The 57,671-nt window shown below is 59.4% G+C and carries 48 protein-coding genes (2 of these 48 cut by a window edge); 25 read left to right on the forward strand and 23 right to left on the reverse strand.

What is annotated here, in order from left to right; genetic code table 11:
- Positions 1-747: the start of a valine--tRNA ligase gene (locus G547_RS0105490; RefSeq protein ID WP_027328978.1), read on the reverse strand. Its footprint begins 2,106 nt before the window's first position; only the first 747 of its 2,853 coding nucleotides appear in the window; the start codon lies at positions 745-747; its stop codon lies off the left edge, out of view.
- A 141-nt stretch (positions 748-888) separates the two neighbouring features.
- On the opposite strand from G547_RS0105490, the gene G547_RS0105495 reads away from it, so the two are divergent.
- Positions 889-2,553, forward strand: coding sequence for an acyl-CoA dehydrogenase family protein (locus G547_RS0105495; protein WP_051234890.1), 1,665 nt, complete (start codon positions 889-891; stop codon positions 2,551-2,553).
- 104 nt (positions 2,554-2,657) lie between these two features.
- Here G547_RS0105495 and G547_RS0105500 read toward each other — a convergent pair whose 3' ends face one another.
- Positions 2,658-3,635, reverse strand: a complete 978-nt coding sequence (locus G547_RS0105500; RefSeq protein ID WP_027328980.1) for a glutathione S-transferase family protein — start codon at positions 3,633-3,635, stop codon at positions 2,658-2,660.
- Positions 3,636-3,915: 280 nt separating this feature from the next.
- Here G547_RS0105500 and G547_RS20280 point away from each other — a divergent pair, with 280 nt between their 5' ends.
- From G547_RS20280 to G547_RS0105525, 6 genes are all read left to right on the forward strand, one after another.
- Positions 3,916-5,043 (forward strand): efflux RND transporter periplasmic adaptor subunit, encoded by a 1,128-nt coding sequence (locus tag G547_RS20280; RefSeq protein WP_051234892.1) that lies wholly within the window; start codon positions 3,916-3,918, stop codon positions 5,041-5,043.
- The gene (locus tag G547_RS20285; RefSeq protein ID WP_036187367.1) at positions 5,040-8,195 is read left to right on the forward strand and encodes an efflux RND transporter permease subunit; all 3,156 of its coding nucleotides are present in this window, start codon (positions 5,040-5,042) and stop codon (positions 8,193-8,195) included. Before G547_RS20280 ends, G547_RS20285 begins: the two co-directional genes overlap by 4 nt.
- Positions 8,196-8,386: 191 nt before the next feature.
- A complete protein-coding gene (locus G547_RS0105515; RefSeq protein ID WP_027328981.1) occupies positions 8,387-8,695 on the forward strand; it encodes a hypothetical protein in 309 nt (102 codons plus the stop codon).
- Positions 8,696-8,705: 10 nt separating this feature from the next.
- Positions 8,706-9,224, forward strand: a complete 519-nt coding sequence (locus tag G547_RS20290) for a hypothetical protein (protein WP_036187371.1) — start codon at positions 8,706-8,708, stop codon at positions 9,222-9,224.
- The gene (locus tag G547_RS23350; RefSeq protein ID WP_157209801.1) at positions 9,221-9,484 is read left to right on the forward strand and encodes a hypothetical protein; all 264 of its coding nucleotides are present in this window, start codon (positions 9,221-9,223) and stop codon (positions 9,482-9,484) included. The genes G547_RS20290 and G547_RS23350 overlap by 4 nt, the downstream gene beginning before the upstream one ends.
- A gap of 26 nt (positions 9,485-9,510) precedes the next feature.
- Positions 9,511-10,632: an AI-2E family transporter gene (locus G547_RS0105525; protein ID WP_027328982.1), complete on the forward strand. Its 1,122-nt coding sequence runs from the start codon at positions 9,511-9,513 to the stop codon at positions 10,630-10,632.
- On the opposite strand, the gene ylqF is transcribed toward G547_RS0105525, so the two are convergent.
- The gene (ylqF, locus tag G547_RS0105530) at positions 10,605-11,540 is read right to left on the reverse strand and encodes a ribosome biogenesis GTPase YlqF (protein ID WP_027328983.1); all 936 of its coding nucleotides are present in this window, start codon (positions 11,538-11,540) and stop codon (positions 10,605-10,607) included. The two genes, G547_RS0105525 and ylqF, sit on opposite strands and share 28 nt — an antisense overlap.
- Positions 11,541-11,820: 280 nt before the next feature.
- Between ylqF and G547_RS0105535 the strand changes: the two genes are divergently transcribed.
- A complete protein-coding gene (locus tag G547_RS0105535) occupies positions 11,821-13,236 on the forward strand; it encodes a family 43 glycosylhydrolase (protein WP_051234894.1) in 1,416 nt (471 codons plus the stop codon).
- Position 13,237: 1 nt separating this feature from the next.
- Here the strand turns inward: G547_RS0105535 and G547_RS0105540 are convergent, their stop codons facing one another.
- A complete protein-coding gene (locus G547_RS0105540) occupies positions 13,238-13,657 on the reverse strand; it encodes a MarR family winged helix-turn-helix transcriptional regulator (RefSeq protein WP_027328985.1) in 420 nt (139 codons plus the stop codon).
- A gap of 83 nt (positions 13,658-13,740) precedes the next feature.
- On the opposite strand from G547_RS0105540, the gene G547_RS20295 reads away from it, so the two are divergent.
- The gene (locus G547_RS20295; protein ID WP_036187374.1) at positions 13,741-14,931 is read left to right on the forward strand and encodes a multidrug effflux MFS transporter; all 1,191 of its coding nucleotides are present in this window, start codon (positions 13,741-13,743) and stop codon (positions 14,929-14,931) included.
- On the opposite strand, the gene G547_RS0105550 is transcribed toward G547_RS20295, so the two are convergent.
- Entirely contained in the window at positions 14,928-15,560 is a 633-nt protein-coding gene (locus tag G547_RS0105550; RefSeq protein WP_027328986.1) for an SDR family oxidoreductase, read from the reverse strand. The two genes, G547_RS20295 and G547_RS0105550, sit on opposite strands and share 4 nt — an antisense overlap.
- A 155-nt stretch (positions 15,561-15,715) precedes the next feature.
- Here G547_RS0105550 and G547_RS0105555 point away from each other — a divergent pair, with 155 nt between their 5' ends.
- Positions 15,716-16,717, forward strand: a complete 1,002-nt coding sequence (locus tag G547_RS0105555; RefSeq protein ID WP_027328987.1) for a Gfo/Idh/MocA family protein — start codon at positions 15,716-15,718, stop codon at positions 16,715-16,717.
- Positions 16,718-16,806: 89 nt separating this feature from the next.
- Positions 16,807-17,235, forward strand: a complete 429-nt coding sequence (locus G547_RS0105560; protein ID WP_027328988.1) for a hypothetical protein — start codon at positions 16,807-16,809, stop codon at positions 17,233-17,235.
- Positions 17,236-17,297: 62 nt separating this feature from the next.
- Here G547_RS0105560 and G547_RS20300 read toward each other — a convergent pair whose 3' ends face one another.
- The 3 genes from G547_RS20300 to G547_RS20315 form a co-directional block, all read right to left on the reverse strand.
- The gene (locus G547_RS20300) at positions 17,298-18,947 is read right to left on the reverse strand and encodes a family 16 glycosylhydrolase (protein ID WP_051234896.1); all 1,650 of its coding nucleotides are present in this window, start codon (positions 18,945-18,947) and stop codon (positions 17,298-17,300) included.
- Between the two features lie 195 nt (positions 18,948-19,142).
- A complete protein-coding gene (locus G547_RS20305; RefSeq protein ID WP_084645711.1) occupies positions 19,143-20,468 on the reverse strand; it encodes an endo-1,4-beta-xylanase in 1,326 nt (441 codons plus the stop codon).
- 203 nt (positions 20,469-20,671) lie between these two features.
- Complete coding sequence (locus G547_RS20315) at positions 20,672-22,435, reverse strand: starch-binding protein (protein ID WP_051234899.1); 1,764 nt, start codon at positions 22,433-22,435, stop codon at positions 20,672-20,674.
- Between the two features lie 346 nt (positions 22,436-22,781).
- Between G547_RS20315 and G547_RS0105580 the strand changes: the two genes are divergently transcribed.
- Positions 22,782-23,585 (forward strand): IclR family transcriptional regulator, encoded by an 804-nt coding sequence (locus G547_RS0105580; RefSeq protein WP_051234901.1) that lies wholly within the window; start codon positions 22,782-22,784, stop codon positions 23,583-23,585.
- Here G547_RS0105580 and G547_RS0105585 read toward each other — a convergent pair.
- The 5 genes from G547_RS0105585 to G547_RS0105605 all read right to left on the reverse strand — a co-directional run bounded on the left by G547_RS0105585 (position 23,582) and on the right by G547_RS0105605 (position 28,438).
- Positions 23,582-24,703 (reverse strand): cupin domain-containing protein, encoded by a 1,122-nt coding sequence (locus G547_RS0105585; protein WP_027328990.1) that lies wholly within the window; start codon positions 24,701-24,703, stop codon positions 23,582-23,584. The two genes, G547_RS0105580 and G547_RS0105585, sit on opposite strands and share 4 nt — an antisense overlap.
- A gap of 2 nt (positions 24,704-24,705) precedes the next feature.
- Positions 24,706-26,088, reverse strand: coding sequence for an adenylosuccinate lyase (gene purB, locus G547_RS0105590; protein WP_027328991.1), 1,383 nt, complete (start codon positions 26,086-26,088; stop codon positions 24,706-24,708).
- Between the two features lie 133 nt (positions 26,089-26,221).
- Positions 26,222-26,860 carry a high frequency lysogenization protein HflD gene (hflD, locus tag G547_RS0105595; protein ID WP_027328992.1) on the reverse strand — a complete coding sequence of 213 codons (639 nt, stop codon included), beginning with the start codon at positions 26,858-26,860 and terminating at the stop codon, positions 26,222-26,224.
- 31 nt (positions 26,861-26,891) lie between these two features.
- Positions 26,892-27,980, reverse strand: a complete 1,089-nt coding sequence (mnmA, locus tag G547_RS0105600) for a tRNA 2-thiouridine(34) synthase MnmA (protein WP_027328993.1) — start codon at positions 27,978-27,980, stop codon at positions 26,892-26,894.
- An 11-nt stretch (positions 27,981-27,991) separates the two neighbouring features.
- Positions 27,992-28,438, reverse strand: a complete 447-nt coding sequence (locus tag G547_RS0105605) for an NUDIX hydrolase (RefSeq protein WP_027328994.1) — start codon at positions 28,436-28,438, stop codon at positions 27,992-27,994.
- A gap of 368 nt (positions 28,439-28,806) precedes the next feature.
- Between G547_RS0105605 and speA the strand changes: the two genes are divergently transcribed.
- The 3 genes from speA to nspC all read left to right on the forward strand — a co-directional run bounded on the left by speA (position 28,807) and on the right by nspC (position 33,339).
- Positions 28,807-30,729 (forward strand): biosynthetic arginine decarboxylase, encoded by a 1,923-nt coding sequence (speA, locus tag G547_RS0105610; RefSeq protein ID WP_027328995.1) that lies wholly within the window; start codon positions 28,807-28,809, stop codon positions 30,727-30,729.
- A gap of 239 nt (positions 30,730-30,968) precedes the next feature.
- Entirely contained in the window at positions 30,969-32,171 is a 1,203-nt protein-coding gene (locus G547_RS0105615; protein WP_027328996.1) for a saccharopine dehydrogenase family protein, read from the forward strand.
- Between the two features lie 4 nt (positions 32,172-32,175).
- The gene (gene nspC, locus G547_RS0105620) at positions 32,176-33,339 is read left to right on the forward strand and encodes a carboxynorspermidine decarboxylase (RefSeq protein ID WP_027328997.1); all 1,164 of its coding nucleotides are present in this window, start codon (positions 32,176-32,178) and stop codon (positions 33,337-33,339) included.
- An 83-nt stretch (positions 33,340-33,422) separates the two neighbouring features.
- Here nspC and G547_RS20320 read toward each other — a convergent pair whose 3' ends face one another.
- Positions 33,423-33,764 carry a hypothetical protein gene (locus G547_RS20320; protein ID WP_051234903.1) on the reverse strand — a complete coding sequence of 114 codons (342 nt, stop codon included), beginning with the start codon at positions 33,762-33,764 and terminating at the stop codon, positions 33,423-33,425.
- Positions 33,765-34,001: 237 nt separating this feature from the next.
- Between G547_RS20320 and G547_RS0105630 the strand changes: the two genes are divergently transcribed.
- From G547_RS0105630 to G547_RS20325, 3 genes are read left to right on the forward strand one after another with little or no spacing between them, the layout of a single operon-like run.
- The gene (locus G547_RS0105630; RefSeq protein ID WP_027328998.1) at positions 34,002-34,202 is read left to right on the forward strand and encodes a DUF2788 domain-containing protein; all 201 of its coding nucleotides are present in this window, start codon (positions 34,002-34,004) and stop codon (positions 34,200-34,202) included.
- Positions 34,203-34,255: 53 nt separating this feature from the next.
- Positions 34,256-36,454 carry a response regulator gene (locus tag G547_RS0105635; protein ID WP_027328999.1) on the forward strand — a complete coding sequence of 733 codons (2,199 nt, stop codon included), beginning with the start codon at positions 34,256-34,258 and terminating at the stop codon, positions 36,452-36,454.
- A gap of 7 nt (positions 36,455-36,461) precedes the next feature.
- A complete protein-coding gene (locus G547_RS20325; RefSeq protein WP_051234905.1) occupies positions 36,462-37,709 on the forward strand; it encodes a sugar efflux transporter in 1,248 nt (415 codons plus the stop codon).
- Here the strand turns inward: G547_RS20325 and G547_RS20330 are convergent.
- The 4 genes from G547_RS20330 to G547_RS0105660 form a co-directional block, all read right to left on the reverse strand.
- Positions 37,606-39,471, reverse strand: coding sequence for a cation:proton antiporter (locus G547_RS20330; protein ID WP_051234907.1), 1,866 nt, complete (start codon positions 39,469-39,471; stop codon positions 37,606-37,608). The two genes, G547_RS20325 and G547_RS20330, sit on opposite strands and share 104 nt — an antisense overlap.
- A 61-nt stretch (positions 39,472-39,532) precedes the next feature.
- Positions 39,533-40,063 carry a hypothetical protein gene (locus G547_RS0105650; protein ID WP_027329000.1) on the reverse strand — a complete coding sequence of 177 codons (531 nt, stop codon included), beginning with the start codon at positions 40,061-40,063 and terminating at the stop codon, positions 39,533-39,535.
- Between the two features lie 15 nt (positions 40,064-40,078).
- Positions 40,079-40,513 (reverse strand): DNA polymerase III subunit chi, encoded by a 435-nt coding sequence (locus G547_RS0105655; RefSeq protein WP_027329001.1) that lies wholly within the window; start codon positions 40,511-40,513, stop codon positions 40,079-40,081.
- On the reverse strand, positions 40,510-41,997 hold the full coding sequence (locus tag G547_RS0105660) for a leucyl aminopeptidase (protein WP_027329002.1): 1,488 nt from the start codon (positions 41,995-41,997) through the stop codon (positions 40,510-40,512). Before G547_RS0105660 ends, G547_RS0105655 begins: the two co-directional genes overlap by 4 nt.
- A gap of 257 nt (positions 41,998-42,254) precedes the next feature.
- Here G547_RS0105660 and lptF point away from each other — a divergent pair, with 257 nt between their 5' ends.
- Both lptF and lptG read left to right on the forward strand, forming a co-directional pair.
- Positions 42,255-43,370 (forward strand): LPS export ABC transporter permease LptF, encoded by a 1,116-nt coding sequence (lptF, locus tag G547_RS0105665; RefSeq protein WP_027329003.1) that lies wholly within the window; start codon positions 42,255-42,257, stop codon positions 43,368-43,370.
- Entirely contained in the window at positions 43,363-44,424 is a 1,062-nt protein-coding gene (lptG, locus tag G547_RS0105670; protein WP_027329004.1) for an LPS export ABC transporter permease LptG, read from the forward strand. The genes lptF and lptG overlap by 8 nt, the downstream gene beginning before the upstream one ends.
- Here lptG and G547_RS0105675 read toward each other — a convergent pair.
- From G547_RS0105675 to G547_RS0105695, 5 genes are all read right to left on the reverse strand, one after another.
- A complete protein-coding gene (locus G547_RS0105675) occupies positions 44,421-44,921 on the reverse strand; it encodes an RDD family protein (RefSeq protein WP_027329005.1) in 501 nt (166 codons plus the stop codon). The genes lptG and G547_RS0105675 overlap by 4 nt on opposite strands.
- Positions 44,922-44,934: 13 nt before the next feature.
- Positions 44,935-45,819: an adenylate/guanylate cyclase domain-containing protein gene (locus tag G547_RS0105680; RefSeq protein ID WP_027329006.1), complete on the reverse strand. Its 885-nt coding sequence runs from the start codon at positions 45,817-45,819 to the stop codon at positions 44,935-44,937.
- A gap of 64 nt (positions 45,820-45,883) precedes the next feature.
- Positions 45,884-46,405 (reverse strand): GDYXXLXY domain-containing protein, encoded by a 522-nt coding sequence (locus tag G547_RS0105685; RefSeq protein WP_027329007.1) that lies wholly within the window; start codon positions 46,403-46,405, stop codon positions 45,884-45,886.
- The gene (locus G547_RS0105690) at positions 46,398-47,450 is read right to left on the reverse strand and encodes a DUF4401 domain-containing protein (RefSeq protein ID WP_027329008.1); all 1,053 of its coding nucleotides are present in this window, start codon (positions 47,448-47,450) and stop codon (positions 46,398-46,400) included. Before G547_RS0105690 ends, G547_RS0105685 begins: the two co-directional genes overlap by 8 nt.
- Positions 47,434-48,432 carry a DUF2157 domain-containing protein gene (locus G547_RS0105695; RefSeq protein ID WP_027329009.1) on the reverse strand — a complete coding sequence of 333 codons (999 nt, stop codon included), beginning with the start codon at positions 48,430-48,432 and terminating at the stop codon, positions 47,434-47,436. Before G547_RS0105695 ends, G547_RS0105690 begins: the two co-directional genes overlap by 17 nt.
- A 191-nt stretch (positions 48,433-48,623) precedes the next feature.
- Between G547_RS0105695 and G547_RS0105700 the strand changes: the two genes are divergently transcribed.
- From G547_RS0105700 to G547_RS0105715, 5 genes are all read left to right on the forward strand, one after another.
- On the forward strand, positions 48,624-49,754 hold the full coding sequence (locus G547_RS0105700) for a metallophosphoesterase family protein (RefSeq protein ID WP_027329010.1): 1,131 nt from the start codon (positions 48,624-48,626) through the stop codon (positions 49,752-49,754).
- Positions 49,751-52,402: an AAA family ATPase gene (locus tag G547_RS0105705; RefSeq protein ID WP_027329011.1), complete on the forward strand. Its 2,652-nt coding sequence runs from the start codon at positions 49,751-49,753 to the stop codon at positions 52,400-52,402. The genes G547_RS0105700 and G547_RS0105705 overlap by 4 nt, the downstream gene beginning before the upstream one ends.
- Positions 52,403-52,650: 248 nt before the next feature.
- On the forward strand, positions 52,651-52,857 hold the full coding sequence (locus G547_RS24030) for a KTSC domain-containing protein (RefSeq protein WP_084645713.1): 207 nt from the start codon (positions 52,651-52,653) through the stop codon (positions 52,855-52,857).
- Positions 52,858-52,997: 140 nt separating this feature from the next.
- Complete coding sequence (locus G547_RS0105710; protein ID WP_027329012.1) at positions 52,998-56,069, forward strand: type I restriction endonuclease subunit R; 3,072 nt, start codon at positions 52,998-53,000, stop codon at positions 56,067-56,069.
- A gap of 14 nt (positions 56,070-56,083) precedes the next feature.
- Positions 56,084-57,671, forward strand: the 5' portion of a protein-coding gene (locus G547_RS0105715; protein WP_027329013.1) for a RecQ family ATP-dependent DNA helicase. It continues 512 nt past the right edge of the window; 1,588 of the gene's 2,100 nt are visible here — the first part of the coding sequence; its start codon is at positions 56,084-56,086; its stop codon lies off the right edge, out of view.

Genomic DNA, 57,671 nt, shown 5'->3' on the forward strand with positions numbered 1-57,671 from the left:
CAGTTCGATGAACTTGCCCACCAGAGAGGCGTAGCGCTCGTCTTCCGGGTGCACGGCGACGGCCGAGTCGCCCAGCATGGTTTCCGGGCGGGTGGTGGCGACCACGAGATAGGTTTTGCCTTCGGCCGTCTTTTCGCCATCGGCGAGCGGATAGCGCATGTGCCAGAAAAAGCCTTTCTCGTCGTGGTTTTCCACTTCGAGGTCGGAAATGGCGGTGTGCAGCTTCGGGTCCCAATTGACCAGGCGTTTGCCCCGGTAGATCAGACCGTCTTCGTACAGGCGCACGAACGCTTCCTGAACCGCGGTGGACAGGCCATCGTCCATGGTAAAACGCTCGCGGCTCCAGTCCAGGGAGGAGCCCAACCGGCGCAGCTGGCGGGTGATGTTGCCGCCGGACTCGGCCTTCCACTGCCAGACCTTCTCCAGAAACTTTTCCCGCCCCAGGTCGTGCCGGTCCTGCCCTTCGGCGGCCAGCTGCCGCTCGACCACCATCTGGGTGGCAATGCCGGCGTGGTCGGTGCCCATTTGCCACAGAGTGTCGTCGCCCTTCATGCGGTGGTAGCGGATCATGGCGTCCATTACCGCGTTGTTGAAGCCGTGGCCCATGTGCAGGCTGCCGGTCACGTTCGGCGGTGGGATCATGATGCAGTAGGGGTCACCCTCACCGCGGGGTTTGAAGTAACCTTTCTCTTCCCAGGTCTGGTACCACTCGCGCTCGATGGCGTGGGGGTTGTACGTTTTTTCCAAAGACATGCGGTAACCTGTACTAAGCTTGGAAGGAATCTTTTTCTGAAGCTCAAGTCTCTGAGGCGACAAGATTCCCTACGGACTGGCGTGAAACCCGCGATTATACAGCTTCACGCCCCACCGGCCTACCGGGAGGTGACGATGGCACAGCACGGTTCTGACGATTCACTCAAGGGTCTGGGGGCGGAGACCCACGAAGTCTTCAATGTACCGCCCGCCCTGGAAGGCTACGACGCCTACCGCGAGGATGTGGCGCTGCAAGAGGCCGTAAAGGCCGGCGGCGCCCTTGCCTCCGAGCATGAACTGCATCGTCAGGGGTGCGACCTGGGCTCGCCCGAGTGGATTCAGCTCGGGTTCGACGCCAATGCTCATCCCCCCGAGCTGCAAACCCACGATCGCTGGGGTCATCGGCTGGACCGGGTGCGTTACCACGAGAGCTACCATCGCCTGATGCGCAAAGCCATCGGGTTGGGTCTGCACTCCTCGCCCTGGCGTGTACCCGGAGAGGGGGCTCATGTCCGGCGCGCGGCACTCGTGTACCTGCAAACCCAGCTCGAACAGGGCCACGGCTGCCCCATCACCATGACCTTTGCCTGTGTGCCGGTGCTCCAGGCCCAGTCGACCCTGCCGCCGGCGTGGCTCAGCGGTATCCTGTCGCAGGAATACGATAGCAGTGACAGGCCCTATCGGGACAAGTGCGGCCTGACCATCGGCATGGCCATGACCGAGAAGCAGGGCGGTTCCGATGTGCGCGCCAATACCACCCGGGCAAAACCGGAGGGCGATCACTACCGGCTGACGGGCCATAAGTTTTTTATGTCGGCGCCCAACTCCGATGCCTTTCTTACCCTCGCCCAGACCGAAGCGGGTCTTTCCTGCTTCCTTGTGCCCCGCTGGCGCGACAGTGGTGACAAGAACGCGCTCTTGCTTCAGCGGTTGAAAGACAAAATGGGCAACCTGTCGAATGCCTCCAGTGAGGTCGAACTGCGGGCGGCCGAGGGCTACCTGCTGGGAGAGCAGGGCAGGGGCGTGGCGACCATTATCGAGATGGTGGCCTTGACCCGCTTTGACTGCACGCTCGCCTCTGCGGCTGCCATGCGCCAGGCCGTGGTCCAGGCGATTCACCACTGTGCTCACCGGCGGGCGTTCGGGCAGGCGCTGATTCGCCAACCCCTGATGCAGAATGTGCTGGCCGACCTGGTCGTGGAGAGCGACGCGGCGCTTGCCTTGGCCATGCGGCTGGCCCGGGCGCTGGATCACCCCGATGACCCGGATGAACGCGCGTTGCTTCGCATCGGCACGGCGCTGGGCAAATACTGGGTGTGTAAGCGGGTGGCGGGCCACAACGTGGAAGCGATGGAATGCCTCGGCGGCAGTGGGGTGATGAACGAATTTATGACAGCGCGCCTGTACCGCGAAGCCCCGATCAACGCCATCTGGGAAGGCAGCGGTAATATTCAGTGCCTGGATAGTTTGCGCTCTTTTGAAAAACAACCGGAAGTGCGCGCTGTCTTGATGGCGGAGTTGCGGCGTACGAAAGGGGTGGATGCCCGGTTGGACGCTCACGTCCAATACCTGGAAACGGCCCTGGACGATCGCGAGGCGCAGGAGTATCAGGCCCGGCACCTGGCAGAATCCATGGCGCTGGCGTTGCAGGCTTCGCTCTTGTTGCGCCATGGCGATTCTCGGGTGGCGGAAGCGTTTATCGCCAGCCGGATTGAACGCCCCCATGGGTTATACGGGAATCTGCCCAAGGGCACGCCCACCAGAGAAATAATAGCTCGGGCATTGCCAATGTATGGCTGATTGCTATCAATCGGATTTTTACGGCGGGTGCGCTTCGCTTACCACGCCCTACGACAATATCGGGTAGGGCGCGGTAAGCGAAGCGCACCCGCCGCAGCGGCAGTTTACCGATTATGCGGCGCGTTCAAATCCAACTGGGGGCCTGCTGGCACCACTCGCGTCGGGTTGATGGTATCGTGGCTGTAGTAGTAGTGGTGCTTGATATGGTCCAGGTGCACCGTCTGCGCCACGCCCGGCACCTGATATAACTGACGCAGGTAATTCGACAGGTTCGGGAAGTCGGCAATCCGGTTGCGGTTGCACTTGAAGTGCCCTACATACACCGAGTCGAACCGTATCAGCGTGGTAAACAGGCGCCAGTCCGCTTCGGTCAGCTCGCTTCCGGCCAGAAACGCCTGCTTGTCCAGAATCGCCTCGACCTCATCCAGGGCATCGAACAGGGCGTGATAGGCCTTTTCGTACTTGTCCTGTCGGGTCGCAAAGCCGGCCCGGTACACGCCGTTGTTGATCTTGTGGTACACCTTTTCGTTCACCGCGTCGATGTCGGCGCGCAAGGCTTGAGGGTAAAAATCCCGAGGGGTTTTCGCCAGGTTCCAGAAGCCGCTCACCAGCATGCGGATGATTTCCGCTGACTCATTGTTGACGATGGTTTCCCGTTGTTTGTCCCACAGCACCGGTACGGTCACTCGGCCGGAGTAATCGCTTTGGGCGTGGGTGTACACCTGGTGCATACAATCGAAACCGTAGAGGGGTTCCGGTCCCTGCGTCTGGAACGCCTCATCCTGGCGGAACTCCCAGCCGTTTTCCAGCATATGGGGGTGTACCACCGACACGCTTATCACATCCTCAAGGCCCAACAGAGAGCGGAAGATCAAGGCGCGGTGAGCCCATGGGCAGGCATAGGAAACGTAAAGGTGATAGCGTCCGGCCTCGGCTTTGAATCCGCCTTCGCCGCTGGGCCCGGCGCTGCCGTCGGGGGTGACCCAATGACGAAACTGGGCGTCCTCTCGAATGAATTCGCCGCCGGTCTTCTCGGTGTCGTACCACTGGTCGTGCCACTTGCCTTTTACTAACAGGCCCATTGCTTGCGCTCCTTTGAAATGGGTGTGTAGGGGAACGGGTGTGTGGGGTAGAGCCTAAAGGCCTTTGCCTCAGATATCCACTTGACTGTTAAGGCGAATAACCAATCTTTACATTTACTGCCTGGCCCGGCGCGGCGCTTGTCTCGTCATTTGTATGATTTTAGAGTAGCCTTTGCAGGCAAAGAGTATGCGTGTGGTGATCCATGCCCCCTCTCAAATAGTAATCATTTCCACCGCGTCGAATAACGACTTCCAAGAGCGAGATTGAGACCCTTTTACTATGGCGTTATATGAGATTTTAAGGCCTTCCATCCGGGCTGTCCTGGCACTGAGCGTTGTGGTGTTGGTGGCCTGTTCTGACTCCGAAGAACAACCCGGTGGAGGGCCCCAAGGCGCTCCCGGAGAGGATCGCGAACAGCCTGTGCGGACCGAAGGGGTGACCTACCACTATGAGCAGACTTTCGTTGAAGCGGTGGGTACGTCTCGGGCGCTGAAGTCCGTTGACATACGCCCGGCGGTGACCGGGGAGGTCACCGAAGTCAATTTTGAAACGGGTGAAAAAGTTCAGAAAGGGCAGGTTCTGGTTCGTTTGGACGATCGTGATGAACGTCTGGCGGTGGAGTTGGCGGAAGTGGCACTGAAAGATGCCGAGCGTCAGCTGGATCGTTATCGTCGCTCTCAAGAGGCCGGGGGTGTGACCCAGAGCATGATGGACGAGGCCACCAGTGCGGTCGACCGGGCTCGCATTGCCCTGAAAAGGGCGCAGGTAGAGCTGGATTACCACACGATTGAAGCGCCGTTTTCCGGTTATGTCGGCATAACAGATGTCGACCCCGGTGCCTGGGTGTCTACCGATGATGTCATTGCCACCCTGGATGACCGCGACACGCTGCTGGTGAGCTTTCAGTTGCCCGAGTTACTGTTGGGCCAGTTGGAACGTGGCCAGGGCATTCAGCTCAGTACCTGGAGTGACCGTTTCACAGTGGCCGAAGGTGAAATCGTGGAGATCGGTTCCCGCGTTGACGAAACCCGACGCACCTTCACCCTTCGCGCTCACGTCAACAATGCCAACGACTACCTGCGTCCGGGCATGAGTTTTCGAATTCAGTTGAGCCTGCGTGGCAACCGCTACCCGCGAGTGCCGGAAATTTCTCTGCAGTGGGGTGGCGAGGGCGCTTACGTCTGGACGGTCGAAGATGGCCAGGCCAAGCGGGTCACGGTCAATGTGGTGCAGCGCACCGACGATGGCGTGTTGGTCGAAGCCGATTTGCCGGAAGGCACACCGATTGTGACCGAAGGAGTCCACATCGTCAGGGCGGGGATGGATGTCCGCGTCTTGAACGCTGAGCTGGGCGATAACGACAGCTCACAACGCGCCGTGGAGACCACCGTCGGAGAAGAGTCGTGAGTGATGACAAGTCTGTACGTCCGGCATCGGATGTGAACGATCTGCCCAGCCTGAGTATTCGTCGGCCCATTCTGGTACTGGTGATCAATCTACTGATTGCGATTGCAGGTGTCGCCGCCATTCTCGCGGTGGAAGTGCGGGAGTTACCGGACATCGACTATCCCTTTGTGTCCGTTAACGGAAACTACCCCGGTGCCTCTCCGGAAACCATGGATGCGGAAGTGACCAGCATTGTTGAAGGGGCGGTCGCCCGAGTCGAGGGCTTGCGCAACATCCGCTCCGACAGTGAGGAAGGCAACTTCCGTATGAACCTGGAGTTCAATCCAGGGATCGACCTGAACGACGCCGCCTCTGAAGTGCGCGAAGCGGTCAGCCGGGTGCAGCGCGAATTGCCGGAGGATGTGGAGCAACTGGCGGTGACCAAAGCCGATCCGGATGCCCAGGCCATTATCAATATTGCCGCTATCAGTGATGTTCTGTCCGGAACGGAACTGACCCGACTGATCGAGCAGGATGTAATCCCCGAGCTGATTTCGGTAGAGGGGGTGGCGGATGTTCAGATATTCGGTGGCACCGACCGTGTGCTTCGAGTGGTGATGGATCCGACCCGACTCGCCAGTTTTGGCCTGGGGGTTTCGGATGTGGCCGACGCCTTGCGCAACGCGCCCTACGATGTGCCCAGCGGCAGTTTCCGCTCCAATGATCAGGAGCTGTTGGTTCGCGCCGATGCCACCGCGATTTCCGAGGAAAAGCTGCGCAGTATTGTCATCCAGGGTGATACCCAGGTAGGCGACGTGGCCCGCGTGTTTTTCTCTCCCCAGGATGCCGATTCTCTGGTTCGTTTTAATGGCCAGCCGGTGGTGGCCATGGGAGTGATCCGCCAGGCCCAGTCCAACACGTTGGAAATTTCCAATGGCATTCACGAGGCGCTGGGGCCCCTGGATGAGCGCTTGACCAACGTCGAGCTGATCGTGACCGAAGACAACGCGACCTTCATCAAAGGCTCCGTTAAAGAGGTGATTACCAGCCTGCTGCTGACCGTGGCGATTGTGGTCGCCATCATCTGGCTGTTCATCGGCTCATTGCGAATTACGCTGGTTCCGAGCCTCGCCATTCCCATCGCGCTGGTGGGAACCGTGGCGGCCATCTGGGCCATGGGTTTTTCCATCAACATCCTGACGTTGTTGGCTTTGGTGTTGGCCACCGGCCTGGTGGTGGATGACGCGATTGTCGTACTGGAAAACATCCAGCGCCGGCGCGCCCAGGGGCTGGGGGCTCGGGCCGCCGCCGTATTGGGAACCCGTCAGGTATTTTTTGCGGTCGTGGCGACAACCGCCGTGTTGATTTCGGTGTTCGTGCCTATCGCCATTTTGCCCAGTACCGCCGGGCGGTTGTTCCGCGAGTTCGGTTTTGTGTTGGCGGTGGCGGTGGCCATTTCCTCGTTCGTGGCGTTATCGCTGGTGCCGGCGGCCGCTGCGCGAATTTCTCCCGAGCCGGCGGGCTCCCCCCACCCGATTCGGGATCGGCTGCAACGCATCGGCGCCCGGCTGGAAAAGCTCTACGCCTGGTTGATTGATGCCGCTCTGCGCCGCGCCTGGCTGACCTTTGGCATCGCGGTTCTGGTTGCCATAGGGGCGGGTTTCTCCTATCAATTTGTGCCCAAGGAGTTGCTGCCGGAAGAGGACCGCGGTGTTATCTATATCGGCTCCGATGGCCCGGAAGGCGTTGGCCTGGCCTATACCGAGCGGCAGATGCACGAAGTGAGCGATGTGGTTAAACCACTTCTGGAGTCTGGCGAGGCGGCGTTGGCGTTTTCCATTATCGGGTGGCGTGACCCCAACCGCTCCCTCATGGTGTTGCCGTTGGCGCACTGGGACGAGCGTAGTCGCACCCGCCAGGAAATCGCTCTGGAAATTGAGGAAAAGCTGCGCGATATTCCCGGCATCAGAAGTTGGGTCGGATCGGGCAACAGCCTGAATATTCGCGGCGGCGGCGATGGTTCCAGTGTCGAACTGGCGTTGACAGGCTCGGAGTATGATGAGATCTACGACGTCGCGACCAAATTCATGGAAGAGGTTCAGAGTCGACATGATCACTTCATTGAACCGGACATTGATTACGACCCCACCAAACCACAACTCTCGGTGGAAATTGACCGACGCCGGGCCTCCGAACTGGGGGTGGATCTGGCGGATATATCCAGCACCCTGAGGGCGATGGTGGACGGCTATGAGCTGGTGGACCTCAGCGTTGGAGACGAAGCAATCCCCATTGTACTCGAGTCGGCCACGGGCCAGATTCGCAGCCCCGACGACCTGGCCAACCTGTACATCAGCTCCGCCAATGGCGCCCTGCTGCCCCTCTCCAGTGTGGTCACGTTGCGTGAGGAAAGTGTTGCCGCTGAGTTGGAACGCAACGCCCAGCGCCGCTCGATCGAGATCGAGTACCGCCTGCGTGGCGGGTACCCGATTGAAAAGGCCGTGGAAGAAATTCGGGCTGTCGCGGCCGAAACCCTGCCTCAGGGTATTGGCATGATTTTCCAGGGCGAGGCTCTGGCGCTTGATGAAACCTCTCGCGAAGTGGCCCTGACCTATATCATCGCCTTGGCCGTGGTGTTTCTGGTGCTCTGTGCGCAGTTCGAAAGTTTTACCAGCGCCTTGATCGTGATGGTCACCGTTCCCTTCGGCATTGCAGCGGCGATTCTGGCGATTCTGATTACCGGCACCAGTATCAATATCTACTCCCAGATCGGGCTGGTGATGCTGATCGGCCTGATGGCGAAAAACGGTATCCTGTTGGTCGAGTTTGCCGATCAACTGCGTGACATCGGCCACTCCGTACACAGTGCGGTGCGCACCGCCGCCATGGTGCGTTTGCGGCCCATTGCGATGACCTTGATGTCCACCGTTTTCGGTGGTCTACCGTTGATTCTCAGTACCGGGCCCGGCGCGGAATCTCGTTGGGCCATCGGCTGGGTCATTTTTGGAGGCCTGGGCTTGGCGGCGCTGTTTACTCTGTTCCTGACCCCGGTGGTGTATCTCGGGCTGGCTCGTTTTGCCAAACCCCGAGCGGCCGAAGGCAGCCGCTTGAGTGATGAGATGGATCAGGCCGATATGATTCCCGACCGCGATACAGAGTGGCGGTCGTCATGAGGATAATGACGCCAGGGATTGGCGTCGCGCCCCGGTGTATTTCAACGTATACCGAAAAAGGTGTTAAGCTATTCATTGGAACGTTACTGGAGGCCTGCGGTCTTTAGTAGTTCTCAGAAACGGAAATGGCGGAAAGAAGCGTCGTTTCCGGACTGCCACATCTCTGGCGAACACGCCATAAGGAGGCTGACATGGCAACATCCAATACCCGCACATCCGAGAAAAGCGCAGAACACGGCGCTCCCTTCACCGAGAAAACCGTAACCGCTGCCCATGAGGCTATCGACCGCCTGTCTGAACGGGTGTCGAAGACCGAGGAACGTCTGCGCGGCGCGGCTTCGCAAGGGCAGGAGTCCTGGTCAGAGAAACAGGACGAAGTGCGTGCGCAGCTTGAAGGGTCTGTAGCCGGTGCTCGCACCTACGCTCGCGAGAACCCGCTTATGGCGGCAGGCATCGCGTTCGCCGCTGGCGTGGTGGTCGCTAACCTGCTGCGTCGGTAGCGGGGTATAGATGCAGGCTGGCCAGCAGGAACAACGCGAGCCCCACGCCGAACAGCCATCCGAGGATCAGCAGACCCACGACCAGTCGTCACAGGCAGAGTCTTCTCTACTTGATATTGTGACGGCGGTCGTGATTCTGGTGCGTGAAACTTGGCGTGACCGCTGGTCATTGGCCAAGGCCGAAGCGCGCCTGAGCCTGAAGAGCATGCTGCTGATCGTGCTGTTGATTTTTCACATGGCAATGGCGTCTATGCTGATCTGGGTGCTGCTTCTGGGCGCCGCCAGCATTTACGCCTGGCAATCGGGGGTTCATTGGGGCTGGATTTTGGGCGGACTCCTGGTGGCTCAGTTTGGCCTGATATGGTACTTGCGCCGGCAAGCCCGGCGCCTGATCCACTGGATCGGTTTTCCCGAAACCCGACGAGCGTTTTCTTCCCTGGCACGCGAAGAGGTGCCTGAAGAGGAGACAGAAAAACCCTCCTCCGAAGAAAACACTGCAGCCAACCCTGGGGACTCCAACCCATCATGATGACTCGACTTCTCCATCGGCAGCGACGCAGGGTAGAGGCCCTGTCGCTCGGTATTGAGCATAAGCGTCTGGTCACACGCGAGCTTCGGCGCGAAGGTCACGCCGCGTTGGGAAACAAGCTCAGCGGAGGCTGGGCGCTGGCGGGCTGCTTCGCGGCAGGCGTTGTATCGGCGCGTTGGGGTGGCTCTTTGGGCCGTCGATTGAAAACGCTCCCTCTAACGGGCTTGGCACGCCAGCTCTGGGCGCACTTGTTGATTTGATTTTGATCTAGGGACGGGCGCCCCACATGTTCAAACCGTTTTCGTCGCAGTTTGGTGTCCAACACTTTCAACTGATGGCACTGGTTGTGTTGGCGGGCGTGGCGTTGGTTGCAGCGCTTTACGCGGCGTCCGCCGTATTGATTCCCATCACGCTTGCCTGGTTGCTGAGCGCCTTATTATCCCCTCTGGTTCGGTACGGGCAGCGGTTTCACATTCCCGCTTCTCTTTCAGCGTTATTGCTGGTTGCCCTGCTTGTCTCCAGCATCGTCTCTCTGTTTTTGCTATTGGTTGAACCCGCTCAACAGTGGCTTCAGGAAATCCCCGAAATACTCAGAGATTTCCGCGGAAGGCTGACCGAATTCAGCGGCCCTTTATCCAATCTGCAGGCGGTGACAGAGGAGGTTCGCCAGTTTTATATCATGGGGGATGACGACAAAATGACCCCTGTGGAGGTCAAGGTAGAGCAACAGAACACGCTCGGAGGTTTCCTTCTCGACAACCTGCCCAACTTGATTGCCGGTCTGACTATCACGGTTTTCCTGACGTATTTTTTTCTTGCCTCAGGGGATCTCTTCCTCCGCAAAGCAACCCAACTGGGGGCCAATCTCGGCTCCCGTCGCCGCATCGTCCGAATCGCCTACCGTATCCGCAAAGACATTTCCCGCTATTTGGCCACGATTACCGTCATCAATATGTCCTTGGGCGTCTGCGTGGCGCTGGCGATGAAAATTTTGGGCGTACCCAACGCCATACTGTGGGGATTAATGGCCACGTGCTTTAACTTTGCTCCGTACGTGGGGGCAGCGGTGATGGCCGGAATCATGACCTTGGTGGGGATCGCTACCTTCGACAGCGTGCCCCATGCGTTGTTGGTTCCGGCGGCCTACATTGCTCTGTCTGTCGCCGAGGGGCATATGATTACGCCCACGGTGGTTGGACGCCGGTTGGCGGTCACGCCTACGGCGGTGTTTGTTTCCGTGGTGGCCTGGGGTTGGCTGTGGGGCGTTCTGGGAGCATTGATGGCAGTGCCGCTACTGGCCAGTTTTAAAATTCTGTGCGAAAACGTCCCGCAACTGGCGCCGTTCTCCCGTCTGCTGGATAACGGCACCAGCAAGCGGGTTCAGCGACGATTTTTGCGGGCACGTTGACGGCGCAGCCGGGTTTTTTCTTCCTTTTCGGCTTTCAGTCGGGCGTCGGTTTCCAGGGCTTCGGCTTCTTCCTTCTCGGTCATGGCCGGCGTCTCCAGCGTGATGCGCCCCAGGATGCCGGCTCTAAGTTCACTGATCAGCAGCGCGGAGACTTTCTCCAGGTCGACCATGCCACCCTTGCGCACTGTACCGCGAGCGCGGCCGATGTCCTCCAGCAGCGTCAGGTCATCTTCATCAATCTGCTCCAGCCGGTAACGGGCTTTCAATGCCTGCGGGTATTGCTGGCCGAGATAGGCCACGGTAAACAGGGCCACCTCCGGGTAATCGAACACCTTCTCCTTGATGGCGCCCGTGGCCGCCAAGCGGAAGCCGCAACTGGGCGGGTTGAGTTTGGGCCACAGGAACCCCGGTGTATCGGTCAACACGACCCGGTTCTCGAGTTTGATCCGTTGCTGCGACTTGGTCACGCCGGCTTCATTGCCGGTTTTGGCAATGCGCCGGTTGGCCAGAATGTTGATCAGCGTGGACTTCCCCACGTTGGGGATACCCATGATCATGGCCTGGGCGTTGCGGGCCGACAGGTTGCGGTCGGCGAGTACCGTGTCTATCTGCGCGAGCAGATGGCGTATGCCGTCCGGATTTTTCTGGGTGACGGGAATGGCCGTCACTCCCTGCTCCCGCTCCAGATGCTGAATCCATTGCTGGGTCATCTCCGGATCCGCCAGGTCCGCCTTGTTCAATAGCTTGATACAGGGTTTGTCCCGCCGCAGAGCGGGAATCAGCGGGTTCTCGCTGGAGTAGGGGATACGGGCATCCAGCACTTCAATGACCACGTCCGTCTGCGCCATCACCTCCGCGATATCCTTGCGGGCTTTGTGCATGTGTCCGGGGAACCAGTTGATGGCCATGGGGATTCACTCTGATTGGGGCGGGTAGTTCGAGGGCGGATTTTGCCTGTATTTCCTCTCCAGCTCAACGCAAAGGCGAGGCGATTGCCTGAATAGACGTCTTTTTTAATTTTAAAACGAAATAAAATTAGGTGTTTGATATCAGGAATAGGTATTTAAGGCCCGTGGTCAGGGTCGGGCTCGGCTGATACCATAAACTTGTCCAATAATAGGATAATAGGATATAAATTGAAGGACACCCCATAACGACTGTATAGCCGCATAATAAATAAGGTGATCTATGCATAATAAGACTCACAGCTCTACCCCGACTCCTGGTTTCATCAAACACTGCCGTCGCTGGCTTGCAAGCGTGGCATTAGGGCTTCTGGCGTTGCCCGCCAGCGCGTTGGACGTAACGGGAATTCCGAACTCCCATGACCCCGCTACCATCATGAAAGATGGCGACACTTACTTCCATTTCACCACCGGCAATGGCATCTGGTACTCCCGCTCGACGGACATGGTGAACTGGGGCAACCCGGCGGACGTGTTCGGCGGCTCCTGGCCCAACTGGATCAACGACGCCGTTCCCGGCTTTGAGGGTCATTTCTGGGCGCCCGGTGCAATCCAGATGGGGGATTACTATTACCTTTACTACTCCGCCTCCACCTTTGGCAGCTCTCGCTCTGCGATTGGGGTCGTTCGCACCAACTCTCTGAAAAACCCGAACTGGCAGGACCTGGGCATGGTGGTTCAGTCCTATGGTGGTAGCGACGAGATCAACGCGATCGATGCGGCCCTGTTCCGTGACCACGATGGCAAGGTCTACATGTCTTACGGTTCCTGGTTTGGTGGTCTGGGCGTTGCGGAAATCAACCAAAGCACTGGCAAGCTGGCCAGTTCGGTGACGCATATTTACGGCGGTGGACATCAGTCCATCGAAGCGCCTTACATTACCCGCAATGGTGATTATTACTACCTGTTCTTTACCCGCGGCAACTGCTGTCAAGGGGTCGACAGTACCTACCGGGTACAGGTCGCTCGCTCCACTAGCGTTTTTGGGCCCTACAGCGGTGAGCGCAACCTGATTCCCAATCAGGACGGCAACCGTAAAGGTCCCGGCCATATTGGTATCATCAAGCAAGATGGTTGTAACTACACCTCCATGCACTATTACGACCTGAACGAAAATGGTACGGCCAAGCTGGACATCCAGCGCATGAACTTCTCCGGCGGCTGGCCGTACATGACCCGCAATTTCAGTTCCATCGGCAGCTGTGGCGGTGTCAGTGAAGGCCTTTATCGTTTTACCTCACAGCTCAGTGGTAAAACGCTGGAAATCTCGGGGGCCGATACCGCCAATGGTGGCAACGTCGTTCAGTATGACTTCAATGGCGGCTTGCATCAGAAGTGGTATGTGGTTGATCAGGGTGCCGGCCAGTACAGCCTGATCAATGCCGGCAGCCTGAAAGGGATGGATGTCTGGGAAGGCAGTACGGCCGCTGGCGCCAATATCGCTCAGTGGGACTACTGGGGCAGCGCTGGACAGAAGTGGCGTCTCAACGCCGCTGGCACCGGCGTTGAAATTGAGTCAGTGTTGAGCGGCATGGTGTTGGACGTGTACAACTTCAGCACGGCCAACGGGGGCAACATTGTTCAATGGAACAGCACGGGTGGTAATAACCAGCGCTGGAACATGATTCGCCAGTACTGATTCACTCCAGGCACTTGCCGAGCAGCTGATTCAGCTGTTGCTGCTCGTCACGGGAAAGCCCACGGAATACCGTTCCGTGGGCTTTTTTTCGGGCTTGTGCTATGCCTTCGCAGCACACCTGGCCGGCCTTGGTGAGGTGCAGGTGGTGGCGACGATGATCGTTCGGGTCCGGTTGCCTATTCAGCCGATCGGCCTCTTCCAGCGCTTTGATTTTGCGGGCAATCAATGCCTTGTCATACCCGCTTTGTTGGGTAATCTCCAACGCGGTAATCCCTGGCCTGGACTCCACCAGATGCAGAATGTGCGCCTCAATCAGAGACAGTACCAGTTGTTGCTCATCCAGTCGGGCCTGAAGGTTGCGGCGCAACTGGCTCAGAACCTGCCGCATGGTTTCCGGGAGGTCGGTGTGTAGCTCACTCATAACAAAGCTCCGTGCTGTTAGTTGACAAAGTCAAGTATCTTGAGTAAAGTTGACTTTGTCAACCATTCCGTTGTGAGTACTTCATGTCCCACTTTCGTCTTGCCCTGGCGCTGGCCGGCTGTATTGCCGTGGCTCCCTTTGCGCTTGACGCCTACTTGCCGGCGTTCCCCGCCATGGCTGAGAGCCTGGGCGTGACCGTGCATGATATTTCTCTCAGTGCTTCCATCTACATGGTGGCCCTGTCGCTGGGACAACTGATCGGCGGTCCGTTGGCAGACCGCTTCGGTCGCCAGCGAATCATGCTCGGCGGCCTGGCACTGTTCGTCATCAGCAGTCTGGCCGTTGCCCAAGCGCAGACGCTCACGTGGCTGTTGATGGCGCGGGCCGTTCAGGCTTTTGGTGGGGGCTGGATCATTGTCTGTGTGCCGGCGCTTGTACGAGATCACACCCAGGGCAAGGAAGCCGCGCGGTTGTTCAGCCTGATCGGGCTGATCACCGTCGCTGCGCCCGCTGTGGCGCCGAGCTTTGGCAGCCTGCTGATGCACTGGGGTGGCTGGGCTACCATTTTTTACGCGATTGCCGCCTACGGGGTTGTGGCGGCGCTCAATGCGAAACGCACGCTGTTTTCAGGGCGCCCCTGGTTGGGAGAAACGCCGAAGGGACGGGGAGCGCCAATTTCCGTGTTCCGCCGGTATTTGGCCGTTCTCAAGACGCCCTCCGCCATCCGTTACGTATGCCTGCAGGCCTCGGTGTTTTCCGTGATGATGCTGTTTGTTACTCACGCCTCGTTCGTTTATCAAGAGCACTTCGCGGTCACGAACCTGCAGTTCTCTCTGTTGTTTGGCGCGAACATTCTGATCATGTGGTGTGTGATGCTGCTCAACCGTTGGTTGCTGGGGTTTCACGCACCGGCAGCACTGTTGAAAGCAGGTGTCACGCTGCAGGGCCTGGGAGTGGCGTTGTTGCTGGTGATTGTGCTATTTGAGTCCCGCTTGCTGTGGTTCGCGCCGGCGCTGATGATGACGGTAGGCGCCGTCGGTGCCACTTCACCGAATTGCCAGGCTTGCTACATGGAACACTTCGCTAGCAATGGCGGCACCGCCGCCGCACTGATGGGCGCCATGCAGTTCGGTATTGCCGGAGCGGTGTCCACCGCCTCCACCTTGTTGCCGGAAACCCTTGAAAGCATTGTCATGGCGCAAGCCGGCTGTGCATTGGTCGCTCTTACCCTAGTGTGGTGGCCGGTCCTGCGCCGACGATGGTCAACGGCCTAGTTCAAGGCATCACTGAAGCTGTGTTTCCCGTGAAAAAGCGGGTAGACCTTGCCGATAGTCACGGGTGTTTTCAGGCAGTGGGCAATGGCCAGAGCCACATCTTCTCGAGGAATCCACTGCTCATCGGCGGTGTCAGGCCACTGAGTCGTGATTGTCCGCTCGGCCGTCTCGTCGGTCAGCCGGCCGGGCCTTAAAATGGTGTAGGGCTGGCCACTGCGCAGTAGATGGTCGTCCGCCAACTTCTTGCACACCGTGTAGTGTTTGATCTTGGCGGGGCCTTTTTCCGGGTCCTCGGCCCCGCGCGAACTGACCATCACAAACTGTGAAATACCGGCCGCCTTGGCGGCGTCCACCGCCTTCATTGCGCCCCACATATCCACCAAAATCGTCTTGTCGGGCCCGGTCTTCGCGCCGGAGCCGGCGGTAAACACCACCTTGTCGCAGCCTTCAAACGCGCTCTGGACGTTGCCCTCTAAATCCGCAATCGCGGGCTCGGCGCCGAGGTCTTTGACGACCTTCGCCTGCTCCTCAGCCCGGACCATGGCCCGAGGCGTTTCTCCCTCGGCCACCAGAGCCTTAATCAACAACTGGCCGATCTGGCCGTGCGCGCCAATGATCAATGTCGTCATAGTTGCCTCCATTGGTAGGGTACTCACGTGGATTTCGTTGCCCTCGTAATGGAAACCTTAACACGGAGAACTCCTTGCAATGGAAATGGTCTGCTTAACTCTTTATCCTGTGCGTCGACTTTCGTACCTTGGATATTACAGTGGGAGTATCGCAAATGGCGGAGCAAACCGTTCGGTGGGGCATAATTGGGGCTGGAATTATCGCCCATAAGATGGCTGATGCGATCAGGCTGGAAGAGGGCTGCGAGCTGGTGGCGGTGGCCTCCAGGACGGCTGAGAAGGCAGAGGCATTCGCTCGGGAGTACGATATTGCCGCTGAAACTTACCCGTCTTTGGTAGAGCGGGCGGATGTGGATGTCATCTACATCGCGACAACCCACAATTTCCATGCGGACAACGCCGCCTTTTGCCTTGAACATGGCAAGCATGTGGTGGTTGAGAAACCCTTCACCGTGAATGCCACTGAAGCCCGGCGGTTGCAGGAAATGGCAGAAGCCAAGGGCTGCTTCCTGATGGAAGCCATCTGGACACGGTTCCTGCCGAGCATGATCAAGCTGCGCGAAACACTGCAGAACGGCACTGTTGGCGAGGTTAAGGTCGCGACGGTGAATTTCGGAGGCGTCGCGCCGGAACATTACCGGGGGCGGCTGTTGGACCCGGCGTTGGCGGGCGGGGTCACCCTGGATATGGGCATCTACCCGGTCAGTATGTTGTGTTATGCGCTGGGGGAAGTACCCTCGGTAAATGGCGCCAGCTGTCGGTTCAGTGATACGGGAGTGGATGAGGTGGCTTCCTATCAGCTGTCCTTCCCGTCCGGTTGTCTCGCGACCGTGAATACCAGCTTCAACCTGCTAATGCCCCACCTGGCATCGTTCTATGGCGATCGGGGTTATATCGAGTATCCGCACTTTCAAAACCTCGGGGACTTTACGGTCAAGCACCTGGAGGGCGCTGAGCTAACCGGGGAGGAGACCATCCACACCGAGAACGCCGAGAACGGGTTTGTCTATCAGGCTCGGGAGGCGGCCCGCTGTATCCGGGAAGGCCTGCGGGAGAGCCCGGTCATTCCTGTCGAAGAAACCGTCAGAATCATGGACGTTCTGGATGAGATTCGCCGGCAGCTGCCGCTTCGCTACGACTTTGAGTCAGCGAAGTGACACTCATTTTTCAGCCTTGAAGTTGACTGGCTAAATGCTGGAGTTTTACAAAAAATGCGCTTTGGCGTTGATTGAACAGGAAGTTGATAATGACTATAACTCATACAAATAAGCTTAGTTGGTTGAAGTATCCACTTCTAATATTGACCCTCTTCTTTGTATTCATAGCTGGCTTTGCGACAAGAAGTTTCTACAGGACAACTGATAATATTCTTTGGGATTTCGAGATTGGGGTTGTCACCATACTATCGCCTTTGACAGAGGGGTATGCGCTGCTGGAGGACCTGGAAAGCGCCGGCCCCATAACTGTCGAACAGAAACAAGAGCTGCTTTGTTTTTTGATTTCCCGACGGGAGGATGTTCGCCTTTTTGTAGAGGAAAATGGTAATGAAAAACCTCTGACGGAGCATCCCTACGGACGAAAAATGATGCGAATGGTGCAGGGTTACTTGAACGAAATCCATCAGTATCTTCCTGACTCTATGTCTTCAGCGCAATATCGAGAGAAAAATTGCTGAAGTCGGGTTGAACGGTGGGGTATCTGAGTCGAGATTGACACAGATACCCCGCAGAGAGGTTTCTACTGATACACCCGCACATAATCCACATACATCCGCTGAGGGAAGCTGCTGCTGGCGTCGGGTTCGCCCGGCCAGGTACCGCCGACGGCGACGTTCAATAGCAGGAAGAACGGATGGTCGTATACCCATTCGCCGTACTGCTCCACCTCGGCGCGGGTGATGCTGTAGAAGTTCACATCATCCACGTACCAGTCGACGCTGTCTTCATCCCACTCCACCGCGTAGACGTGATAGTTGGCGTCGGCGCGTTCCCCCAAGTCGTGCGTGCCGCTGATGGGCGTATTGCCGGAGTAACCCGGGCCGTGCAGGGCGCCGTGAGTGAGGTTGGGCTCGTAGCCGACGTGTTCCATGATGTCGATTTCCCCGCTCTGAGGCCAGCCGACGCTGCCCAGATCATTGCCCAGCATCCAGAAGGCGGGCCAGATACCCTGGGTTTGTGGCAGCTTGATATGCGCTTCTATTCGGCCGTAGGTGAATGCCTGCTTGTTGCGGGAAATCATGCGGGTGGAGGTATATTCGCAATAGCCGTACCAGCAGTTGTAACCCTGAGGGTTGTCCTGGCGTGCTTCAAGCACGACCACGTTGCTGCCCGCTTGGGTGTCGTACTGAATGTAGGCGTTGTCGCCTCCGGTGTAATACTGCAGCTCCTGATTGCCCCAGCCACCGCCACCGGTTTCAAAGGTCCAGTGGTTGCTGTTGAGGGTGTCGAATTCGTCGTTCCAGACCAGTTGCTCGTCCGGGGTGCCGGAGCCGTCCTCGGGAGTGAACCGAATCCAGTTCAGATTGAAATCACCGCTTTGCACATTCACTCGTACCGTATGTTGTCCGGCGGGCAATGCGATGGGCCAGGAGGTAAGAGTGGTCCAGGACTGCCAGCCGCCGGTGTAGTCGACGTTCTGGGTGCCAACAATTTCTGAGCCGTTGAGGTCAATAGTGAACTGTCCGCCGCCGACATCCGAGGCGACGCGGGAGCTCACGGTGTAAGTGTCGGCGTCCAACGTGACGGTGTACTCGAGCCATTCGCCGGGGGCGATCCAGCCGACGTTGTGGCCACCGTTGGTGTCAGTGGTGGCTTCAATGTCCACATCACCATTGCGATAGGCGCCACCGTTGTTGCCGGCGGTGGTGTCGTAGGCGTTGGTATAGTCTTCCGCCTGCAGGGTGAGGTCGCTGCCACCGCCCTGGCCGTAGACTTCCATCTCCCAGATCGAATAACCCCAGGAGTTACCGGCGCTTCGGCTGATGCCGTACATGCGCACAAAGCGATATTGCCCGGAAACGTTCACCGTGTCGGTACGATCCCCAAAAGCGCCGCCGCTGCGGGTGGCGAGGGTGGTCCAGTTGGCGTTGTCGTTGGAGCCCTGAACCTCGTAGGTGTCGGCGTTGGCCGCTTCCCAGTGAATGATCACGCTGGAGAGATTGTAGGACTGTCCCAAATCAACGGTAATGTGAGAGGGGTCGGTTTGTGCCGCCGAGGCCCACCGCGTGTTCATGTTGCCGTCTATGGCATTGCTGGCGGCCAGGTCCTGCGTGCTGGCCGAGGCGCTACCGTTGAGTGCAAGATTACCGGATTGCGCCTGAGCGCCGATAGTGGCAATGCATGCCAGTAAGATGAATGCCCACTGTAGAGAAAAACGTTGAAAAGCCATTGTTATTGTCCTCGCTTGTCGAATGGTTTTTGTTGAACGACCGAGTTACAGCGAGACTAGGAAAACATGCAGCGGGGAACGAGCCTTCCCACTTTGCGAAGGAAGCGGAAAGTGGTGCGTTTGGGGCGGTGTTTCTGTGGAGAGGGTCACAGTTGACCCGCCGCGCCTGGGGTGCGGGCGCGGCGGGTTGGCGGGTTATTCCGCTGAGCAGGGTTCGCCGTTGAAGGCGTCCGCGACCCCCTGCAGGGCGGGTTTGGCGGACAGGTCCGCATTGAACAGCAGCGGCCAGACGTCGTCGTACTCCGCGCCGGTGGCGTTCTCGAACTGGTTCATCAACCAGCTTTCATCGTCGGTCAGACCCCAGACGGTAAAGCCACCGCGCAGCTCCGCCGGAACGGTCTCCAGATAGACTTCGGCGATTTCGCAGAAACGCACTTTCTGGGCGGTAGCCAGCTCCATGTCATAGTCAGGTTGGGGAGGGGGCTCGCCACCGCCATAGGGGTTGACCACGGCCACATCCAGCTCGGTGACTTTGACCTTCAGTCCCCGATCGACTACCTCCTGAAAGGCATTCCTGAAGGCGTCGAGGGAAGGGTAGCCCATATAAACGTGCATCTGGAAGCCGACGCCGTCGATGATGCCTTTGTCATCGAGGTGATCAGCAATCTCCAGCGTTTTTGCCAGCCGGTCTGCGTTGGCGGTGTTGTCGTAATCGTTGTAGTAAAGGTCCAGTTCCGGCTTGGCATCATGGGCAGCCTGGAAGGCCACTTCAATGTACGGCGGCACCTCGCCTTCGGCGGGCGGTTCATAGTTGTAGAACACTGAGTGGCGCCAGCCGTCGCTCGGGTTGCTGGAGTAGGTGTCTACCGCTTCGTTGACCACATCCCAACTGACCACGGTATCGCCGAAATGATTGACGATGGTGGTGACGTGGTCGGTGAGCATGGCTTCCCAGTCGCCTTCGTAACCATTCATGAAGTTCGGTACTTGATAATCAGGGTGCCATACCAGAGCGTGGCCGTGCACGCTCATACCATTGGTTTGAGCGAAGTTTACGAGCTCATCCGCGTCGTCAAAGGTGTAGCGGTCTTCTTCCGGGTGCAGGTAGCTCATCTTCATGATGTTGCCGGCGGTGAGCTGGCTGAAGTGCTCGACAATCACATCCCGGCGCGGCTGAGCGTTATTACCAAAGATGGTGTAGGGCTCAGAGGCCGCCGATACGGCAACCCCCACCGGGAAGTCGGCAAGGAGGGAAAGCTGAAAGTCCGGCTCGATCGAGATGGGGCCCTCGGAGCTGGCACTGCTTGAGGAGGAGGCTTCACTGGAGGTGCTGGCCTCACTGCTCGCGCTTGTCTGGCTGCTGGCACTGGTGCTGCTTGAACTGGCATTCTCACTGGATTGGCTGCTCTGGCTCGATGCGCCGCCGCCATTGTCGGAGTCGCTGCCGCAGGCAGTCAAGGCGACGGTAAGCAATGCCGTGGCCAGCGTCGAAAATCGGTAGGGTATTTTGGGAATGGTCATTAAAAAGTCCCCGAAGGCTTGTGGGTTATGAGCGAAAGTGTGCTCTCGGTCACGTTGTAGTCATTTGAACTACAAGAGTTTACTCAGGTCTTGCGGGAATCACAAGTTGCGGGGCAGGGGCCGGGCAGGGGAAAGGGCAGGGGAAAGAGCCTTGGGTTGGGGCTGTGATCAGGGGCACCGGACGGTGCCCCTTCCTAAGAGGGTTAGGGTGCGCTGACACCGCAATTGGCCAGAGTGGTCCATTGCCCGCCTTGATAGCAGGTGTTACCACCGTTCATGGTGAGGTCGGCCGTCTGTGCGCCGCCATTGTCATTGAAAACAATATTCAATGACGTCAGGTCCGCGCCGGTATCGAAACAGAAGTAGCCACCGTTGTTGGTCAGCGCCACGCCAGGCCAGTTGACTGAGCCCAGTGCCCCGCTGGGTGACGGGCTCCAGTAGTACATATGAGGGTTGTTGTAGCCGTTGGCATTGTCGTAGCAGACGTAGGTGCTGTCAGAAGTGGGTGGTGTCTGGCCTTCACCGACGCGAGCGTTGATATGGATTGCCATTGCGCTCATGGCGGCAACGCTGACATTCACTTGCCCTTGGTTGTTGACCCAGACGGTTTCACCGGAGCAGGTTCCCGCGCTGAAGTCGCCGTCAATCACATTGCAGTATTCCCCTTCCGGCAGGGCGGTGTTGAAGGTCTGAGTCAATGCATAGCCCTCGCGGTTAATAACCACAAAGCCTGCGCTGCCTCTGCCGAAAGCGATCTGGTTGCCGCCATTGTCCCACCAGTTGTTGACGCCGTGCCCGGCAGTGGCGCTGCGGAATGCGACCATGTTGGCAATGGGGCGCCAGCGGTGCTCACACTTCCAGTCCGAGCCATAGCAGTTCAGGTTACCGTTGTTGTGTACGGGGGCACTGGGTGGGCCCGCGTCGGTGTCGCTGAAGTCGAAACTGGACATGACTTTCGGGTAACCATAGGGCCAGGCCAGCATAAAGACGTTGGCCAGATCGTAAAGCGAGCCGTCTTTGTAGGTGAGCACGTTGCTGCCGCCGGCCCCGTGCCCGCGCTGGTTGTCGTGGTTGTCGGTAAACACCACAGCGGACTGATCGTCCAGAAAACCCCAGGCTTCACCGAAGCTCGACAGATAGCTCAATTGGCCGTTTTTGAACTGGTTGCCCAACTCAGCGCTGTATTTGAACTCGGTGACATCGCCGCCGTTCAAATACTCGTAGGCGCTGACGGCTTCGCCGCCCAGATCGATGACTTCCTGAAAAATATAGGGGTTACCGTTCACCTGATTGGTGATGGCGTTGATGTCGGTGGGTGACATATGTTTGGAGGCGTCGATGCGAAAGCCTTTAACGCCGATACTGACCATATCGTTCAGGTAGTTGATCAATTCCTGCCGCACGTAACTCGCGCCGGTATCCAGATCCGGCAGGCCCACGAGGCGGCAGTGGCGAACGCGCCAGGCGTCATTGGCATAATCACTGCCATTGATGTCGCAGGCGGGGTGGAAGTCGTAGCTGGAAAACCGCGGGTAACTGCTGCCGGCGGAGTAGTTGCTACCGTTGGTACCCGTTCCCGCACCAGCGGCCATATGGTTGATGACCGCGTCCACGTAGATGTCCACGCCGGCGGCGTTACAGCGGTTCACCATATCGACAAACTCCGCGCGGGTGCCACTGCGGCTGTTGTCGATACTGAAACTGACGGGCTGATAGCGCGTCCACCAGGCACCGCCCTGGATATGTTCCTGCGGGGGTGAGACTTGAATGCCGGCGTAGCCTTTGGGGCCGAGGTGCTGTTCGCACTCAGTGGCGATATCACTCCAGCGCCACTCAAACAGGTGGACAAAGGTATCGCCCGGTGAGGGTTGGGCCATCGCCGGGGCGCCGCTGAGGGCCAGCAGGCCCAGGGCTCCAACCAGGCATTGACGCCATTGGGGGGTTGAGGCGTTGTTGTGGTTATGCATGTAACCTCCGTTCTCGGATTGTCTGTGAATTTATGTTGTTGTCCGGCCGATGAACTGGCCGTTACTTGCCAGACCGCGCAAGTGGGGAGGTTGGGAAATACTGCCGTGGCTGTTATTGAATGTGTTTGCCACGGTGGTCATGGGATACCTTCCGGGGCACCCGGCACAATATGAATACGTATGCAAAAGATCGGGTCGGCCCGTGCATACGTATTCATGGAGGACCGGATCACAGGCACGACGCAAGGGCCTTGACGACTGATGTGGGTCCGGGCGCCATCGCCAATTTCACATATAAAACTTCTGTGGTAATCTGCTGTGACTGATAACGCTAAAAGGAGCAACCATGCCGAAGTCAGCTGTCTCCCCTGAAAAGGCGGACGTGGGTCCGACCGACGACGCCGAGCGCAAGTATCGCGCGCCCGCGCTGGAAAAAGGCCTCGATATTCTGGAGTTGCTGGCCAAAGAAGGCGTGCCCATGACCACTTCCCAGATTGCCTCGCGCCTGGGCCGTTCGGTCAGTGAACTCTTCCGAATGGTGTTAACCCTCGAGTATCGGGGCTACATCGCCCAATCCGACGACGGGGAAGGTTATGAGCTGACCAATCACCTGTTTGCTTTGGGCATGGCCCAGGCGCCCACTCGCACGCTCCTGGATGTGGCGTTGCCCGTCATGAAAGAGTTGGCGCAGACGGTGGGGCAGTCCTGTCATATGGTGGTGCCCTCCGGTGGACAGGTGGTGGTCGTGGCCCGAATTGAGAGCCCGCGGGATTTGGGTTTCGCGGTTCGCCTGGGCTATCGGCGACGAGTGATCGACGCCGCCTCCGGGTTGCTCCTCTATGGCATGCGTTCCGAGGCCGAAAAGGCCGCATGGTTGCCACAACTGGCGGGACCGGATGAGAAAAAACGGTTGGATCGGTTTCTGAAAGACTCGGAGGAAGCCGTGGCCCAGGGTTACGTGTGCCGCCCCAGTGATTTTGTGGACGGCGTGACGGATCTGGTGTGTCCGGTTTTTGGCCGGGAAGGGCCCATTGCCGGGTTGATTGTGCCGTTCATTCAGTGCAAGCCGCTGCCCTGTCCCATGGAGGAGGTGATCGAGCGGCTCCGGGCCGCCACGGCAAAAATCGGCAGTCAGCTCGGCGGGATTTAGCCCCAGAGTTTGCCGTTCTCCACCAACTGGGCCATCAGCCGATGGTCCTGTTCATCCCGCACGGCAGTCTTGAGTCGCGCCACCGATTGCACAGAGTCTTCACACAAACACTGCGCCAGACTCAAGGAGCAGAGGTACTGCTCACCATCCACGTAAAAGCGCGCTTCGCTTGCGTCTGCGGTGTAGGCAAAGCGGCTCGTCGGATGGCGCTCGAGCTGTTCAAAGTCCTGCCATCGCCCGCCTTCGCCTTCTTCCGGTTCCAGCTCGGGATACTTGGGTAGGGTCATATAGCGGCCGAACCAGTCAGCGAGTGCCGAATCGGTCAGTTGTTCCTGAACCAGTGAACGCAGGGTCTCCAGGGTTTGTGGAGGAATTTCCCCCGGGGTCGCTCCGAGGGGCTCTGCCGGGTCCCGGTAGCGCTGGTCGTTGGTCAGTCGGCTGGCAATATCCTGGCTCAGTTCGGTAAAAATGTCCGCCACGCTGGGGGCGCGAAAACCGATGGAATAGGTAATGCAATCATCGCCTTGCGCCGTGCCCCAATGAGCGATGCCGGGTGGGATATAAAGCATATCGCCGGGGCCGAGAACCCACTCTTCTTTCGGGTAAAAGTCCTTCAGAATATTCAATGGCGTCCCTTCAACGCGCGGGCTTCGGCTGTCGCAGTGTTGGCCGATACGCCACCGTCGTTTGCCCGCCCCTTGAAGCAGAAACACATCGTAGTAATCGAAGTGCGGCCCCACGCTCCCCTGGTCGGTCGCGTAGCTCACCATAATGTCATCCAGGCGCCAGTCGGGCAGAAAACGGAAGTCGGAGAGCAGCTCCTGAACCTCGGGCACCCACTGGTCCACTGCCTGAACCAAGAGCGTCCAGTGGCTCTCGGGGAGTTGGCCGAAGGCTTCCTCCTCGAACGGGCCCTGGCGCAGTTCCCAGGGCGTCTTGCCGTGTTCCAGCACCAGGCGTGACTCGATCTCTTCCTCCAGCGCCAGTCCGGCCAACTCGTCCCCGTCGAGGGGGGATTCGAAATTTGGGAAGGCATCGCGAATCAACAGCGGCTTTTTTTGCCAGTAGTCGCGCAGGAAGTCTTCGATGGGCAGCTCGCCGAGATGGGTCAGAGGCATGATTAAATATTCTTTGCCTGTTCTTCGGCGTTGCCGATGTAATTCCCCGGTGTCAGTGCCCGAATCGCTTCCTTGGCCCCTTCGGGAATATCCAGCCCGGCGACAAAGTCATCCAATACTTTCTGGTTGATGGTCTGGCCGCGGGTGAGCGCCTTGAGTTTCTCGTAGGGTTCTTCCACGTTGTACCGACGCATAATGGTCTGGATCGGTTCGGCCAACACTTCCCAGGCGTTGTCCAGGTCTGCCGCCAGGCGGGCGCGGTTGATTTCCAGCTTGCCAATGCCTTTGATGGTCGAGGCGTAGGCAATCAAGCTGTAGCCGAAACCCACACCCATATTGCGCAGGGCGGTGGAGTCGGTCAGGTCGCGCTGCCAGCGGGAGATCGGCAGTTTCTGCGCCAGGTGGGTGAACACCGCGTTGGCCAACCCCAGGTTACCCTCGGAGTTTTCGAAGTCGATGGGGTTGACCTTATGCGGCATGGTGGAAGAGCCCACTTCGCCCGCGACGGTTTTCTGCTTGAAGTAGCCCAATGAAATGTAGCCCCAGACATCGCGATCAAAGTCGATCAGGATGGTGTTGAACCGGGCAATGGCGTCGAACAGTTCGGCGATGTAATCGTGCGGTTCAATCTGGGTGGTGTAGGGGTTCCAGGCAAGGCCCAGTCCCTCGACAAAGGTTTTGGCGTTGGTGGCCCAGTCGATGTTCGGATAGGTGGCCAGGTGAGCGTTGTAGTTGCCCACCGCGCCGTTGATTTTGCCCAGCAGCTCGACCTGTTCGATCTGTTTCACCTGACGGCGCAGGCGCGCGACCACATTGGCGATCTCCTTGCCCACCGTGGTGGGAGAGGCCGTCTGGCCGTGAGTGCGCGAGAGCATGGGGTCGGCGGCGTAGTCGTGGGCCAGTTTGGCGAGGGCGTCGACAATATCCGTCGCTTGAGCCAGCAATTGCTCCCGGCCGGCTTTGAGCATCAGCGCGTGAGACAGGTTGTTGATGTCTTCACTGGTGCAGGCGAAATGGACGTACTCCAGTACCGCTTCCAGCTCCGGGTTCCCGGCAAACTGCTTTTTCAGGAAGTATTCCACGGCTTTAACGTCGTGGTTGGTGGTGCGCTCGATCTCTTTGATTTTCTCGGCGTCGGACTCGGTGAAGTTGGCGACGAGGGCGTCCAGCTGTTTGTGAGTGTCCGGGCTGAATGTGGGTACTTCCGGAATCTCCGGGTGCTCGCTCAGGCGCTGTAACCAGCGAACTTCGACCGCCACGCGGCAGTGGATCAGGCCGAATTCGCTGAAAATGGCGCGCAGGTCAGTGGTTTTATTGCCGTAGCGGCCATCGATGGGAGAAACCGCGTTCAGGGGCGTCAGTTGGTCAAAGGTCGGGGAAGCCATGAGAGTCTCTTGCTTGGGTTCAAACGGTTCGGGGAAAGGCCGGCATTGTACCGGAAAATGCGGGTTGGCGCAGGGGCATGGCGCAATGCCGGCCCCTGAAACGGCAGGTGGCGCGCTTCGCGCTTACCGTGCCTTACGGGAGGTTTGCTTTGGCTTCCCGAAGCAGCCGGTCGACGGTGGCTGCCATCTTGCGGCGTTTGAATAAAAGCTGCCAGCGGCTACCCCCGATCTGCCGCCACAGGGTGGCGGAGCGGATGCCGGCGAGCAGCAGGGCCCGAACCTGATTGGCGATGCGGGCCTGCTGGAGGTAGTCGTGGTCCCCGGTGACCTGAATCCGGAAGCGGAAGGTACTGATGGTTTCCTTGTACAGGTCGGCGAGGTTGCCGACCACATTCTCGTGAGTGGTGGAGAAATGTTCCGCCTGCCGCGCGGCTTGCTTGAGTCGGGTGCCAAGCACACCCATCATGTCCTTGCGGGCGCTGAGCTTACGCTGCAGGTGCAGAATGCCCAGGCTGTAGCGCAGCGCATCTTTGTGGCGCTGGTTGCCCGGCTCCAGGGTTTCCTGGAGGATTTCCAGGCCGAAGGTCAGATTGGCCAGCGAGTGCCCGTACACGGAACGGGTATCGGGCGGATCCATGGCGAACAGGCTCTCTATGGAGCAGCGATAGGCGTCGCTGGGCACATAGCCGGTTTTGGCGATTTGCTCCACCAGGCCCGAGGCCTGGAACAGGCCAGCCAGGGCAATACAGATGTTGTCGAGCTTGTCGGTCACGGGTTTTGGGGGTCCTTATTTCGGTCTGAAGTTACACGGCGTGCTCGATAACGGCGCCGCCGAGGCAGATGTCCCCATCGTACAGCACCAGGGACTGCCCCGGGGTAATGGCCCGCTGCGGCTCGTCGAACCGCACGCTCAACCGGTCGCCATTGACGGAGACTTCACACGCCTGATCCGGTTGCCGGTAGCGGGTTTTCGCCATGCACCGGAAATGCTCGTCCGGCGGCTCGCCGTTGATCCAGTGAACCTGGCTTGCCTCCAGCCCGTTTTTGTACAGCAGGGGGTGGTTGCCTTGGACCGCGATCAACACGTTTCGCTCCAGATCTTTCTCGGCGACAAACCAGGGGGATTCGTCGGCGCCGGGCACGCCCCCGATACCCAGGCCCTGGCGCTGGCCGATGGTGTAGTACATCAGGCCCGAATGCTCACCGATCACCTGACCCTCCGGAGTCTGTATCTCCCCCGGTTGAGCGGGCAGGTACTGTTGCAGGAAGTCCTTGAACCGACGCTCGCCAATAAAGCAGATGCCGGTGCTGTCTTTCTTGGCGTGGGTGGCCAGGCCGTGTTCGGCGGCGATGCGCCGAACCTCGGGCTTTTCAATTTCCCCCAACGGAAACAGGCTGCGGGAAAACTCGGCTTCCCCCACCGCGTGCAGGAAGTAGCTCTGGTCCTTGTTGGGGTCCAGGCCTTTTAACAGATAGGTGCGGCCGTCCCGGTCCTGGCGGCGGACGTAGTGGCCGGTGGCGATCAGCTCTCCGCCGAGCATCTCGGCGTATTCCATAAAAACTTTGAACTTGATCTCCCGGTTACACAGGATGTCCGGGTTGGGGGTGCGCCCGGCCTGGTACTCAGCCAGGAAGTGCTCGAACACGTTGTCCCAGTACTCGGCGGCGAAATTGGCGGTGTGCAGCTTGATGCTCAGCCGCTCGCAGACGCGTTCGGCGTCGGCCAGGTCGGCTTTGGCCGTACAGTATTCGGTGCCGTCGTCCTCGTCCCAGTTTTTCATAAACAGGCCTTCGACCTGATACCCCTGCTGTTGCAGGAGCAGGGCGGTAACGGAAGAGTCGACGCCGCCGGACATGCCGACGATGACGCGGGGTTTAGCAGATATGTTCATGGGGTCTCATTCTACTGATGCGGGCGGAACAGCTCCAGCGGATAGCGTTGGCCACTCAGGTATTCATCCACCGCTTCCAGAACCATCGGGCTGCGCCACTGGTCTTCGCGTGCCAGAAGCTCCTCTCGGCTGAGCCAGCAGGGCTCGATGATGCCCTCATCCAGAGCCCGATTGGTTTGTTCCTCCAGCGCCTCTGCGGCGAAGGTGTGGCGCAAGTAGGTCACGCCGTTGGCCGGGGCCGTGTAGAGCCCTATGCCCAACAGAGCGGTGGGGCGAACCTGCCAGCGGGTCTCTTCCAGGGTTTCGCGTACCGCCGCTTCTATGAGGGTCTCGCCCGGCTCCAGGTGCCCGGCCGGCTGGTTATAGACCTGCCGCCCGTCCGACTCTTCATACACAAAAAGAAAACGCCCGTCGTGTTCCACCACGGTGGCGACGGTAACGTGGGGTGCCCAGGTCATGGGGAATCCTTGTACTGCTTGGATGGAACGGGGCGGATGTTGGGCAGTGCTTTGCCGGCCCAAAATCCGCTTTTAGCGGCACTGAGTTTACAGGATCTCGGGCGTCGTGTCCGCCCGTTGGTGGGCGCGGGGCATCTGGCCACAGACCTCTCTGGTGTTTGCGCCACCGCCGAAAGTCTGGCAAGGTTGAAGGTTACCGGCGTGCGATCCAGTCCCAAGTCAAAAAGTCTTTGCTTTTGGCTCAAGTTTGGGCAGAATTGCGCGCCTTTTGCGTTATATCGCGCCGGTTTGTCACCAACGTCACAAACCGGTCATGCCCCGGGACTCCCCGGTCCTTGCCAACGTAAGCTATGAGGTAGGTTGCCGCATTGACTCACTCTGATGATTCCCAAGCCTGGTCCGCTCGCCATTCCGCCGAACTGTACGGCATTGAAGAGTGGGGAGGTGGTTACTTTGGGGTTTCCCCCGAGGGGGAAGTGGTGGTTCGCTCCCCCAGTAACGGCCAGGCCGGAGCCACGGTGTCGCTCATGGACATCGCTCAGGGCCTGCACCAGCGCGGCCTGGAGATGCCCATCCTGCTGCGCCTGGAAAACCTGGTCGACAGCCGCCTGAGCATTCTCAACGAATCCTTTGCCCAGGCGATCGAAAGCACGGGCTACCAGGGCGTTTACCGCGGCGCCTTCCCGATCAAGGTCAACCAGCAGAGCCACATCGTGGCGGAAATCGCCCGCTTTGGTGAACGCTACAACCACGGCTTTGAAGCGGGCAGTAAAGCCGAGTTGATGATTGCGCTGTCGACCCTGCAGAACCGGGAAAGTCTGATCATCTGCAACGGCTACAAAGACGCGGAGTTCATCGACCTCGGCCTGCAGGCCCGCAAGCTCGGCTTCAAATGCTTCTTCGTACTGGAAACCCCGGCTGAAGTGCCGCTCATCATCGAGCGCAGCAAAGCCCTGGGGGTGGACCCGCTGATCGGCGCGCGCCTGAAGCTCTCCACCAAAGTGGAAGGGCACTGGAGCGAAGACAGCGGCGACCGCAGCCTCTTCGGTTTGACGGCCATTCAACTGGTCGACGTGGTCGACAGCCTGCGCGAAGCCGGTTTGCTGCACTGCTTTCAGTTGCTGCACTTCCACCTCGGTTCCCAGATCCCCAACATCCGCAGCATCCGCGCCGGGGTGTTTGAAGCCTGCCGCTACTACATCGACCTGGTGGCCGAAGGCGCGCCCCTGGGCTACATGGACCTCGGCGGCGGCCTCGCCATCGACTATGACGGCACCAGCAGCACCAGCGGCCACAGCCGCAACTACTCCGTGCAGGAATACTGCATCGACGTTGTAGAGGCCATTCAACAGGCCCTGGACCCGCACGAAGTGGCGCACCCCGTCATCGTGACCGAATCCGGCCGAGCCACCGTCGCGCACACCTCAGTGCTGCTGTTCAACGTCCTCGACGTCGGCCACTTCGACCCGTCCCCCTTGCCCGACGACCTGCCGGAAAACAGCCACGCGCAACTGTCCAACCTGTGGCACGCCATCAAAGTGATTGCGGTCAACAACCTGCAAGAAAGCTACAACGACGTCACCTACTACCGCGACCAGATCCGGGACATGTTCCACCGCGGCGAAATCAGCCTGCGCGAACGCGCCTTCGGCGAAAACCTCTACCTGGCCGGCCTCCAGAAAATCGCCGCACTGCTGCCCGAACTCAAACGCATCCCGGCCGAACTGGAAACCCTGCCGCAACAACTGGCCGACATCTACTACGGCAACTTCAGCGTCTTCCAGTCCCTGCCGGACTCCTGGGCCATCGACCAGGTCTTCCCCGTGATGCCCATCCACCGGCTCAACGAAAAACCCAACAGACAGGCCATCATCGCCGACCTCACCTGCGACTGCGACGGCAAACTCGACCGCTTCGCCGGCCCCCACGGCAACACCGAAACCCTGTCCGTCCACCCGGTGAAAGACACAGAAGAATACTACCTCGGCGTCTTCCTCGTCGGCGCCTACCAGGAAACCCTGGGCGACCTGCACAACCTGTTCGGCGACACCAACGTCGCCAGCGTGCGCATCAACAACGAAGGCGGCATGGAATTCGTCCACGAACTCCACGGCGACAGCATCGCCGACGTACTCAGCTACGTGGAATACGACCCACAAGCCATGTTCAAACAATTCCGCGCAACGGCCGAACAAGCCGTGCGCGACGGCCGGATCAACGTCTCCGACCGCCAGGAAATGTTGGCCGCATTCACCGACAGTTTGCGTGGGTACACGTATTTCGAGCGTTGATTAGCGTTTTTTGTTGGGTGCGGTCGATCCGACACGTCGGACCGACAGCACCCCACGCATGAATCGAATCAAAAATGTGGCACGGAGGTCATGAGGTCAGAATACCTATGCAAGACTCTCTGAGGCATGGATGCCGATGAGAAGCCCCCACGGATGGGTTTACGGCGGGTCTTGCATAGGTATTCTGACCTCATGACCGTTCTCAATGAATGGCACCGTATTTATAGGAGCTAAAAGGTATGGCTAAAGTATTAATTATTGGCGCCGGTGGTGTAGGCGGCGTAGTGACCCACAAATGCGCGCAAGTGCCCGACGTATTCACAGAAATCGTCCTCGCCAGCCGCACCGAAAGCAAATGCAAAGCCATCGCCGAACAACTCGAACGGCCCATCAAAACCGCCCAAGTCGACGCCGACAACGTCCCCGAACTCGTGGCACTGCTCAACAAAGAAAAACCCGAACTCGTCATCAACGTCGCACTGCCATACCAAGACCTCACCATCATGGACGCCTGCCTCGAAGCCGGCATCCACTACCTCGACACCGCCAACTACGAACCACCCGGTGAGGCCAAATTCGAATACAGCTGGCAATGGGCCTACCAGGACAAATTCGTCCAGGCCGGCAAAATGGCCCTGCTCGGGTCCGGCTTCGACCCCGGCGTCACCAACGTCTACACCGCCTACATCAAAAAACACCACCTCGATGAAATCCACACCCTGGACATCATCGACTGCAACGCCGGCGACCATGGTCACCCGTTTGCCACCAACTTCAACCCCGAAATCAACATCCGCGAAGTCACCGCCAAAGGGCGCTACTGGGAAAACGGCGGCTGGAAAGAAACCGACCCCCTGAGCGAAAAGCGCTCCTTCGACTTCCCCCACGGCATCGGGCCCAAAAACTGCTACCTGATGTACCACGAAGAACTGGAATCCATTACCAAACACTTCCCCGAAATCAAACGGGCCCGGTTCTGGATGACCTTCTCCGACAACTACCTCAAACACCTCGAAGTGCTCCAGAACGTCGGCATGACCGGCATCGAACCGGTCAAATTCGAAGGCAAAGACATCATCCCGCTGCAGTTTCTCAAAGCCCTGCTGCCGGACCCCGCCAGCCTCGGCCCGCGCACCAAAGGCAAAACCTGCATCGGCTGTCTGGCCCAGGGCATGAAAGACGGCAAACCCAAAACCGTCTACATCTACAACATATGCGACCACGAAGCGTGCTACGCCGAAGTGAAATCCCAGGCCATCTCCTACACCACCGGCGTACCCGCCATGATCGGGGCCAAAATGATGCTCGAAGGCAAGTGGATGGAAAAGGGCGTCTGGAACATGGAACAACTGGACCCGGATCCGTTTATGGACGCACTCAACCAACACGGCCTGCCCTGGGAAGTGGAAGAAGTGACCCAGAAAACCGGCATGGAAGACTGAAACGATGGGCTACGCGTTCCACCGGTTTGACCCCTCCCGCGTACCGTCGCCCTGCTTTGTGGTAGACGTGGCGGCGGTGGAGGACAACCTCAAGGTGCTCAACAACGTTCAGCGCGAGAGCGGCGCCAAAGTGCTGGCCGCCCTCAAAGCCTTTTCCTGCTGGCGCCTGGGGGATCTGACCGCGCGTTACCTCTCCGGCACCTGTGCCAGTGGCCTGCACGAGGCCCGCCTGGGGCGCGAATACTACGGTGGGGAAGTGCACACCTATTCAGCGGCGTTTCGCGAATCAGACCTTCATGAAATTCTGCAGATTTCCGACCACGTCGTGTTCAACTCCTTCAGCCAGTGGCGCCGGTTTCGGGAAATGGCGGTGGCCGCGCAGAAAGAACGGCCGCAGCTGCGTTTCGGGTTGCGCATCAACCCCGAACACTCCGAAGGGGACGTGCCGCTGTATGACCCCTGTGCCCCCGGCTCCCGCATGGGCGTGCCCGCCAGCCGGTTCGAGCCCGCCGAACTTGACGGCATCTCGGGCCTGCACTTTCACACCCTGTGTGAGCAAGACGTTCCGCCCCTGGCGCGAACCGTGAAAGCGGTAGAAGAGAAGTTCGGCCCCTGGCTCGAGCGCATGGAATGGGTCAACTTCGGAGGCGGCCACCACATCACCGAACCCGGTTATCAGGTGGACGAGCTGATTGCACTGGTGCGCGATTTTCGGGAACGCCACAACGTCGAGGTTTACCTCGAACCCGGCGAAGCGGTCGCGATTCATACCGGCGTACTGGTGGCGGAAGTGCTGGATATTACCTGGAACCAACTGGACCAGGCGATTCTCGATACCTCGGCCACCTGCCACATGCCCGACACGCTGGAAATGCCCTATCGTGCCCATATTCTGGAAAGCGGCCACCCGAACGAGAAGGCACACACCTATCGGCTGGGTGGAATGACCTGTCTGGCGGGTGATGTCATGGGGGACTACAGTTTTGACCGGCCGCTATCGGTGGGGCAGCGGTTGATGTTTGACGACATGTCGCACTACACCATGGTGAAAACGTCCACCTTCAACGGCATACCCCTGCCGGCCATTGCGCTGTGGGATTCGCGCACGGACGAACTGGAGGTGATTCGGGAGTTCGGGTATGACGATTTCAAAACGCGACTGTCTTGACCCCGCGTTTTTAGTGGGGTGCCCTTTACGCTTCTGAGGAAAGGGCGGATGGGCCCCCGAGGGGAGCCCATCGCAAGCCGGTATTACTCTTCGCCGTTCATGGTCTCGCGCGCTTTATCCGCGGCTTCCCGGCTCTCTTCTTTCACTTCGTCCCAACCTTCCTGCATCTTGTCGCCGGCCTTCTCGGCGGCTTCACGGGTCGCATCGCCCGCTTCGTCGGCTTTTTCCTTGGTGGCCTCCCAAGCCTCACCGGAGGCTTCTTTGGTTTCATCCCAGGCTTCTTTCGTGGTTTCCTTGGTTTCCTCCCAGGCTTCCCGAGTTTCCTCGGCGGCCTCTTCGGTGGTGTTTTCGGCCTCCTCCTGAGAGCAGCCCGCCATTACGCCAGTCGCCAGTAGTACCGTTGCAAGCCAAAATGTGGTTTTCATCGTATCAACTCCTGTGAACGTTTGTTGTGGATCCCGAGCGCATTAAGGCACTCACGACCATTTTGACGACGCCAAACCGCCTGCGTTCCGTCAGGTTTTGTGATCGGGCCGACATAAGCGTGTCGGCCGCCCCGAAAAAAGGCCTTTTGAGTGTAGCGCGTCCCTTGTGCCGAGTGCTATCGGGGAGGGCGTTTTTTTTATACAATGGCGGCGCAAATTGGCCACAGAGGTTCCGCTATGTCGATTGAGCAGTTCGAGAGCTGGTCCCTGATACTGGGGATTGGTGGCCTGATCATCTTTATGCTGTTTATCGTCTGGGATCTGGCCAAGAGCTCAAAAGCCGGCCGCTTTGGCACCTTCATCCTGTTTCTGGCTCTGGGCCTCGGGTTGGCCGGTTTCCTGATCAAGACCGTCCTGGTGGAAATCATCAATCCATAACGGCGATGATTCCCCAGAAGCCATAACACACAGTAACGTCGGGAAGGTCGCGCATGCTGCAGTTGTTTGTTCCCACCTCAAAAGTTCAGAAAGACCGGCGGATCATGCGCGATACCGATGCCCGGGTGGCCAAATACAGCCGACGCGGTCTGGTCCTGAACTTTATAGTGGCGGTCTCCTGCCTGACGTTCGGCGAGTTTTTTCGGCAGTATCAAACGCTGGCCATTACCCTGATCGTCGGCTTACTGCTTCTGACGTTGCTGCGCGCCTACTACCTGTTCCGCTTTGACTCCCTGTATTCGCGTGCGCCCGCGCGCTGGCGCAACCAGTATTTTGCGGCCTCCTTTCTCGGTGCCGGCTGGTGGGCTTTTATTCTGGTAAGCCTGACGTGGCTCCAGGGAATGCGTGATGAAACCCTGGTGATGTGGCTGTACTCGGTGGTGTTCTACTCCAGCGTCGCCAACGTTTTTGCGCCGTATCGGCGCTTCCTCACGACCTACCTGTTTATTGGCCTGGTGCCAGCGGGCCTGACCGCGATCTCTCTGCTCGATGTGGATGGCTACCTTTACGGCAGCATCATGCTGGTTTTTTACGTCATGCTCAGCCACCAAGCCAAGGTGACCTCCAATACCTATTGGGAGCGCCTTGAAGCCAACCATGCCCTGCGCGAGCGGGCCAAAGGGCTGGAGTTTGAACAGCGCAGCTCCAAGGCGGCCATCGAGCTGAAAAACGAATTTCTGGTGAACCTCGGTCAGGAGTTCCGCTCTTCCCTGAACGACATTCTGGGCACTCTGGCATTGGTGGACGACGAACAGCTGTCCGACCGACACCGGGAATTACTGTTACTGGCCAGCAAAGCCGCCGAGCGCCAACTCGATCTGGTCAACAATGTGGTGGACTTCTCCAAGATCACCACCAAGTCCCTCGTGTTGGAGTCGGTACCTTTCAACTTGCGGCGATTGCTGGAAAAGATGGTGCAGGATTTTGGCCTGGAGGCGCACCAACAGGGAATCGAGCTCAATTACCTGTTCAGCGGTGATTTGCCACGCCGGGTGGAAGGGGACGCGACACGACTGGGGCAGATACTCGGCACCTTGATGACTTACGCCGTCAAGCAATCGGGTATGGAGCAGATTTTCGTCGAGGCAGTGTTTCACCCCGGCCAGGAAGAGGAAGGTGAGCTGCAGGTCATTATCAGCGATGCCACCCGCTCCGTTGAAGGCGGTGAGCCCGATGAAGCCGAGGGCGATGAACCCATGCGTGGCATCGGACTCTCGATCTGTAAAGGGTTGGCCGAGTGCATGGGCGGCAGCGTTCACCTGGTGGACAACCGGAAATCGGGCAAGCGGATTGTCATCAACGTTCAACTGGACGTGCTGGCCTATCAGGAAACCGGTAGCCAGCAGGAACAGCGGCTTCGGGGCAAGCGCGTGCTGTTGGTGGATGTACCGGAAGTGGTTGCGCTGGATTTGGTGGATCAATTGTCCAACTGGGGCATCAGGGCGGCGCGGGTCAATGGCCATAGTCAGGCGCTGCGCCAGTTGCGTGAGGGCGCCAGTGGCGATTCGGCCACGCATCTGGTGCTCATCTATAACAAGTTGAGCAGTTTTGACGGCCTGACCCTGTCCGGCGATATCGCCAGCGACGCGGAGCTGAGCGAGTTGCCCCAGGTGATCGCCATGAGCCTGCTCCAGCGCGACAGTCAGGAGGTCAGAACCCACCTGCAGGCCTACCCCCAGGTGAGCTGTATCGAAAAGCCGATCATGCACCGCAAACTCTACGAGACGTTGGTGCATCGGTTGCTGAGTCACGAGCCCCACGAGGCGGCCAACGCGGAGGAAGAGGACGATGCCGTGCTCATCTCGGCCGGGCGCCGGGTGCTGCTGGTGGAGGACCAGCGCGTGAGTCAGATGGTGGTCTCGGGCATGTTGCGCAAGCTCGGTTGCCAGGTACACATGGCCAGCAATGGCAAAGAGGCGCTCTCCGCTCTGGAAAAAGAAAAGTTCGATCTGGTCCTAATGGACTGCGACATGCCGGAGCTCGACGGCCTGGCGGCGACGGAAAAAATCCGCGCCGAAGAGGCGGATAACGGCGGTCGGCACCTGCCCATCGTGGCCATGACCTCCTATACCGCCGACGAAGATGAAGCTCGCTGCCGGGCGGCCGGTATGGATGACCACATCGGCAAACCGATTCGCTACGAAGCCCTGCAATCGCAATTGGAGCAGTGGTTGGGGCGCGGGCAACGCTGACCCTGTTATGGTTCGAGATCTGCTGCGCCCTGTGCCTCTGGGTATTTACTTCCTGTCTTTTGCCACCGGTGTGGTCGGTGCGCTGGTGCTGCCCACGTTCAGCGTGTTTCTCGCCAAGGAGCTGGGTGTTCGGCCTCTGTTGGTCGGCCTGCCTTTTACCGGTCTGGCACTGGCGAGCATTGGCTACAACCAGTGGATCGGTCACTGGTCCGATAAACTCTCCGATAGGCGCCCCCTGGTGGCGGGTTTCTGTCTGGTGGGCGTGCTGTCCTGTGCCATTTTTGCACTGACCCGCGAGTACTGGCTGGTAGTGTTCTCTGCCGTGGCCCTGTTCAGTCTCGGCATGGTGGCCTATAGCCAGATGCTGGCCTACAGCCTGGATTATGCCGAGCGCCAGTTGCCTCTCGCGCGCATCCCCCTGTTCAACGCCATCGTGCGCGCACAGATTGCCATTGCCTGGGTGGCCGGCCCGCCTGCCGGTTTCTTGCTCGCCTCCTATTTTGGCTTCAGCACCATGTACTGGGTGGCGGCGGCGCTGTTTGTCGTGGTGGGGCTGACCAGCCTGAAACTTCTGCCCAAATTACCGGCGGCCGACGCCAGCGGCTCGACCCAGGAGGCACCACGGGAGGAGCCGGCGACGGCTGAACCGCAGAGCGCGCTCGGCCCTGGCCGCAAGTCGTTGCTGTTGTGCCTGATCGCCTTCTCGCTGATGTGGTGCGTCAATAACGCCTACCTGATCGCCTTGCCCCTGCACCTGGACAACAACCTGGGTATCGATACCGAATGGGTCGGCTGGATTATGGGCACGGCGGCACTGCTCGAGGTGCCGGTCATGTTGCTGGCCGGCGTGCTGGCCGCCCGGGTCAACCTGATGGCCATGGTGCGGCTGGCGGGCGTGGCCGGTTTTCTTCTGTACGCCGGGGTGTTGTTTTCCAGCCAGCTCTGGCAGCTGTTTGCGCTGCAGATTTTCAATGCAATTTTTATCGGCGTACTGGCGGGGCTTGGTGTCTCGGTGGTTCAGTCGCTGATGCCCGGCCGCTCCGGCAGCGCCTCGGCGCTCTATACCAACACCACCCATGTGGGGAATCTGCTCAGCAGTCTGCAGGTGGCGCTGGTCGCCGACTGGTTCGGCTACGGGGCCGTGTTCTGGGTCAGTCTGGTAATTGTGGCTCTGGCGATGGTGGCGTTTCTGGGGGTTCGCTTTGGGGCGCCGACTCGCTCGAGCGCTCCGCCGGCGCCAGGCTCAGCAGGGTAGAGCCGCCTTTGGGCGTGGCGTCCCGGCCCGCCACAAACGGTTTCAGTTTGCCGGCTTCGGTCACTTCGAACAGCAATAAAGTGCCCCGAATTTTGCGCTTCTGAAAGGCCTCAAAGGTAAATTCCTCAGTGAGCTTGGTCACCCGAATTTCCGCCCCTTCACCAATCAGGCTCGCCAGCTTGGCGTAGGTCACCCGCTCGGCAAACAGCGTGGCACCTTTCAGGTCATCGGATACCTGGTGCTTCTCCGCTTTGTGGTTTTCCGAGGTATGGCGAATGGTGTACACGTGTTCGCGGCCGAACTCCCCACGAAAATGCATACAGGCGATCACGTTCAACTCGCGCAACGGCGAGAGCGCCAGCAGGTTGCCGATGCCCGTCAAATCCAGGCGCTGGTTGGCGAACTCCGAGGTGGGGTTGCCATAAAACGTTCTGAGCCCCGCCATTCGCGCGGTGCGGATGTTGTCCCAGTTCGAGTCACACAACATCACCGGCAACTTTTGCTCGCTCAGGGCTTTGCCCAAAGTGCGGGCCACGGCGTTGGCGCCGAGAATCAACACGCCGCGGGGTTCGGGCTCGATGGCGTTGAGCGCCCGCGCCAGCGGTCGGGCGGTAGCGCTCTGGAACACCACGGTGCCCAGAATGACGGCAAAGGTTAAGGGTAACAACCACTCGGCGTCCGGATGGCCCTGGTCGGCGAGCCGCAGGGCAAACAACGCTGAAACGGCGGCGGCGACAATGCCCCGGGGGGCAATCCAGCTCAACACCACCCGCTCGCGCCAATTCAGTTGGGAGCCGAGCGTGGCGAGGGCCACCGACAGGGGCCGGGCGACAAACTGAATCACCAGCAACAACAACAGCGGAGCCAGGGTGAAAATTCCCAGAAGCTGTTCTCGGGGCAGGCGCGCGGCCAGAATAATAAACAGCCCCGAGATAAATAAAATGGTGAGGTTTTCCTTGAAGTTCAGAATATTGTGAATCCGCACTTCTTTCTGGTTCCCCAGCCACATCCCCATGACGGTGACCCCGAGCAAACCCGACTCATGAGCCAGATGGTTGCAGACGGTAAAGACGATGAATACCAGGCTCAGCGTGGCCAAGTTGTGCAGGTACTCGGGCAGCCACTGACGGGCCAGAATTTTTCCCAGCAGGTAACCGGCGGCCAGACCGATGGCCAGCCCCACCACGATGATTTCCAGAAACAGCAGCACACTGTGGCCGAACGGTGCGCCCTGGGCCTGGGTGGCGATAAATTCGTAAACCACTACCACCAGCAGGGCGCCCACCGGATCAATCACAATGCCCTCCCAGCGCAGCACATTGGCGACCCGTTCGGAGGGGCGCACCGTGCGAAGCAGGGGCGTGATGACGGTCGGCCCGGTCACTACCATCAGGGCGCCAAACAGAATGCTCAGGTCCCAACCGATGCCAAACAGGTAGTGGGTGGCCACTGCGACCACCGCCCAGGTCACCGGCGCGGCCACCGTAATCATGCGCCGCACCACGGTGCTCAGACTGCCCAATTCGCGCACGCTCAGGGTAAGACTGCCCTCAAACAGAATCACCGCTACCGCCAGTGAAACCAGCGGGAAGAGCAGGTCACCGAACAGGGCGTCGGGATCCAGCCAGCCGCCGATGGGCCCCAGCGCCAGGCCGGTGAGCAACAGGAACAGAATGGCGGGCAGGCGGGCTCGCCAGGCCGCCCACTGACAGACCAGGGCGGCAATACCGATAATGGCGATGGCGAGTCCGGAGTTTTCCATAAGGTACTTCCTTAATCCGTGTAGGGCGCTGCCGGAGCCGGTGGGCGGGGCTCGGGGCGAATCAGTCGTCGGCCGGGTGGTCCAGCCAGTATTGCAGTTGCGTGTCGCTGGCCTCGTGCAGGCGTTGGCGCAGCCTGGCCTCCATGTCCGGCAGGCACTCCTGAACCAGTTGTTCGATCAGTTGCTGGCGGCCGATCATTTCCTGCGGCGTTGGAAGGCTGGCCGGATCGCCCGCGTCCGGGCCCTCTGTCACCGCCGAGGGGCCCGGTGGCGTAGGGTCAGGGGCCGGTTGGTCCCAGTTCGGAGGCGGGCGGTTGCCATGCAGGCGAGCGCGAATATGGGCGGGAAGAAAAGGGTTTTCCCCGCTGGCGCGGGTGACGTTGCTCGCGCGTCGGGCGGCTTTGGTCCCCTTCTCCGGTGCCGTTGAGGGCTGAAACAGCGAGGGTTGTCGGGGCTGGTTGCCATCCAGGGGTTCGATGGATTCAATCACCTCCCGCAGCACGGGTATGGCATCCTCGTCATCCAGCAACCCTTTGATGGACTCCAGCTCATACAGCAGAGTGTCTTTGGTATCGCCTTTGCGCTCGGCCATGGCAAGGAAGCTCAATCACAGTTGTTGATGGTGAACAGGATAACCCCGCGCCTTGTAAAAACTAAAGTGTTCCCGGGTACTTTTTAGCACCTCGTCAGACTGGATCACGATTTCCGCCAACCGATCGAAGCGCTCGAAGCCCTCCGGCACCGACCGCCCGAGATTGATCAGCACATCGTTATGCGTTTCCGTGTGGCCCGCCCGATCCGCCGGGGCAATCTCGATGTGGGTGGCCAGCAGGGCGTTGTCATTGATCAGCCGGTGGGGCAGGAAGCTGTCTTCGGGGTGCGCCCACAGGAACTCGTCCAGGGCCCCGGCCTCCGCCTCGGAGTCCACGGTCAGCAGAACCCGGTGCCCGAGGCGCCGGGCCTTGTCGGCCAGGCGGCCCGCAAATTGCCAGCGGGCCTCCGGGGTCTGTTCGCGCAGAATGTAAAAGTCGACCCGATTCATGAGGCCTGCTTCAGCAGGTAATGCATCAACAGCGGGACGGGGCGGCCGGTGGCACCCTTGGCACTGCCGGAGCGCCAGGCCGTGCCCGCCACATCCAGGTGAGCCCAGGGGTATTTCTTGGTGTAGCGGGACAGGAAGCAGGCGGCGGTCACGCTGCCGGCTTCGCGACCACCAATATTGGCCATGTCGGCAAAGTTGCTGTCCAGTTGCTTCTGGTACTCATCCCACAGCGGCAGGCGCCAGGCGCGGTCTCCGGATTCTTCGCCGGCGGCGAGCAGCGCCTCGGCCAGTTCGTCCCGGTTGCTGTAGAGCCCGGAGGCGTGGCTGCCCAGCGCGACAATGCAGGCGCCGGTAAGCGTCGCGATGTCCACGACCGATTGCGGTTTGAAACGCTCCACGTAAGTCAGCGCATCGCACAAGACCAGCCGACCTTCGGCGTCGGTGTTGAGTACTTCAATGGTCTGGCCGGACATGGATGTGACAATATCGCCCGGCTTGGTGGCGCCGCCGCTGGGCATGTTTTCAGCGGCGGCCACCACGGCCACCACATTGATTTTGGGCTCAAGTTCAATCAGCGTCTGAATGCAGCCGAACACACTGGCGGCGCCGCCCATGTCGTATTTCATTTCGTCCATACCGGCGCCGGGCTTGAGGCTGATGCCGCCGGTGTCGAAAGTAATGCCTTTACCCACCAGAGCAATTGGCGCCTGGGTTTTGGCGGCCCCGCGGTATTCCATGACAATCAGCTTGGCGGGCTGATCGCTGCCGGCGGTGACCGAGAGCAGGGCGCCCATGCCCAGCTCCTTCATCTGCTTCTCTTCCAATACTTTAATGGAGAGTTTTTTCTGCCCCCGACCCAGCCGGCGCGCTTCCGAGGCCAGGTAGCTGGGTGTGCAGATGTTGGCCGGCAGATCGCCCAGTTCGCGGGTCAGGTTGGTGCCCTTGGCCAGAGCCTCGCCCTCACGCAGGCCTTCCTGAAAATCCGTCAGGCGGGATTTTTTGTCCGCACCCAGTGTCAGTTTAGTGGGAGCGAAAGCGGGCGCATCGCCTTTCTGGCTTTTGCAGCGGGTAAACCGGTATTGGCCCATGCCCAGAGTGAGCGATACCTGGCGGGCGAGCCAGCGGGCGTCACGCCCCTCGACTTCCAACTCATCCAGGCAGAGCGTCAGGGATTTGCACGGGGTCTGCTTCAGCGCCTCCAGCGCCTTGCTCAGGGCGCTCTGGAAAGCCGATGCGCTCGGCTGGGGCTTGCCCAGCCCGAGTACCAGTACCCGCTTGGCCTGGGTGCCTTCGGGAGTGTGCAGCAGCAAGGTGTCGCCTTGCTTGCCTTTGAAGCCCTCGCGCTTGCACAATGCCGCCAATTGCCCGCCCTTGCTCTCCAGAGCCTGGGCGGCGGCTGACCATTGATCGCCCTCGAAGGCGGTTACGATCAGACAGTCACTGCGATCGGTGTTGGCGTTGACGACTTTGGCCGTGTATTGCATGCGGTTGCTCCGTTGCTCGACGTTACTGAGTGTGGGTGTGAGTGGTTCCGGGTCAAGACAAAAGCGGCCGAGTAAGCGATAATGCCGGGCTTCTCGTTGGGCCTCCCGGTAGTGTCACCAAACGGTGTCATTAAAGGTGCCCTCAAGTTTACGCGATCCTCGCCCAAGGGCAAATTACCGCGGGAAGTTTGTGGTCGATCGCAGGGTCGGTCTCTCAAGAGGAGGGGCAACCATCAGTTAACCGTCAGGATGCGCGTGTGATTATTTTCCGCTACCTCAATCGCGAAATACTGGTAACAACGCTCGCCGTCACCAGTGTTTTGCTGCTGATTTTCATGAGCGGCCGTTTTGTGAAATATCTGGCCGACGCCGCCGCCGGTGAGCTGGCGGTGGATGTATTGTTCATCATCATGGGCTACCGCCTGCCGGGTTTTCTCGAACTGATTATTCCCCTGGGGTTTTTCATCGCGATCCTACTCGCCTATGGTCGGCTCTACACCGACAGCGAAATGGTCGTGTTGTCCGCCTGCGGTATCAGTCAGGCGCAATTGATCATTGTGACCATGATTCCCGCCCTGTTGCTCTCGTTAGTGGTGGCGGCGCTGAGTTTGTGGGTCAGCCCCTCCGGTGCGCAAGCGACCGAGACCATTCTGGCCGAACAGCGAACCCGCAGTGAGTTCGACACCATCCAGCCCGGGCGCTTCCAGGCGTTGGGGCGCTCCAACTCGATGTCCTACGCCACCGAAGTGAGCGATGACAAGACCCGGCTGATCAATGTTTTCGTCGCCCAGGGCGACCGCCAGGCCGGCTCGGTACGCCATTCGGTGTTGGTGGCGGAATACGCCGAGCAGTCCGTACACCCGGAGTACGACCAACGCTATTTGCAACTGCACAACGGCCGCCGTTACGAGGGGCAGCCCGGCTCCGCCGATTACGAAGTGACCGAGTTTGAAACCTTCGGCCAGTATCTGGCACCGCCCGATATCGAAGCGAGCATCCGTAGCGAATCCGACGCCTGGCCCACTTCCGAGCTGATCGGCGCGCAGGACCTGGAACGACAGACCACACTGCAGTGGCGGTTGTCCCTGCCGGTGCTGGTGTTGGTGGTCGCGCTGATGGCCGTGCCCTTGAGTCGCACAGACCCGCGCCGCGGACGTTACGCAAAGATGTTGCCGGCAATCATTCTGTTTATGCTCTACCTCGGTACCCTGAGCGGTCTGCGCGGGACGATTGAGAGCGGTGAGTTCCCCTTGATGCCGGGTCTGTGGTTGGTCCACGGTGTTTTCCTGGGCATCGCGCTGTTGATGGTGAACTGGCGCAAGATGGGGCTGGCTCGTCAGCGGCGCCGCGCACGGAGGGCCGCACATGCGTAAGATCAGTCGCTATATCGGTCGTACCGTCTTCTCCGCCATCGCCATGGTATTGGTGGTCGTACTCTCGCTGGATTTGATCGGTAGCTTCATCGACGAAATTGCCGACCTGCAGGGCGATTACACCGTGCTCGAAGCGCTGATCTATATCGGCCTGACCCTGCCGGGGCGCGTGTATGAATACCTGCCCTACGCCAGCCTGATCGGCTGCCTTGCGGGGCTGGGTCTACTGGCCAGCTCCAGTGAGCTGGTCGTCATGCGCGCCGCGGGCCTGTCGGTGGCGCGTATCACCTGGCTGGTACTTCGTCCGGTCTTTGTGTTTATCGTCATCGGCCTGGCCCTGGGCGAATATGTCACCCCTTACACCGACCAGGTGGCGGAAAGTCGTCGGGCGGTGGCGCAAGGCGCGCAGCGTGCGCTCAATACCGAACGAGGGCTCTGGCACCGCGAGAATAACGAGTTCCTGTACGTCAACGCCGTACAACCCGGCGGCATCCTGCACGGCCTTACCCGGTACAAGTTTGATGAGCAGCGTCGGTTGCAGTCCTCCAGCTATGCCGAGCAGGCCACCTTTCAGCAAGGGTATTGGCAGGAAGAGAACGTGGCGGAAACCCGCTTTACCGAAGAGGGCACCGAAACCGTTGCCTATGCCTTGCGCCGCTGGAAGACCGACCTGACGCCCGCGTTGTTGAACATCATTGCCTTGCCCCCGGACGCGCTGTCGATCCGCAATCTCGCCTATTACTCCGGCTACCTCGCGGAGCAGAAGCTGGAAAACAGTGAATACCGGTTGGCGTTCTGGGAAAAGGCGCTTCAGCCGCTGGCCACCATCAGCCTGGTGTTGGTGGCCATCTCGTTTATTTTCGGGCCGCTGCGGGAAGTGACCATGGGCCAGCGAATTTTTACCGGGGTGGTGTTCGGTATCGCCTTTCGCCTGACCCAGAGCCTGTTGGGCCCCTCCAGCCTGGTGTTCGGCTTTCCGCCGCTGGTGGCGGTACTGATCCCGATTCTCGCCTGTGCCGGTTTCGGCCTCTTTCTGCTCAACCGGACCCGCTAGCGCTTTTCCTTGGGCAGCAGGATGATTCGGGTTTTGCTGAACCGCCCGTGAAGGGTGTGGCCTGCGGGGTCCGCCCAGCGCCAGAAGTACCCCGTGCCGGCCAGCAGCAGGGCGGGGATGGCCAGCAACGCCCGCCCGAGCCGCTGCTCCCGCGTGGCCGGGCCGCCCGAGCGTGCATCCACCAACTTCAGCCGCCAGGCGCGCATCCCCAGGGTTTGACCGTGCTTGCCCCAGAAATAATAGAAAAAGCCCACCCAGACACCGAGCAGCCCCAGGAACACTGGCAACCGCCAGGCCCCCCAGCGAATCGCTTCCCCCTCGGGCGGCGCGCCCTGAATCATCACGTTCAAAAAGGTGGCCAGGGCGCCGTAGCCCAGCGCGAGTGCCATTAGCAGCAGGCTGTCATAAACCATGGCGGCGAAGCGTCGCCACAAGCCGGCCCCCTTGAGTGATGAGGCGGTGCTGGAGGAGAGGTTGGGGGTCACGTCATTATTCATTCGTTGGAGGTCGCTAGGAACGGTAATGGATCAGCCATTCGCCGGCGCGTTCGGCCGGTTGACCGATGGAAATGGTGCCCTCACCGAGCAGAGGAAACTCTTCCCGGCGCAGGTAGATCTCGGGTTGCTCCGGGCCGGAGACATAGGTGCCATTGGTGCTGTGGTCCACCAGCACGAACTTGCCGCGCCGGAATAGAATATGGCAATGGTCCCGAGAGGCCAGGCCAGAGCGGATGTGCAGGTTCGAGCTGGCCGGGTCCCGTCCGATGATGTAGGGCGTCTGTTCGGGGTGAATGGTCAGCGTCAACTCGCCCAGGGTCAGGCTCAGCTGGTAGCCGCTCATCTTGCCCGCGATCTCCTCAATGGACATCACCGTAGTGGCGCTGTGGCTCTGAGTGGCGCTTTCCCACTGAAGGCGGTAGATCAGGCTATGGCGGGTGTCGCCCTTGACGGCGACCCGGTCGAACTCCTGGCAGCGCTCAAGCAACTCCCCGGCCAATTCCCGGGCCAGGCGCTGGGTCAGCACGATCTGATTGGCCCGGGCGATATGCGCCACGCAGGCGGCATCATTGACGGTGTCACCAAAAATATCGTCATTATCCAGCAGAGCAGGGCCGTAGGCGATGCCGATACGCAGGGCCACGCCGTCCCGACGGGCCTCCCGCTGCATCGCGATGGCAGCCTGGCACGCGGCCTGGGCGGTATCAAAACGCGCCATGATCTCGTCGCCGAGGGTTTTCACCACCTGCCCGCCGTATTCCTGTGTCTCCTGAGTCATCATGGCGATGGTGTCATCGACCGAGCGCTTCGCCAGCAGATTGCCCAAACGCTTGTACAGCGCGGAGCTGCCAGATACGTCGGCAAACATCACGGCCAGCGTTCGGTTGATCGAATTCATGAGGGTGAACGGAACTCCCGGGCATCAAGGTTAGGAGAAAACGGGATGATACCGCGCCGGGCCTTTAAAACACAGGGGGCAGGGCGGGATCGAGCCTTTCCAGCTCCGCGTCGTGCATGCCCACCAGTAACGGCTCGCCCTGCTCGTTAACTCGGAAACGGCCATAGCGGGCCGGTTCATAGCGCTCGGCCTGCCCCTCCTCGAAGAAATAGGCGTTGGTGGCAAACTGCACTCGGCCGTCGCGCTGGCGGAAGTACAGGCGGCGTTCGTTTGGTGCCAACGTCTCGTCTTTCTCGCCCAAGCGAACAAAATGCGCCACTTTCTGCTCGTCCAGGCGGACGATGGCGTAGCCTTGGGTGGCGTTTGAATCTTCCTGGTCTCGCGATGAAAGCGCCTCCCGAACGCGGTTGCCCACTTCAAAGCGCAGTGCCATGTAGTCTCCCTGCATCAGTGAGCGTGGGTCCACCGGGGCGAGCTCCAGGAAAATCACCTCTCCGTGCTTGAGGTGTTGCTCTTTTTCGACAATCGACCAATTGACCAGCCCCAGAATGACCAGGCCGGTGATCAATGCAATGCCTTTATGCATAGTCCGTTTCTCCCTCACGGTTCCCTGGCCAGCGGCGTATCAGGGTGCGCAACGCCAGGAAAACCAGACCCAGGGCAAGAAGGGTGGCGGACTTTTCCAGTAAGGTCAGGTCCAGGCGGTAGTAATAGGTGGAGATGGAAAACAGCAGGGAGACAATGCCCAGCCCGGTCAAAATGTGGTGGCTGATGGCAAACCCAAGCGCGAGCAACACTGCCCCCTGCGTCAGGCCGTAGGCAAATGACGAACTCAGGCACAGCAGTACCAGAGCGGCTCCGCCAGCGGCAAGGGTTCGGGGGGTGAGGTCTACGTTGTTCGTCTTGCAGACCCACCAGGCCAAATAGCCAAGAGTCGCACCGGTCAACCACTCACCCAGCCAATGCGGCAGCCACGCGTTCGCCATACTGCCGTCCAGCAAATCCGGAAAGCGGCTCAGGTACTGCATGACCAGCAGTGCCAACGTCAGGCCCATCGCGACGGCCTTGAGCGACGCTCGTCGCGCGGGGTCACGAAACTCGTTGAGCCAGAGCCCCCCACCGCAGGCAAGCACCAACGGAGCAACCAGGTAAGGCAGCCCCACTTCCACACCGAGAAAAAACAGAGACAAAGCGGCAAACAGGGCGGAAAACATGCGGTGAATCCGGCTGGCCATCAGCACCGTCAGGAGAGTGTGCAACGCCAGCAGGCAAACCCAGAAAAAGGCATTGATGTCATCCAGCCATTTGCCGATGGCAAACGCGACCAGCAGTTGCCCGGCCAGGCTGAACGCCAATACCAGTTGTTCCACAAAGATGCTCTGCGGCTGGCGCAGCAAGCCGTAAGCGCCGCCAATCAACGCCACGCCCAACAGCAAAGCCAGGGCGGCATTGCCCAGAACCTGAAGAAAGCCCAACCCCAAAAACCCCATCAGGAACAGCGCAGAGAACCATCCCCCAATGCCCTGTAATACCAGCAGGTACCAGGGCGCGGTCGGGTCCCGGTCGTTGGCGGGTTGAAGGGCAATGCCGGCTTCTCGCAGGCGGGCGCGGGGGTCAGTGGTTTGGGTCATGGGATATGAGTCGATGCAGTTTAAGCAGCCAGCGTACCGCCGCCGTCGTCAACCCGATGGTGAGAATGCCCACCAACAGGAAGCCTTCCGCATAGGCAGAGCCGAGTGTGTGGTACAGAACGATAGCGTCAATCACCAGGATGGTGGAGAGACAACCCCCGGCGAGCATAAACAGGTCGGGTTTGAGATACCGGTAAACCCAGTAAACAAGGCCCAGGACGACGCAATATTCCAGCAAATTGCCGCCGATACTGACGCCATCGCTGAGCGTAATGTCCAGCAACGCCAGCCAGGTGACGGCTATGCCCATTCCGGTGCCCAGCAAGCGTTGAGGCCATAGGGTGCCGAGCCAGGGGCGGGTGTGGCTGGCGAATTCCCATACGAGCAGGGCAAGGCCGTTGGTCAGAAACAGAACCCGGGCAAGCCCTTCTTCGCCGGTCAGCAGCCAGACCCCACCAAACGTCTGGTGGTAGAGCAGGGCGGCCAGATTCCACAGCCCGATCACCAGCAACCAGAGCGCGGGTAGCCGGGCGATCAACGCCCAGGGCAGAATCATCAGGCTCCAGGTAAAAAACAGCTGCCAGGGGTCGGCGCCGGTCTGGTAGGTCTGGCCGAACAATGCCAACAGACCGCCCACCGACAGCGCCGCAGCGAAGAGCGCGGCCTGCGCCACGGGGCTACATCCTTCTTGTCCGTCTCGCCCGCCTCGCCACAGATAAACCCCAAGGGCGATCATCAGCGCGAGCTCCACCAACACAAACCGGCCCAGGCGACCCATGGCGGTCCAGTTGTAAGCGATAAAAAACAACAACGCGAAGCCGAGCGCCAGGGCGCTGAGCCAGAGGAATAACTGATCGAGAAAGCGGCGCCAACGCGGCATTGACGGGTAAAGGCCGAGCGAGGTGGCCGCGCGTTGATAGTCCGCCGGCGCAATTTCCTCCCGGTCAATCAAGCGTTCCAGTTGTTGGCGCGTCGTGTCCATGAAAGCGGTTCCGTGTTGGTTTGACGGGCAAGTATCCTCAAGGGGAGAAACGGCGTCAAGTAAGGTGAGACCGGCTGAAGGCAGGGAGCCGCCAAGGCCATTTTGGCCTCAATGCTATGGGAACACGCCCGATTTCGGTAGACTCTCAGGCCAACACCCACGCTCCAATACGCTCAACAGGGACCGGCCCCATGCCCCGCTTTCTCCACACCGCCGACTGGCAGATCGGCCGCCAATACAGCCGCTTCGCCGAAGAAGACGCCTCGATCCTGGCCGACGCCCGCTTTACCGTCATTGAGCGACTCGCGACCCTGGCCACCGAGCAGAGCGTGGACGCGGTACTGGTCGCCGGGGATGTGTTCGACGCCCAGACCGTCTCGGACCGCACCATCCACCGCACCTTTCAGGCCATGGCCGGCTTTACCGGCCCCTGGCTGCTCCTGTCCGGCAACCACGACGCCGCCCTGGCCGAAAGCGTCTGGGCCCGCGCCCAGCGCCTGGGCGCCGTTCCCGACAATGTCGACCTGCTACTGGAGCCCAAAGTCCGCGAATACCCGGAACAGGGCTTCGCCGTCCTGCCCGCACCCCTCACCCAGCGGCAGACCTACGACGACCTGACCGAATGGTTCGATCGCGCCGAGACGCCCGAGGGCCTGCTGCGCATCGGCCTGGCCCACGGCAGCGTCGAGGGCCAACTGGCCGAGGAAATCGACTCCACCAACCCCATCGCCGCCGACCGGGCTGCTACGGCCGGGCTGGACTACCTCGCCCTGGGGGACTGGCACGGGTTCAAGGCCATCAACGCCCGCACGGTGTATAGCGGCACCCCGGAGCAGGAGCGTTTCAAAGACAACGGCGCCGGTCAGGCGTTGATCGTGGACATTGATCAACCCGGCGCCGAGCCCCGGGTCCAGCCCCACGCCACCGGCGAATTCACCTGGATCAAACACCAGAGCACCCTGGCCGTGGCCAGTGACATGGATCGGCTGATGTCAGAACTGGACGCACTGCTGCCGCGCTCGGTGGTGGATCTGACCCTGGACGGCGAAGTGGACCTGGCCGGTTACCAGTCCCTGCAGCAATACCTGAGCGCCGCCGAGGCCCGACACCGCAGTTTTCAAACCCATCTGTCCGGCCTGAACCTTATGCCCACCGAAGAGGACATTGCCGCGCTGCACGCCGACGGCTATGTGGGCGAAGTGATCGACGAGCTGGGCGAACGTCAGGAAGGAGAGAGCGAAGACGCCGACACCGCACGCCAGGCGCTGGCTATTCTGGCCGGCATGCTCCGCGAGACCGAACAGCCGGAGGGCGCGCAATGAAATTGACCCGCCTGCATCTGGAACAACTCAAACAGTTTCGCCAGCCCCTGGAAATCACGGATCTCACCGACGGCATTAACCTGTTTGTCGGCCCCAACGAGTCGGGCAAAAGCACCCTGGTGCGCGCCATTCGCGCCGCCTTTTTTGAGCGCTACAAATCCAGCAGCGTGGACGACCTGCAGCCCTGGGGCGATACCTCCGCCACCCCGGAAATCGAACTGGAATTTGACTGGCAGGGCGAGCACTGGACGCTCAACAAACGCTTCCTCGGCAAAAAACGCTGCGACCTCAAAGTCGGCAGCCAGCACTTCAGCGGCGAAGAGGCGGAAGAAAAACTCGCCGAGATGCTCGGCTATCAATTCGCGAGCCGCGGCGCCAGCAAAGCCGAACACTGGGGCATCCCCGGCCTGCTCTGGGTCGAGCAGGGCGCCGTGCAGGACATTCAGGGCCCGGTCAACCACGCCGGCGAACACCTGCAGTCCGCCCTTGGCCAGAGCCTGGGGGAAGTGGCCAGTAGCGGCGGCGACGAGCTGATCGCCCAAGTGGAAAAAGCGCGCGCCGAACTGCTCACCAGTACCGGCAAGGAAACCAAAGACTACAAAAAAGTGCAGGACGACTACCGGCAAAGCCAGGAACGCCTGGACGCGCTCAACCAGTCCGTCGAACAGTACCGCCAACAGGTGGATCAGCTCGGTAAACTGATGGAACAAAAGCAGAGCATCGATGCCACCCGCCCCTGGGAAGACCAGCGCCGCAAAGCCGAGGCCGCCCAAAGCCAACTGACCGAAGTCCAACGCTGGCAGAGCGAACAGCAACAGGAACAACAGGCCCTGGAAAACTGCCGCCAAAGCCAGGCCGTCTACCGGCAACAACTGAGCGACTTTGAAAACCAGCAACACCAACTGGCCCAGCGCACCGCCGACAAAAACAAAGCCGAAGAACGCCTGCAAGAATGCCAGGCCCGCCGCCCGCAGCTGGAGCAACGCCAAAAACAGGCGCAAGCCGCCTACGAGCAAGCGCGCACCCGGCTGACCCAGGCACGCCAACAGGCCGAGCGCGCCCGGCTGCAACAGGAAGTCGACCAACTGGCCGAACGCCAGCAAACCCGCGCCGACAACCTCAAGCAGGCCATCGAACTTCAGCAGACGCTACAGAAAGGGCGTGAGCAACTGCAGTCCACGGAAATCGACCCCAAAGCCCTGGACCGACTCAAACAAACCGATCGGAAACTGGCCGAACTGACCATCCAGCAAAAAGCCCTCGCCACCCGTCTCAGCTACGAGCTGGAAGCCGGAAAGGAAATCACCGTCGGTACCGATACCGTCACCGGCGAAGGGGAAACCCTGCTGCTCGACGCCACCGACGTGACCATTCCCGGCGTGGGCCGTCTGCGCGTTCAACCCGGCGGCACCGATGTGGCGGACCTGCAGCGCCGGCAGGACGCCCTGGAATCCGAACGGGCGGGATTGCTCCGGCAATTGAACATTGCCAGCCTCACCGAAGGCGAGCAGCGCGCGGCCGAGCACCAGCGGCTGGCCCAACAGGTGGAGCGTGACCAGGCACTGCTGGACAACCTCGCCCCCAAAGGCGTCGATACTCTCCGCGCGGCCTTTGAGCTGGACCGCACACGCCTGGAAACACTCAACGAACAACTGGCCCAAAAGCCGGACGCGCAAGCCGATGCGCCCCCCGCCGAAAACGCCGAAGCCGAACTGGAAACGGCCACCACCGAACTCAAGCTCGCCGAAGACGCGCTCACCAATCACCAGCGCGAACAAAGCCTGGCCGAGCAGGCCTCCGCCAGTGCCAAAGCGGAATGGGACAAACTCAACACCGAACTGCAAGCACCGGATCGCAAAGCCCGCGAGCAACAGATCAGCGACCAACTCACCGACCTGAAAGCACAAGAACGCAAGTTGCTCGCCGCCATTGACGCGCGACAAACCCAAATCGACGCCGCCCAACCCGAATTGTTGGAGCAGGACGTCGAGCGCTTCACCACCTCCGCCCAGGCCATGGAAGCCCAGGCGCGAGACCGGGAACGGGACATCCGCATCCTGCACGCCCGGCTGGAAGAGCAGGGCGCCCAGGGCCTGGAAGAGAAGCGCGATGAAGAGCAACAGAAAAACCAGCGCCTGCAACAGCGCCGCGACGAACTCGCCCGCCGCGCCAAGGCGCTGGATCTGCTGCTCACCCTGCTCAAAGACAAACGCCAGGCACTCACCCGGCAGCTGCAGGCACCCCTGCAAAAACACCTCAACCACTACCTGAAACTACTCTTCCCCCAGGCGCACCTGAGCGTGGACGAACACCTCATGCCCACCACCCTCACGCGTCCCCAGGGCACCGGAGAAGAGCAGGGCGACCTGCCATCACTCAGCTACGGCGCAAGAGAACAAATGGGCCTGATCAGCCGCCTCGCCTACGCCGACCTGCTGCGCGAAGCCGGCAAACCTACCCTCATCATCCTGGACGACGCCCTGGTCCACAGCGACGCCGAACGCCTGGACCAGATGAAACGCATCCTCTTCGACGCCGCCCGCCGCCACCAGATACTGTTGTTCTCCTGCCATCCGGAGAATTGGAGGGATCTGGGGGCTACGCCGAGGGATTTGCAGGGGTTGAAAATCACCGATACTGGCGGTTAACAAAAAGACTTATAGCAAAAAACAATTGTGTGTATTGATTTATAGCTATGAAGCCGTCTCTACTTGTTCTAGGTTGGAGAGGAAAGGTCTCAAATTTTGTAGATCGTTATAGGTGGCGGTAGTCTGTAGCCCTGCGGTGACAAGGGTTTTCGGGCGTGTTATAACAGGCGCCAAGGGGGAAAGAGCATTTAAGTCAGGAATGTTTTTGCTAGGCCGATTATATATTTTTAGAGTCACGGGGGAGAATCATGACAGAGTGGGTTTCTGTAAACTCCAGAGCTATAAGAAGAGTCGGGTATGATGCAAGTAGCGCCAGAATGTTTATCGATTTCGAAGATAGCCACCCCATTTACACCTTTTGCGGTGTTTCGGAGGCAGTGTTCCTTGACTTCATAAATTCTGGTTCTGTGGGTCGCTACTACCACCAGTGTATTAAAGACCGATATCAATGCTGATTTGGAGCCTCTCCACCGCTTTGCCGTAAACCTGCTTGCTGTCGATTCGAGGTCGGAACAGAACCACCGGGTATGGTATCGTAATGCGCGCAAAGCGCGCCCCGACTCTACTGGCAAAACATCAAGAACGAGATCATAGGATGTCCCTGAAAGAAAGCCAAATCGAGCAAAAATTGATCAACAAGCTCGAGGAGCTCAAGTATAGCTATCGCCCAGACATCCGCGACAAGGCCGCTCTGGAGCAGAACTTCCGCGACAAGTTCGAGGCTCTTAATCACGTCCGCCTCACCGACGCTGAGTTCGCCCGGCTACGCGACGAAATTATCAACGCCGATGTCTTCCAGGCCGCCAAAACCCTGCGCGAATACGGCTATTTCCAGCGCGAGGACGGCACCCCGCTGCACTACATGCTGGTCAACCTCAAAGACTGGTGCAAAAACGACTTCGAAGTCATCAACCAGCTGCGCATCAACACCGACAACAGCCACCACCGCTATGATGTGATCCTGCTCATCAACGGCTTGCCGGTGGTGCAAATCGAGCTGAAGACCCTGGGCATAACCCCGCGCCGCGCCATGGAGCAGATTGTCGAATACCGCAATGAGCCCGGCAGCGGCTACACCAATACGCTGTTGTGCTTCATGCAGCTGTTTATCGTCAGCAATCGCGACCACACTTATTACTTCGCCAACAATCAGAGTCAGCATTTCGCCTTCAACGCTGAAGAGCGCTTTTTGCCCATTTACCAGTGGGCTGATGAAGGCAACCGCAAGATCAGCCACCTGGACGACTTTGCCGACGCCTTCCTGGCCAAATGCACCTTGGGCCGGATGATCAGCCGCTACATGGTGCTGGTGGCCAGCGAGCAGAAGCTGATGATCATGCGCCCGTACCAAATCTATGCGGTTAAGGCCATTGTCGATTGCATCCACCAGAACCGGGGCAACGGCTACATCTGGCATACCACCGGCAGCGGCAAGACGCTCACCTCCTTTAAGGCCTCCACCCTGCTTAAGGACAACCCGGATATCGAAAAATGCCTGTTCGTGGTGGACCGCAAGGACCTTGATCGCCAGACCCGCGAGGAATTCAACCGCTTTCAGGAAGGCTGTGTGGAGGAAAACACCAACACCGAAACTCTGGTGCGCCGCCTGCTCTCCGAGGACTACGCCGACAAGGTGATTGTCACCACCATCCAGAAGCTCGGCCTGGCGCTGGATGAAACCAGCAAGAAAGCCCAACAGCACAAAGAGAAGGGCAGGCAGACCTACAAGGAACGCCTTGCCCCGCTGCGCGACAAGCGCGTCGTCATCATCTTCGACGAGTGCCACCGCTCCCAGTTTGGCGACAACCACCAGGCCATCAAGGCATTTTTCCCCAAAGCGCAACTATTTGGCTTTACCGGTACGCCCATCTTTGACGATAACGCCAGTTACAAGCAGATCGACGGCACTGTGGGCAGCTACCGCACCACTAAAGATATTTTTGAAAAGCAATTGCACGCCTACACCATTACACACGCCATTGATGACCGCAACGTGCTGCGCTTTCATATCGATTATTTCAAGCACGAAAGCAAGTCGGAGGCCGCACAGGCAAACGACCCGGGCGAGTCGCCAAAGGGCAAATCCAAGGCGCCATTAAAACAAGCCAAACCCGATCAGGCTCTGGCCCAGCGGGCGGTGGTGGACGCCATTCTCGCCAAGCATGAGGCCGCCACCAACCAGCGCCGCTTCAACGCCCTGCTTGCCACCGCCTCCATCAACGAGGCCATCGCCTATTACCGGCTGTTCAAAGACGTTCAGGCTCAGCACCAGGCCGAGGATCCGGAATACATGCCCCTGAATGTCGCATGCGTCTTCTCGCCCCCGGCCAATGGCGACAAGGATGTAAAGCAACTGCAGGAAGACCTGCCCCAGGAAAAGGCTGACAACCAGCAAGAGCCGGAGCAGAAAAAAGCCGCCCTGCAAGAGATCATTGCCGACTACAACGCTCAATACGGCACCAGCCATAGCGTCAGCGAGTTCGATCGCTTCTATCAGAATGTGCAGCAGCGCATCAAGGACCAGCAGTACCCAAACAGCGACCTATCGCACAAGCACAAGATCGACATCACCATCGTGGTGGACATGCTGCTCACCGGCTTCGACGCCAAGTACCTCAATACCCTGTACGTGGACAAAAACCTCAAGCACCACGGCCTGATTCAGGCCTTCTCGCGCACCAACCGTGTTCTCAACGACACCAAACCCTACGGTAATATCCTCGACTTTCGCGGCCAGCAGCAGGCCGTGGACGACGCCATTGCGCTCTTCTCCGGCGAGGACATCAACCGCTCCCGCGAAATCTGGCTGGTGGACCCGGCCCCTGAGGTGATCGAGGAGTACGAGCAGGCCGTCGCCGCCATCGGGCACTTCCTTACCGAAAAAGATGTGGTGGCCGAGCCCAAGGGCGTTTACAACCTGAAGGGCGATACCGCGCGCATCGAGTTCGTCAACCGCTTCAAGGAAGTGCAGCGCCTCAAAACCCAGCTCGATCAGTACACCGACCTGGACGAAGAACAGAAAGCACGCATCAACAGCGTGCTGCCCGAAGATGATTTGCGTTCCTTGCGCGGCGCCTACCTGGAGACTGCCCAGCGCTTGAAGGAGCAGCAGGGCAAAACCGGCGAGCAGGCTTCGCCAGATCAGGAAGCCATCGAACAACTGGATTTCGAATTCGTGCTCTTCTCCTCCGCGCTGATCGACTACGACTACATCATGGGCCTGATCGCCCGCTTCAGTCAGGGCAAGCCAGGCAAGAAGACCCTGCGCCGCGACCAGCTGATCAACCTGCTCGCTGCCAGCAGCAACCTCATGGATGAGCGCGAGGACATCATCGCCTACATCAATACCCTGGAAGCCGGCAAGGGCCTGAGCGAGGCCGCCATCCGCGACGGCTACCAAGCCTTTAAGGCGCAAAAAGCCCACAACGAAATCACCGTTCTGGCCGACCGCCACGGGCTGGACCGCGACGCACTGCTAGGTTTTGTGGACGGCATTCTGGACCGAATGATCTTCGACGGTGAGCAGTTAAGCGACCTGTTCGAGCCGCTGGAACTGGGTTGGAAGGCGCGGAGCAAGGCCGAGTTGGCCTTGATGGAGGAGCTGGTGCCCTTCTTGAAAAAGCAGGCCAGCGGGCGTGAGATATCGGGATTGGCGGCGTATGAGTGATAAGGAGAGGTAAAATGAATCGAGCGCAAGCCCAACAGCTGCTGCAAACTGCGCTGGCAAACCCAAACGCCCAATTTCGCCAAGGCCAGTGGGAAGCAATTGATGCCCTGGTCAATCATCGGCAGAAGTTGCTGGTGGTGCAGCGCACCGGCTGGGGTAAAAGCTCAGTTTACTTTATCAGCGCAAAAATCTTTCGTGATCAGGGGATGGGGCCTACCATTATCGTGTCTCCTCTGCTGGCGCTAATGCGTAACCAGATTGATTCCGCTGGGCGCTTGGGCCTGGTTGCGGAAACCATGAACTCCACTAATACGGCTGACTGGCAGGCCGTTACCCAGCGCATTCTTAATAATCAGGTCGACTGCTTACTAATCTCCCCGGAGCGCCTGGCTAACGATAAATTTATTGAAACCGTCTTGCAGCCTATTGCCGACCGCATCGCGCTAATGGTAATTGACGAAGCTCACTGTATATCCGACTGGGGCCACGATTTTCGCCCGGATTATCGGCGCATTGTGAGTATATTGCTTCAATTGCCCGGCAATACCCCGGTGCTTGGCACTACGGCAACGGCCAACAACCGTGTAGTGGAGGATATCCAGACACAACTGGGCGATATCCATATTCAACGTGGCTCGCTGATCCGCGAAAGCCTGGTATTGCAAAGCATGATCCTGCCAGATCAAGCCTCCCGTCTTGCTTGGCTGGCACAGGTGATTCCAACGTTACCGGGTACAGGCATTGTTTACACCCTGACGGTGCGCGATGCCGAGCAGGTAGCCAAGTGGCTGAGCGTTAACAATATTGACGCCAAAGCCTATCACGGCAGTGTTGAGGCCGAGGAGTTCGAAAACAGCAACCTTTATCGCCAGCACCTGGAAGACTTGCTATTAAACAATCAGCTCAAGGTCTTGGTGGCCACTACGGCTTTAGGTATGGGTTACGACAAGCCTGACTTGAGTTTCGTTATTCACTATCAGGCACCTGGCTCGATAGTGGCCTATTACCAACAGGTAGGCCGTGCCGGGCGAGGCATCGAATCTGCGCTGGGTGTGCTGATGTCCGGGGTGGAAGATCAGGATATCCATGAATTTTTCAGAGAATCAGCCTTCCCTGCTGAAGCACAGGTCAATGAGATTTTACAGTTGCTTGAGCAAAGCGATGGCTTGTCTATTCGGGCCATTGAAGAACAAACCAACCTCCGCCACGGCCAAATCGAAAAAATACTGAAACTATTGAGTGTGGAAAACCCGGCTCCGTTGATAAAGGAGGGCAGTCGCTGGCGCAGAACCCCCGTACATTACCAAATGGATCATGATCGGATTACCCACCTTACACAGCAGCGAGAACAGGAATGGGCCGAGGTACAAGCCTATTTAACGGATAACAATTGCAAGATGACCTTTTTGCGCCGGGCCCTGGATGACAATGACACGACGCCTTGCGGCAAATGTGCCGCTTGCCTCAATCAGCCTGTGGTGGATGTACCGATTAATCCCACACTTGCCCACCAGGCCGCGACCTTTCTCAAACAGGCAGAAATGGTGATAGCACCGAAAGCTCAGGTGGCGGCCAATGCCTTTATTGAATACGGCTTTCGGG

Origin of the sequence: Marinimicrobium agarilyticum DSM 16975, from assembly GCF_000423345.1 — a bacterium.
GTDB classification, from domain to species: Bacteria; Pseudomonadota; Gammaproteobacteria; order Pseudomonadales; family Cellvibrionaceae; genus Marinimicrobium; species Marinimicrobium agarilyticum.

Excerpts from the sequence above, each read along its gene's own strand:
- G547_RS0105495 (WP_051234890.1), top strand. The coding sequence starts at position 889 with ATGGCACAGCACGGTTCTGACGATTCACTCAAGGGTCTGGGGGCGGAG.
- G547_RS0105500 (WP_027328980.1), bottom strand. The coding sequence starts at position 3,635 with ATGGGCCTGTTAGTAAAAGGCAAGTGGCACGACCAGTGGTACGACACC.
- G547_RS20280 (WP_051234892.1), top strand. The coding sequence starts at position 3,916 with ATGGCGTTATATGAGATTTTAAGGCCTTCCATCCGGGCTGTCCTGGCA.
- G547_RS0105515 (WP_027328981.1), top strand. The coding sequence starts at position 8,387 with ATGGCAACATCCAATACCCGCACATCCGAGAAAAGCGCAGAACACGGC.
- G547_RS20290 (WP_036187371.1), top strand. The coding sequence starts at position 8,706 with ATGCAGGCTGGCCAGCAGGAACAACGCGAGCCCCACGCCGAACAGCCA.
- G547_RS23350 (WP_157209801.1), top strand. The coding sequence starts at position 9,221 with ATGATGACTCGACTTCTCCATCGGCAGCGACGCAGGGTAGAGGCCCTG.
- G547_RS0105525 (WP_027328982.1), top strand. The coding sequence starts at position 9,511 with ATGTTCAAACCGTTTTCGTCGCAGTTTGGTGTCCAACACTTTCAACTG.
- ylqF (WP_027328983.1), bottom strand. The coding sequence starts at position 11,540 with ATGGCCATCAACTGGTTCCCCGGACACATGCACAAAGCCCGCAAGGAT.
- G547_RS0105535 (WP_051234894.1), top strand. The coding sequence starts at position 11,821 with ATGCATAATAAGACTCACAGCTCTACCCCGACTCCTGGTTTCATCAAA.
- G547_RS0105540 (WP_027328985.1), bottom strand. The coding sequence starts at position 13,657 with ATGAGTGAGCTACACACCGACCTCCCGGAAACCATGCGGCAGGTTCTG.
- G547_RS20295 (WP_036187374.1), top strand. The coding sequence starts at position 13,741 with ATGTCCCACTTTCGTCTTGCCCTGGCGCTGGCCGGCTGTATTGCCGTG.
- G547_RS0105550 (WP_027328986.1), bottom strand. The coding sequence starts at position 15,560 with ATGACGACATTGATCATTGGCGCGCACGGCCAGATCGGCCAGTTGTTG.
- G547_RS0105555 (WP_027328987.1), top strand. The coding sequence starts at position 15,716 with ATGGCGGAGCAAACCGTTCGGTGGGGCATAATTGGGGCTGGAATTATC.
- G547_RS0105560 (WP_027328988.1), top strand. The coding sequence starts at position 16,807 with ATGACTATAACTCATACAAATAAGCTTAGTTGGTTGAAGTATCCACTT.
- G547_RS20300 (WP_051234896.1), bottom strand. The coding sequence starts at position 18,947 with ATGGCTTTTCAACGTTTTTCTCTACAGTGGGCATTCATCTTACTGGCA.
- G547_RS20305 (WP_084645711.1), bottom strand. The coding sequence starts at position 20,468 with ATGACCATTCCCAAAATACCCTACCGATTTTCGACGCTGGCCACGGCA.
- G547_RS20315 (WP_051234899.1), bottom strand. The coding sequence starts at position 22,435 with ATGCATAACCACAACAACGCCTCAACCCCCCAATGGCGTCAATGCCTG.
- G547_RS0105580 (WP_051234901.1), top strand. The coding sequence starts at position 22,782 with ATGCCGAAGTCAGCTGTCTCCCCTGAAAAGGCGGACGTGGGTCCGACC.
- G547_RS0105585 (WP_027328990.1), bottom strand. The coding sequence starts at position 24,703 with ATGCCTCTGACCCATCTCGGCGAGCTGCCCATCGAAGACTTCCTGCGC.
- purB (WP_027328991.1), bottom strand. The coding sequence starts at position 26,088 with ATGGCTTCCCCGACCTTTGACCAACTGACGCCCCTGAACGCGGTTTCT.
- mnmA (WP_027328993.1), bottom strand. The coding sequence starts at position 27,980 with ATGAACATATCTGCTAAACCCCGCGTCATCGTCGGCATGTCCGGCGGC.
- G547_RS0105605 (WP_027328994.1), bottom strand. The coding sequence starts at position 28,438 with ATGACCTGGGCACCCCACGTTACCGTCGCCACCGTGGTGGAACACGAC.
- G547_RS0105615 (WP_027328996.1), top strand. The coding sequence starts at position 30,969 with ATGGCTAAAGTATTAATTATTGGCGCCGGTGGTGTAGGCGGCGTAGTG.
- nspC (WP_027328997.1), top strand. The coding sequence starts at position 32,176 with ATGGGCTACGCGTTCCACCGGTTTGACCCCTCCCGCGTACCGTCGCCC.
- G547_RS20320 (WP_051234903.1), bottom strand. The coding sequence starts at position 33,764 with ATGAAAACCACATTTTGGCTTGCAACGGTACTACTGGCGACTGGCGTA.
- G547_RS0105630 (WP_027328998.1), top strand. The coding sequence starts at position 34,002 with ATGTCGATTGAGCAGTTCGAGAGCTGGTCCCTGATACTGGGGATTGGT.
- G547_RS0105635 (WP_027328999.1), top strand. The coding sequence starts at position 34,256 with ATGCTGCAGTTGTTTGTTCCCACCTCAAAAGTTCAGAAAGACCGGCGG.
- G547_RS20325 (WP_051234905.1), top strand. The coding sequence starts at position 36,462 with ATGGTTCGAGATCTGCTGCGCCCTGTGCCTCTGGGTATTTACTTCCTG.
- G547_RS20330 (WP_051234907.1), bottom strand. The coding sequence starts at position 39,471 with ATGGAAAACTCCGGACTCGCCATCGCCATTATCGGTATTGCCGCCCTG.
- G547_RS0105650 (WP_027329000.1), bottom strand. The coding sequence starts at position 40,063 with ATGGCCGAGCGCAAAGGCGATACCAAAGACACTCTGCTGTATGAGCTG.
- G547_RS0105655 (WP_027329001.1), bottom strand. The coding sequence starts at position 40,513 with ATGAATCGGGTCGACTTTTACATTCTGCGCGAACAGACCCCGGAGGCC.
- G547_RS0105660 (WP_027329002.1), bottom strand. The coding sequence starts at position 41,997 with ATGCAATACACGGCCAAAGTCGTCAACGCCAACACCGATCGCAGTGAC.
- lptG (WP_027329004.1), top strand. The coding sequence starts at position 43,363 with ATGCGTAAGATCAGTCGCTATATCGGTCGTACCGTCTTCTCCGCCATC.
- G547_RS0105675 (WP_027329005.1), bottom strand. The coding sequence starts at position 44,921 with ATGAATAATGACGTGACCCCCAACCTCTCCTCCAGCACCGCCTCATCA.
- G547_RS0105680 (WP_027329006.1), bottom strand. The coding sequence starts at position 45,819 with ATGAATTCGATCAACCGAACGCTGGCCGTGATGTTTGCCGACGTATCT.
- G547_RS0105685 (WP_027329007.1), bottom strand. The coding sequence starts at position 46,405 with ATGCATAAAGGCATTGCATTGATCACCGGCCTGGTCATTCTGGGGCTG.
- G547_RS0105690 (WP_027329008.1), bottom strand. The coding sequence starts at position 47,450 with ATGACCCAAACCACTGACCCCCGCGCCCGCCTGCGAGAAGCCGGCATT.
- G547_RS0105695 (WP_027329009.1), bottom strand. The coding sequence starts at position 48,432 with ATGGACACGACGCGCCAACAACTGGAACGCTTGATTGACCGGGAGGAA.
- G547_RS0105700 (WP_027329010.1), top strand. The coding sequence starts at position 48,624 with ATGCCCCGCTTTCTCCACACCGCCGACTGGCAGATCGGCCGCCAATAC.
- G547_RS0105705 (WP_027329011.1), top strand. The coding sequence starts at position 49,751 with ATGAAATTGACCCGCCTGCATCTGGAACAACTCAAACAGTTTCGCCAG.
- G547_RS24030 (WP_084645713.1), top strand. The coding sequence starts at position 52,651 with ATGACAGAGTGGGTTTCTGTAAACTCCAGAGCTATAAGAAGAGTCGGG.
- G547_RS0105710 (WP_027329012.1), top strand. The coding sequence starts at position 52,998 with ATGTCCCTGAAAGAAAGCCAAATCGAGCAAAAATTGATCAACAAGCTC.